Below are 57,671 nucleotides of genomic sequence, written 5' to 3' on the forward strand. Positions count from 1 at the left end.
AGGTAAAGACTTTTTGACAATTACTTGTCGTATTTTAATTTGAGCGAGAGACCGGGTTCGAACCGGCGACATTCAGCTTGGAAGGCTGACGCTCTACCAACTGAGCTACTCTCGCATTAGGTAAAGACTTTTAACAATTTCTTGTTGTTCTTTAACTTTTAATAACAATTAAATTACTTGTTGTTAAAAGCGGTTGCAAATATAGTATAGTTTCTATTATTTACAATGAAAAAAAAGAAAAAATTAATAGAATTTTTGATCTTCTCTCATAACTTTCAGAAAATGAAAGCCATAGATTTCAAAACCTTCATTGTAGTAAAATTTATGAGACTTTCTGTTACCAGTGTAGGTATTTAGTTCTATTACTTCACAGCCTTTAGATTTTGTATATTCATAAATCCAGTTAAAGAATTGTTTACCAATGTTTTTTCCTCGGTAGGTTTCATCAATAATTACATGATCAGGTTCAACACTTTTACCAGAGTAATGTCTTAAACTATACCAAAGTCCAGAAATTCCAATTAATTTATCTTCGTCAAAAGCACCAACACATTCATAAGTTTCATATTTAATCATTTCTGAAACACGTTTTTCTAAAATATCATGTGGAGTAGTTGTGTTTACTTTTTTTAGAAGCGGAAGAATCGATAAGATGTCTTTTTTATCTATAGCTTTAAAGCTTAAATTCATAAGTAGTTAATTTTTGTAAAGATAAAAAAAGGCTTGTATAAAAGGTGTTAAAAAAAGAAAAGAGGTTATCAGCTCCAGACACTTCTTTTCTATAATAACATTAAATTCTTGATAAAGTAATTTGTTGTTACATTATTAATTTCATTGTATTCAACAGGTAAGTTTTTATAACTCCTAAAAAAAAGAGTTATTTCATTTAAATAACTCTTTTAATTGCTTTAGTATTTGATATTTAATGTTGTGTCCAAATTTGCTAATTATTCAAAAATATCTTTAAAAGATAGGTTTAGGCATAAAATAAATAAGGAAATATCGTAAATAATGAGTAGCTAATAATTGTGTTTATTCCCTACAGCCTTCTCGAGCCATACAATGATCGAAAGCGACAAATTCTTTAGGATGTTTTAAGTTACAACGTGTAAATGCGCCATGGCAATCATAAAAATGATTAGGATCGGTGTTACCACCAAATACCTTTTTTTGATCAAATTTTGTAATTAATGAAATTCCTTTTAGATCTAGAATTGAATTAGTCATAATACAGTTTTTAAATTAGTTTGAAGGTTTACTGTATTGTAAAAGTAATGACAAAAAATTATGAATGAAAAGAAAATAGACCAGTTCTTTCATAAAGATGTTATATTAAGAAAAATTTTTCTTGTGTTTGGTTTATGTTTCTTTGGTGTAGATAAAAAACAACTAAAAAAGAATAATGAGAAAGCTAACGTTTACTATTTATTTAATAGAAAGTTTAAGATAATTAGGGTAAATCCAAAAGTAAACTTAAGTAAGTACAAGAATAATTTAATGATAAAAACCATAGCGTTAAATATTTGCATCAAAGTTAACAATAAAGTTATTGAGATAAAAATTTATAGATACTATTATGATATAATTATGAATTAAATGATTTTAAAATCTTTAGAGTTCTTAATAAGGTTATCGTAATACTCTTTATTTACTGTGATTGGAACTTCTAAGTGAGAAAGTTTTATCTTAAAAAAGTATCCATCGGTTTTTAGTAATTGTACGGTTATTGGAGTTGTTTTTTTCATAATATTTATTGTTTGTGTTTTCAAAAATACTTGTGAAAAAGAGGAGTTAAGAAAAATTTTAGATTAGGTGATAAAAGGCTAAGATGAATTGCGAAAAATAAACGATAAAGTAAAATTTTAATCGATGAACTGCTTTGTTGAATAAAAAAGTATCGATTTATATGTATGTAAGTTATTATTTTAAAAAATAAAATAGTAACTTACTGGTAGCAATTATAAAGGGAATATAATAATAAGTATATGGGGAAAATAAAATGGAAACTACGAAATGTAGTATTGTCTAGTTTGTTGTTTTTTTTGTGTTTTAATCTTTTAGGACAAAAGAAAGAGGTTAAAATAATAGCTAAAAAAATAACGGACAATATTTATATGCTACAAGGACAAGGGGGGAACATTGGTTTATTTATAGGTGATAAGAGTGTTTTTATGATTGATGATCAATTTGCACCATTAACCAATAAAATTTTAGCCAAGGTTAAAGAAATATCCGACAAACCAATTAAATATTTAGTGAATACACATTGGCATGGAGATCATACTGGTGGAAATGAAAATATGAGAAAACATGATGTTTTGATTTTTTCACAAGAAAATGTTCGAAAAAGAATGAGTACTGATCAAAAAGTAAGAGGAAGGCTAAAAAAAGCCTCGCCCAAGGAAGCTCTACCAGTAATAACTTTTACTAATGAGATGAATTTTCATATAGATGGTGAAGATATACTGGTTTCGCATGTACATAATGCACATACCGATGGAGACTCTCATATTTATTTTTTGAATAGTAATGTTATTCATATGGGAGATACCTATTTTCAGGGAAAATTTCCTTTTATTGATTTAGATAGTGGAGGAAGTATAAATGGATATATCGCTTCTATAGATAAAGTATTATTAATGTCTAATGATAAAACGGTTATTATACCGGGGCATAGAGGTTTATCAACCAAAGAAGAGCTTAAAGTGTATAGAAAAATGCTGATAACTTTAAGGGACAGAGTTCTAAAAAATATAGAAAAAGGGAAAACATTAACAGAGGTTTCTAATGATGAAGATATAACGAAGGAGTATAAGGAAGAATATGGAGGGTGGTTTATATCAGCAAAAGAAATGAGAGAAACTATTTATAAGAGTTTAAAACAATGATTGAAGTTAAAAAAATAATAGCAGGAGAAACTTCTAAAATAAGGTTAGAGGTTTTACGTAAAGGAATAGATTTACCATATAAGTTTAAGGAAGATTTAGAAGATGATACATTCCATTTAGGAGTTTTTTATAAAGAGAAGTTGGTAACTATAGCAACATTTATAAAAAATAATTTAAAAGAATTAGAGGGAGAGCATTATCAATTAAGGGGAATGGCAACTTTACCTGAGGTTAGGGGAAAGGGCTTTGGAAAAATAATAATTGAAGAGGCTGTAAAAGTTTTAAAAACGCAGAATATAAAATATTTGTGGTGCAATGCTCGTAAGGAAGTAACAATGTTTTATGAAAAATTAAAGTTCATAAAGGTAGGAGAGGAGTTTATGGTAGAAAAAGTAGGGCCACATTTTAAGATGTATACTAAAGTATAAAACAAAAAAAACTCAAACTTATTAAGTTTGAGTTTTTGTAGCGAAGAGCAGATTTGAACTGCCGACCTCAGGGTTATGAATCCTGCGCTCTAACCAACTGAGCTACCTCGCCGTTTGCGGGTGCAAATATAGCACTTATTTTTAATTGAACAATGAAAAAATGTGATTTTTTTTTAAAAAAATAAATATCTATCTTGCCTACTTTAAGAAAATACAAATGAGTAAAGTAAAATTCGAATTAGAGTTTCCTGTACATGCTTCTCCGAGTATGTTATATCAATGCTTAGCAACTCCTTCAGGATTAGAAGAGTGGTTTGCTGATAGAGTGAATTCTCGAGGTAAAATAATGACTTTTATTTGGGACGGTTCTGAAGAAGAAGCTAAAATTGTTACCAAAAAAAATAATGAGTTAATAAAATTTAAGTGGACAGAAAGCGAAGGTGATGAAAGTTACTTTGAATTTAGAATACAAGTTGATCCTTTAACTAAAGATGTAGCGATTATTATTACCGATTTCGCAGACGATGAAGATGATGCTGAAGAAGCAAAATTGTTATGGGAAAATCAAATAGAAAATTTAAAGCATAACATAGGTGCTTAATATTTATATAGAACAATAAAAAAACTCGACAAAATGTCGAGTTTTTTTATGTGTAATAATTACCTAAGTCGTAATTTTGCAGTCAAATTTTTGAAGAATGATAAATTTTAACGGAGAAATAATTTCTGAAAACGAATTACAACTTTCAAGTGAGAATAGAGCATTTAAATATGGTGATGCTATTTTTGAAACGATAAAAGTATCAAAAGGAAAAGTAGTTTTCTTTGAAGATCATTATTTTAGGTTAATGGCTTCTATGAGGATGTTAAGAATGAAAATTCCAATGAAATTTACCTTAGAGTTTTTACAAGATGAAATCTTAAAAACTATTGAAAACCTTGAAAGAACCAAAACTTATAGAGTTCGACTAACAGTATATAGGAAAGACGGAGGTTTATATGCGCCTAAGTCTAATGAAGTAGATTATTTAATAGAAATAAAAGAGTTTGAGTACACTGAAAAAGCAGTTTATAAAATAGACTTATTTAAGGACTTTTATAATTATTCAGGATTATTATCTACAGTGAAAACTACCAATAGAATGTTGAATACATTATCAGCTGTTTTTGCAGAGGAAAATGATTTAGATAATTGTATTTTATTGAATGAAAGAAAAGGGGTAGTAGAGGCAACTAATGGAAATATTTTTGTCATAAAAAATAAGGTTATTAAGACCCCAGCTTTAACAGAAGGATGTATAAAAGGTGTTCTTAGAAAGAAGATTATTGAAATTGTAGAAAAACATCCAGACTATACTATTGAAGAAACTTCAATTTCTCCATTCGAAATTCAGAAGGCAGACGAAGTTTTTATAACCAACGCAATCATAGGAATACAGCCAGTTACTAATTACAGAAAGAAACAATTTGTTTCTGAGATAACAAACAAACTAAAAAGTAATCTTAATGTATTAATGCTTACAGCGAGTTAATTCATTTGAACATCACTAGGAGCATTAGCCCAAATTTTATATTTACCACCTTTTTGAAGTAATTGATCTTTCCAAAAGGTTTCGTTGTTGGTTGAAAGAATGTTTCTGTAATCATTTTCTGATACAAACCAAGAGTTGGAATAAAGCTCATCTTCTAATTGATTTACTCCCCAACCAGAATATCCTAAGAAGAAACGAATGTCTGTTGGTTCTAAAAGATTATTATTAAGTAGCTCTTTTAAAAGCTCAAAATTCCCTCCCCAAAAGATACCATTAGCTACTTCAATGCTGTTAGGTATTAAATGAGGTACTTTGTGTATAAAGTACAAATTGTCTTGTTCTACAGGGCCTCCTTGATATACAGTGAAATCACAGTCTATTTCAGGTACTAAATCGTTTAGAGTGTAGTTTAAAGGTCTATTTAATATAAATCCAACCGAACTACTTTCAGTATGTTCTGTAAGCAAAATAATAGCTCTTTTAAAAGAACTATCATTTAAAATAGCAGGTTCTGCAATCAATAATCTGCCCCTTTCAGGTTTTAGTGCAACCATATTTCATTCTAGTTTGTTCTACTAAAATAAAGAAAATTTTAATAAAAATTTAACAAAAAGATTAAAATACGTGCAATTTAAGGGAAAATCCTTTTGAAGATTATTGTTTTTTGCTTCTTTTTATTGAAGATCAAATCCTTTCTAAAACAGCAATAACTTCGTTCTTTTTTCTAACAGAAACGGGAACTGTAGTTTTATTTTTTAAAACTAAATAGCCTCCATCTGACTTTATGAATTCCTTAATGTATTGTAAATTAACTAAATGACTTTGGTGAACACGTAGGAATCCTAAATCTTTGAGCATATCAGCGTAGTATTTTAATGTTTTTCCTACTAGTATTTTCTGACCATCATTCATAAAAAATTCCGTGTAATTATTGTCGGCTTTACATCTAACAATATCCATTAAATTAACAACAACAATTTTGTCAGAAGTGTTTAAAGAAATCTTTTTTGGGTGTAAATTAGGTTGTTTTATAGATTGTTGTAGTACTGTTAATTGCTCTTTATCGGGTGTAATTTGATTTTTAGCTTTACTTATAGCATTAGATAAATCTTCATTCGAATAAGGCTTTAAAACATAATCTATAGCAGCAAATTTAAAAGCCTTAATAGCATATTCGTCACTAGCGGTAACGAAGATTATTTTTGAAGATAAATCTGGATGAATTTCTAAAACATCAAAGCCAGTTCCATCTCCTAACATTATATCTAAAAAAAGAATATCTGGTTGTTGTTTACGCAATAATTTAGAAGCTTCTACTACACTTTTTGCTGTTCCGATTATTTCTATTTCTGCATGTTGATTATTAATGTCATTTTGTAATAGTTCTAATGCAGAAGGCATATCGTCAACAATTATTGCAGTCAATTTTTCCATATTAAAAGTCAGTTTTTAAAGGTATTTTAAAAAATACTTTAGTTCCTCTAACTAAATTATTTTCAACAATTTCTTCAATGCTAAATTTACTTTTTTTCGATAAAGCTTTTATACGTTCTTCTGTTACTTTTATAGCAATTGAATTATGATTGGTATTTTTTTTGTTTTTCTTAGATTGATTAATTCCTATTCCGTTGTCAATAATAGCACAAAGTAAGAAATCTTTTTGAGTAGAAAAGTTAATGGTAATAAGACCACTTGCTATGCTTTTAATTCCATGTTTAATGCTGTTTTCTATAAATGGTTGAATAAGCATTGGCGGAATCAATATTTCTTCTGAATCAAATTCAAAATTTGTATTTATAACATATTCAAAAGGATTTGTACTCATTTGTTGTTCTAACTCTATGTAGTTTTTAAGTATCGCAATTTCTTCCTTTATATTAACTTCTTCCTGTCTTGAATTGTGTAATACACCACGCAAAAGAGTTGCAAATTTGCTAATAGTTACATTGAGTTCAGTAGATTTTCCAGAATTTCCTAAAGCTTTTATTCCGTTTAAAACATTGAAAATAAAATGAGGATTCATTTGTAGCTGTAATGCTTTCTGTTCTAATGATAATAAGTGATTTTTTAACTCTAGCTCTTCAACTTTAGCTTTGTTTTTCCTTTTTATTTTTCTGATATAATTAACAATAATGCTCGTTAGCACTAATATAATTATAGCACCGCTTAGTTGTTGGAACCAGCTTTTTTGATATAGAGGTTTATCAATATAAAAATGAAATTTTACTGGGTCACTTTCTAACCCATTAACTTTTGATTGTATTGAAAAATTATAATCTCCAGAATTTAAATTAGCTAAGTTTATAGAAGAATTAAATGTCCATGGACTAAACTGATCATTTAATTTATAGCGGTATTTTACTTTTTTAGGAGCATTAATATTTGCTGTTTTATAACTAAAAGATATGTGATTTTGATTAGGTTTTAATTGTAGTGTGTTAGTATAGTTGTTAATATCAATAGAGTCAATAGGTTGGTAAACAACTTCGATGTTTTGGAAAGCTATTTTAGGTTTTATAGGAGAGTTATTATTTCTAGTAAATTTATAGATACCATGATTATTGGTAGCAATCCATATATTTTTTTGAATATCTTGAAAAACAGTGTTTATTTGATTTGTTTTTAGAGTGTTATATTTGTTTATACGTTTGATGAAAGAATAACTTTGGTCAAGTATTTCTATTCCTTCGTCTTTTGAAACAATCCATAACTCATTATCTATTTTTACAATATCATTTATTTTTTTAGGAGAGTTACTAAGAGATTCTGCTTTGTCGTTTTTTACAATTTTAAGACCATTTTTATAGGTGGAAGTGATTACATTTTTATTGTCAATTAATATAGAAGTGTAATTTCCTAAATCTATTCTTTTCAAAATAGTAGGATTAATTAATCTATCAAGTTTCCATAAACCTTTGTTCGTTGCAATCCAAAAGAAAGTACCATCGAATTCTAAATCGTTAATACTATTTAAATCGATTTGAAAATTGGTTCGAATAGGGGATAAGAAATCTTCACGTACTCTTAAAATTCCTTTGTTAGTTCCTAAAAAAGTGTGTTCAGGTGTTTTTAATATACAATTGATTTTCTTGCTCTCAAAGTTTATAAACTTATTATAGGTTTTAATGCTTAAACCTTTATTGGTTCCAATTAAAAGAGTATTGTTTTTTTTAGAAATAATTTGCGTTTTGTTAGAAATTAAATTGTTTTTGGTAGTATAATTAGTAAAATCATTTCCGTCAAAACGAATAATTCCTTTGTCGGTAGCAAACCATAAATGGCCAGTATTGTCTTGTGTTATATCGTTAATTTTTAAACTAGGTAATCCATCGTTTAAAGTATAATTTTTTAAAGAGTTTAGTTGAGCAACTGTCTTAGTTACTATTAGAAAAAAAAGGATGAAAAGTATTAATTTATAAAACTTCATAGAAACAAACTTACAGTAAAAAAGTAACTGCTCAAATTAAACAGTTACTTTTTAAGAATTATTAAACATTATTCAATTATTTCATAGCATATAGACGTTTATTATTTGTATCTGGCTTTATGTGTTCTAAATCTCCATAAGGCTTAGTTAAAGGTTTTAACACACATAAAACTGAGGCTTTTCCTTTTATAATCAACTTATTGTTTTTAACAGTATAAGTCCATCTAAATTTTTCAACAGGGATGTTTAATTTTTTTACATCTGTTATTAAGTCTACATCACCAGCAATAAAATCCATTAGTTCTTCTTGCATTACAAATGTTGGAACATCATCGTCAGAATTTTCATAGTCTAATTCCCACATTATTGGAATGTTGAACTGTTTTGTATAAGGTTCGCCTATATAACGTTCTCTTTCATTTGTTAAAGCACTAAACCAATCAATTTCTTTTTCATTAGGATATTTTCTTGCAATTTCTTTAGATAAATCTACTTTTCCTGGTGAGTGAGCCGTAGGATAAAATACATAGTAAGGTTTAGCTAAAAAATGATTGGTAAATTCACCTCCAAAAACATTAAAATACGGAGAAGCTAATATTTGTGGCATCTCATCAGATTTAAACGATAACTTTAAAGTGTTTAAAAGTTCTTCGTTATTACCAACTCCATTAGAATGAAACACGATTTTACTATTTGCATTTATTCCTTTATTAATTTTTGGTAATTTACTTTGATTAATAGCTCTTTGTAAAGACTCGATTGTAACTTTTTCTCCGTTAATAGTAGTTTCTAAGCTCAGTCCTTTTAATGGATTGTTATAGTTTACAATATGAATTTCTCCATAAGGCTTTTCAGTAACATTAGAATTCATCCAACCTATAATTTCTTCTAAAGAATACATGTCGTTTACAATTTGATATTTCTTTTCCTTAAAATATGTACGAGCATTGTTATAAAATTTATTTTGTCCTTTGTCATAACCTGTAATAAATACAATGGGGTTTCTAGGTTTTTTATAAATTTTCTTAATTACTTCTTCTTTTTTAGCAATGTTTCCCGACTCTAGTTTTGTATTCGTTTTCTTTTCTTCACAACTAGTGAAAAATCCTGTAAGTAGTAATAATCCTATTACTGTTCCTACTTTAAAAATGTTTTGTTTCATAGGTTCTTGTTTTTTAGGTTAATATGTTATTGCTGTAATATGATGGTTACATTTCTTTCTAAATTAAAATCGTTAGATAGTTTGTTTAAAATGTTAGGTAAGTTTCGATCGTTAATCCATCTACCGTTTTCTTGCTTTTCTATTGAAGCAATAAGTCCATCGTTATTTACCTGTAATTTTAAACTATTGTATTTGTTTAAATACATTTTTAAGATTGATGAATAGCTATTGTTTGACCACATAATTTTTGTTTTATATGGTCAAATTTAGAAGAGAAAGAAGGAGTAATTTTGAGTTAATTAGAATTCGTTTGGAATAAATTAGAATTCGTAATTGATTTTTTTTGAAGGCTTATAAAGTAACGTTGATTTTAGGTTTGTGGTGTTTAATAAGTGATTTTTAAAATATTTTTTCCTATTGGGAGGTAGGGTATTTTTTGTGTAAATCTTTATATGAATATTAATTATAAATAATTTGATATGAAATATGTTTTAAAGATGTTATCGTTTTTCACTTTTATTTTTGTTCTTCAATCTTGTGATAAAGATTCAGAAATCGTTCCAGGAAATAGTTTTGAATCCATATCTAAAGAATGGAAGAAATTAGATATTGGAACAACTGAAAACTTAAATAAAATTCATTTTATAAATAACTCTGAAGGTTTCATTATTGGAAATAAAGGGAAGTTGTTTAAAACAGAAAATGGGGGAATTGATTGGACGGAAATTCCATCAGGAGTTACTCACGATTTGGTTTCTATTAGTTTTGATGGAAAAAATAAGGGGATAATTAATGGTTTATTTACTATCGATGGAGGAAAAAATTGGAAGGTAGTCAATACTACTTCAAGTTACTATTGTTATTATGCTAGTGAAGATGTAATGATTGGAGGAAGTAATTCTTCTTTTGCAGGAACTGTTTATCGTTCAACTGATGATGGAGCAACATGGACAGAGGTTTATAAGAATCCTCATACTGGTTTTTATACATCAGCAGGTTTTATAGGTGATGTAGGTTATTTATCTTCTTGGTATTCAGGTAGAATTTTAAAAACAACCGATAAAGGTAAAACTTGGACAGTGGCTGTAGAAGGTACTGCGAAACCTACTGGAGGAAAGAATACATTTGACGACTTTTTTGATCTTACTGTAGTAGATGCGAAAACTTTATATGCAGTTTCTAATAGTTATTTATCTAAAAGTGATGATGGAGGAGCTACTTTTAAAATAGTTTATCAAAAACCATCTCTAACATCTGGGTCGTTAAGAGGATTGTATGTGAATAATGAACAAGTTGTGTTAACGGATCTTACAGGAAATGTATTTGTGAGTAAAAATGGCGGAAAAGATTGGGATATAAAACAGCCAAAAAAAACTACAACGTTTAACGATGTTTATATAGCTAATGGAATTGTTTATGCAGTAGGAACTAATGGTGAGTTGTGGAGAAAAAATATTAAATAGCATAGTTAAATAAAAAAAGAAGTGTCCGCCATCGAAAAGACACTTCTTTATAACTAACTAACCAAATAACTTATAATGAAATTCTAAATTATATGGTAAAGATAGTATGGAAAAGCCTTGTGAAATTTTAAATTAGACAATAGGAAGTAAAGTAAAGATGAATTGCTTTTTTAGTGAAATGAATTGATTTTGAGAGGGAAAGGAAAGTTGTGAGTTAAAAAAAGCAATGAGGAAGATAACTATTTATCTTACTTAAGGCGAATTCCTTTTCTTATTTCCCTTAAACAATAAGAAGTTTATCTACCTATAAATATTTCTATGAAGTTCAATTAAATCAATTCTTTGATTTCGATGGCAAAAATTAGATATAATAAGAACTTCAATACGTTATTTCAATCAGGGGACCGAATATTAATAATTACGACCTCATTGCTTCATAAAAATAAAGAAAAAAAAATAACTTTACAAAGTTTTTTTTATTCTAGAAGGAAATATTTTTGTTTTTAAGTGTTTGTTATGTAGAGTGTTAGTGAGTTTTGTTGAGTGAGCTAAGTTTAAATGAAAGTTATAATAATTAGTAAATAATAGTAGAAATGAAGTTTATTATAAAGAAGGGATCTGGAAAAATGATGATACTAATGCTAACAGGGGTTTTTCTTGTTATAGCCTTTAGTTATCAGTTATTAATCTTTTTACAAGTCCATGATTTTGTTTATCAGTTTCCTGGTGATTGGGATAAACCAATGGGAGTTTTAGTTGGGCTCTTTTTAATACTTCGTTCTTTAAAATTTACGAAAGAATCTAAAGATTTATTTATAAAAATAGATGAAGAATATTTAGTGTATAGAACTAATGAATTAGAGGTTAAACATAAAGTACCATTGACGAATATTGAAAGGGTTTATAAAGAAAAAGGGAAAATTCGTCTTGTTACTAAAGATTTAATTACTATGAATGTGGTTGATTTAGATGAGGTTAGATTGGTAAATGAAACAAAAAGTTTGATAAAGAAATCTTTAATGGATTTGAATACAAAATAAAGAATAGAAAAAAAGCGAACCTAAGTTCGCTTTTATTTTTTTAATGACCTCCGCCCCAATCGCAAAGACAAGAATAAGGTAAATACTTTGGACAGTAATTTGGACAATGAATTTCACCGTTTGGGCCACCACTTCCTTTTACTGATTTTTGTTCTGATTTGTTAAGTACACTTCCTAAGTTAGAAATTGTTTTAAGCATGTTGATTAGTTTTAAGTTTCTCAAACATACTTAAAAAGATATTTACAAAGATTTATAAAACCGTAATAAAAGTAAGGTTTTACCGTAAATATAATTATTAATAACAATCGGTTTTTATTTGATGATTCTTTTGAAATTTTTCAATAGGAGTGTTCAATTCAGTTAAAGTTAGGTTTTCCAATACTTTTAATACAGCATTCATCATAGCAATAGAGCCACAGATCATAATAGTGCCTTTATTTTTTAAAACAGAAATAATTAGTTTATTTTCTTTAGAAATTAAATCTTGTACATATTGTTTTTTACCTTCTTGAGAATAAGCTGTATACACATTTGTATTTTGTAAATATGGTTTATACATGGTTAAAGACTCAGAAGTTCTTCCTCCCCAAAATAAATGTGTGTTAGTGTTATTGTTAAGCATTCCTAAAAAAGGAGCAATACCAGTTCCATTAGCTATAAGTACGACCTCTTTATTCTTTTTAGGAAAATGAAAAGATTTATTTTGTTGAATAGAAGCCAAAATGGCTTCATTTTTATTTAAGTTTAAAAGTAAATTAGAACATATACCTAAATCATGTTTTTTAATACTTAATAAAACATCATTCTCAATTTTTCCTATTGAATATAATCTTTCAACATTATCTATACTTGGAGTTATAGAAAGCAAATCACCAGAAACAAAATTTAATTTTTTACTAGGTTTTAACCTTATAAGAAAAGAATCGTCTTTATTTAATTCTGTTTTATAAACAGTTGTAAAGTCTAGTTGTTTTTTTAACTTTTTGGCTTCTTGTTTTAAATCGAGATTTATTTTTGTGTTAGCACTCCATTGTAGTCCCCAAGTTTTAAAATCTGCAAAATTCTGGTTGTTTATTTTATATAATGGGGTAACAGCTTTAAAATTAGGGAACTCTTGTAGTGTGTTTTCAATATCAATTGCAAACTGACAATAATTAGGGTAGGCTAAAGAACCAAAACCAACAATAGCATAATCAATTGAATTTTTCTGCTTAACTTTTTTTGCCAATTTTAAAAAAGAACTTGCATTAATAGGCGGAGCACCTTCTCCATAAGTTGAAGTTAAAATGATTAGTTGTTTGGCATTTTTGTAAGAAGTATAGTTATTTAAATAATCTACAAAAACAGTTTTTTGTTTTGCTAGTAAAGCTTTATATATAGAAGTAGCAAAACTATAAGTGTTTCCTGTTTCAGAACCTACAAGTATGATAAATTCAGCATTGTTTTTGTTGAATTTATTTTTAGGTAAAGAGCTTTTTGCTTTTCTTTTTAAGGTAATAGCAAAACCAGAATAAACAAAGAATATTATAGCGATACAAGAGAGTAATAAAATGATAGACCATAAGATAGTGCCACGACCTGTGTGTAAGAATAAACTCCAACTAGATAATATATGAGTTAAAGATGCTTTTTTGGTACTTATAATATCTCCAGTATACTGATGTATGTATAGTTCTTTGTTATGTAGTTTTACTATAAAATAATCTTCTTCATCATCGGAAAAAGGAAACTCTATACTTTCTAATTCGTTTAGCTTGGTTTCTTTAAAAAGAGGAAAGTTTTCAGAACTAATTTTTTGAGCATCTTTTGTTTTAGAAAAATCAATATTATGGGAAGTTTTAGATTTCGGAAGTAAAGAAAACTTTTCTAAGGATAAATATACTCCTGTTAGGGTAATAATTATAATGGGTATTAAAGCATATCTACTTATAATTACATGATAATCTTGTGCGAAATTTTCTCGAATAACTTTAGTGAAAAAGTTTTTAACTCCCCCTTGTCTTTTAATAATAAGAATGCTTCCAGTAATAGTAATTAATAAGAGAAGAAAGGAGAAAAGAGCGACTAAAAAACGACCTGTAGATTTTAGAAAAAGAGATCTATGTAAGTTAGTAGTCCATTTATAAATTGTAGCTCTTTTTACGATATTATTAATTTTATTACCTGTAACTGGATTGATGTAAAAAGTGCTATTATCACCATTTTTAGCAACTACAGATGCAATTATAAAGTTATTATCGTCAATTTTTAAATCAACAATTTCATCATATTCTTTTTTTAAAGAGTTAATGGTTTGTGCAATTGTAATTTCATCGGTGTTTTGTATAGCATAAGGTTTTAACTGATTCGAAATAGGTTCGAAAGCTAAAATTATACCTGTTAATGAAGCTATAACTATAAAAGCAAAAGAAGATATAGCCAAAGTTAGATGGCTATATCTCCAAATTGAAGTAATCATTTTGTAGTACTATTATTGTGGTATCATACGAACGTAACGTATAAAACCGTTACCTTCAATTTTACTTTTAATATTTTCTGAATTTAGATCAAATTCTACATCGTCTTTATAGTATTCTTGATCTTCTACAGCAGATTCAAAACGAATTTTATATCCTTTATTAATCTTATCATTAGGAATTTCAATAATACTAATAGCTCTATTTCCTCCACTTATTGTTGCACCAGTTATAGCATCAATATTTGAGCGTACTTTGCCATGGAAACTCCACCATTCTGTAATATCATGATACCATTCTTGATCATCTCCTTGAACGTATAATGTTTTTTCATATTCTCCTTTAGGATTTAATAATGAAATGACAATATATGCTCCTTCACCGTCATAATTCTTCATTTGAATCATGCATTTATACTTACTACTATCTGGGGGAGTAAATGCCATTATTCCAAATGTTACTATAAAAAGTATTGAAAGTTTTTTTATCATTTTTTAATTCAATTGTTTATTTCAAAAAGCTAATATCGATATTTTTTAATGCTTCGTTTTCTTTTGCTAAGTCATATAAGGTTTCATCAAAATCTGTTTTTACAGATTTATTTGCGCCTAACGATACTAAGTGTTTGATAATCTTATCATTTTTAGCAGTCATAACCGCTTTTTGTAATGCTGTTAAACCTTTGTTATTTTTTGCATTAATATTAATTTTATATTCTTTAATAAAATCTAACATTGGAATGCTTTGCTTATCTACAGCTAAATGATATAAAGTATTTCCGTCTTTCTGAGTTTTTTCAACATCTAATCCTTTAGATTTTAAAGCATTTAGTTTTTTAGAAAACTCCTCTTTATTTTTAGGGTTAAATGTTTTGAATAAATAATAGTTTAAGTTGTTTCCTTTTTTGTCAACTATAGCAACATCAGAGCCTTTTGATATAAAATAATCAACTACTTCAGGTTTGTTTCTTAAAGCATAAGTTAAAGCAGATCTACCATCCTTATTAGTATGATTAATATCTTTCGTTTTGTCAGCTAATAATTTTATAATCTCTATAGAATTTCTACTCGAAGCATTTAATAAAGGAGTATTTCCTTCTTTATTAGCTTGGTTTGCATCTACACCTTTGTCAATAAAATACTCGTAAGTTGCTATATCTTTATTTCTATATGATAAATTGTGTAAAGGAGTAGTACCTTCTTTATTAGTAATGTTTGGATTAATTCCTAAACCTTCTAAATATTTAAAATAGTCTAATGAGTTATAACCTCTTCTAGAACCTCTGGTCGCAAATAGCATTGCATTTCCACCTTTTTTATTCAATGTTTTATATGGTAATCCTTTTTTAATCAGTAATTCTAGCATTTTTTTATTACCAGATTGAGCAGTATAATTAAAAGCACCATTACCATCTTTATCGGTAGAATTAATATCTAACCCTTTTTTAGTGAAATAGTCTACTAATTTAAAGTCTTCTAATTTTGGAGTAATTAATAACAAAGCATTAGCTCCTTTAGGAGTTTTATCTTTTAAAATGTTTGCTCCTTTACTTATTAAAAGGTCATACAGTTTTGTGTTTGTTACACCTGCAACAGCAGCGAAGTTTAGTAGTGAATATCCTTTATCATCAATGACATCAGTTTTAGCACCATTGTTCAATAAATAGTTAACAATTGGCATGTTATTTTTATAGGCTGCCCAAAAAATATAAGTCCTACCATCATGAGTTAATTTGTTAACATCATTTCCTTTTTTGCTAAGTAAGTGTTTAATTACATTTTCGTCTGCATTTTCTAACAAAGCATATACAACAGCATCAAAACCATATCTGTTTAGTTTTGTAGCACTGTTACCTTCTTTAATTTTTTGTTCAACTTGGTCAATAGAAGGTTTAGTTTTCCAAAAATCTCTCTTTAAAAAGATGTTTGTGTTTTGAGCAAAAACTACCGAGCTTATTAAAAATAAACTCAGTAGTAATTTAATATTTAATGATTTCATTTAGATTATTTTTTTACAAATGACTCTATAATGTTATTCATTTCGTCTTCTTTAAGCTTTTCAGAATAAAGGTGTTTGAATAACGCTTTATTGTCAACTTTAGCCTTCAAAGATAGGTCTTTATTTCTTCCGTAAACCTCAGACCATTTATTTCTAACCGATTGCCACTTAGCTTGGTTCTTTTTCCACCAATCTTGAGCAGCTTGACAACGAGAATCTGGAACTCTTACATAAGTATTGTATCCTTTTTCTTTTGCAATAACAAAATCTTTTTCTCCTGCTTTACGTACTACCTTCTTGTTATCTTGATCGTGAACCCAACCGTAATCAGTTATTTCATGACGATTACCTCTTTCGGTAACATTATAATCAGCTCTTTGAGTATATTCTCTTCTTGGTAATGGAGCATCAGTAGTGTTTTCCCAATAGCTTTTTCCATCAACATGAACCCAAGTACCAGATCCTTCATAACGTGGACTATCATCTACTTGATATACCTTTTGTGTCCATTGTTTTTTAACGTCAGATTTTGGTTTGTTTACATATAACCAATTGTTGTCTCCATTAAACATATAGAAATCACGGTTTTGATACATCCAATCTTGTCTCCAGTGCTTAACAATATATGGTTTGTCTGGACTACCTACTTGTAATAAATGTTGGATTGATATTTTGTTTTTTTCATCTTCCACTAATTCAGCCCATTCTAAACCTTTGGCGATTTTGGTTTTTGAAGGCTTATATAATGAATCTTTACTATAGTTAAATGTCTCAGTAAAGTTAAAAGTCACTTCAAAACAACCACACATTTTCTTAATGGCTTTTAAGTCTTTACTTTTTTTGCTTTGTGCATTTACAGTGAATGCTGCAAACGTTATTAGAGTTACTACGAATAAGTTTCTCATTGTTTGTTTTATTATGTTTTTAAAAATTTTTCACAAAAATATAAAATTTATTTAGATTGATTTAAAATAACTATATATATTTGCCGAAAATTATTAAGAATGTTTCTAAATAAAATTTTAACTTTTCTACTTGTGTTTACAGGAATAGTAGTTTTCTCTCAAGAAGAACAAAGTAGAGATAGTATAAAACATAATGACTTAGATGAAGTTGTGGTTACTGCAACTAGAACCAAAAGGCAGTTGTCTTCAGTACCAATGCCAGTAACATTAGTATCAAAAAAACAATTACAACAGTCAGGTTCTGTAAGGTTAAGAGATATATTATTAGAACAAACAGGAATTGTAATGGTTTCTGACTTTGGAAATTCAGAAGGAGTTCAATTGCAAGGTGTAGCTGCTGATTATACTCTAATATTAATTGATGGAGTACCAGTTGTAGGTAGAACAGCAGGAAATATAGATTTACGAAGGCTTACTGTAAATAATATTAAACAGATAGAAATAGTAAAAGGACCATCGTCTTCTTTATATGGTTCAGAAGCTATTGGTGGAGTAATAAATATTATTACTGAGCAACCAAAAGAAGGGCAATTTAAAGGAGATTTACAATTGTTAGCTAGAGGAGGAGCAAGAAATGAGTTAGATATTAATACTAATGTAATTTCTAAAAAAAATAAGTTTGGAATTGTAGCAGGTCTTAATTTGAATTCAAGTAAAGGATTTGATTTAACGCCTGAATCTCCTAACTCTAAAACAACATATCCGCACCAAAATTATACAGGTAATTTACAACTTAGTTATGATTTTTCTGATAAACTAAAAGCTCTAGTAGATGGTAGGTATTATAAACAAGAACAGAATAATCCTTCTTCAGATAACAAACAAACTGATTGGAATTTTAATGCGAATGTTTCTCATAAGCTTTCTGATTCGTGGGATATAGATTACACATTTTATGGAACTCGTTATAAAACGGAGAGTATTTTTAATGGAAGTTTAGATTTATTTAATAGAAGTCTGTTTAGACCTGAAATAAAAACTACTGTTTCATTAGGAGATTATGGTACTGTAGTAGCTGGTGTAGGAGCAAACTTTGATGCCTTAGAAAGAAGTGCTTTCGATGGAAACAAGAAATACGAAGCTCAATATGTTTTTGGTCAGTATGATTTCAATCCAATAGAGAATTTAAACATTGTAGCTGGTGCTAGATTTGATAGTCATAATAAATATAAATCGGCATTTTCACCAAAACTTTCTGCAAGTTATAAAATAAACAATTGGGTTACAGCTAAAGGATCAGTAGGTTATGGATTCAAGGCTCCAGATTTCCGTCAATTGTATTTTAACTTTAGAAATTCATCTGGAGGATATATAGTTCTTGGAACTCAAACTTTACATGATTTATATCCAAATGCCACAGGTATTAATAATATTGAAAGAGACTTAAAGCCTGAAAACTCAATAGGGTATAATTTTGGACTTCAATTAAAACCCTTGTCAAGTTTAAATATTGGAATTAATTTATTTAGAAATGATATTCAAGATTTGATAGATACTTTCGATACCCAATTATCTGCAACAGATTTAGGATTATCTCCTGGCACTCGAACTTTTTCTTATAGAAATATTAGTGAAGTATATACTCAAGGAGTAGAGGTAGATGTAAATTATAGAATTTCCAATAATTTTAGATTAATAGGAGGTTATCAATTCTTAGATACAGGTGATAAAGAACAAGAGCGTTTAATAAAAGATGGGAAAGTATTTTTTAGAAGAACACCTTCATCTCCATCAGAACAGTTAACTCTTTCTCAGTATTTCGGTTTACCAAACCGATCAAAACATACTGCAAACTTAAAGTTGTTTTATGAAAACTTTGAACATGATTTTACGGCGAATATTAGAGCGGTTTATAGAAGCAAATATGCACTAAGAGATACTAATAATAGTAAAGGAGTTATTGATAACTATGATAAGTTTGTAGCTTCTCAAATGCGAATAAATGTAGCTGTAGATAAAACCTTCTTTAACTTAATGACATTGCAATTAGGAGTTGATAATGTTTTTAATGAACAAGGAAAAAGTAATAAGGATACTTTTTTCTCTGTAGTGAATGGTCAGAGAATACCTGATGACAGTACATTATTATTAGGTAGAACAGTATATAGTAGAATAACTTTTAAATTTTAAAATAAACCTTAAACATTAATAAATCAATTAAAAATGAAACAATTAAAAACACTTTTAGTTTTAGCAATTATATCTTTTGTAGCTACTTCTTGTAGTGATAGTGATACTCCAGTAGTTAAGTCGGTTGAAGCTAAAACGATATCAAACTTATATGCACCTCAAAATGGAGGTTTTGGCCAAGGACCAATATCTGGAGAATTTACAAAGTTTAGTTTTAAGGAAGGTAAAAAAGTAACTGGAGATAATTGGGATATTGCTTTTAGAGGTCTTAGGGTAATTGTAAATGGTGGAAGTAAATATGGATTAACAGATGAGCCAGAAAGAACTGGTAATGCATCGTTAGCTGTTGTAAATAGTGAGTTTTCAAAAGTTTTAATGGCACCAGCGGATAGTGAATTTAAACAAGATGCAAAAGGGGTATATGCTTTACCTGTGAGTGGAGCTGGTTGGTATACTTATAGTAATGGTGTTGTTACTGCTAATGCTGGTACAATTATAGTTATTAAAACTATTGATGGAAACTATGCTAAGATGGAGATAAAAAGTTACTATAAAGATTTAACATCTAAAGAAGCAAGATATTATACGTTTGACTATGTATACAACCCAAATGTTGGAGATAAAAGTTTAAAATAATATTATTAAATAAAATCAAATAACCAAGCTTAAATCTATGAAAATGAAACAATTACTTTTAACGATACCTATAGTTTTATTTATTTTAACTATAACAAATTCATTAGGGCAAAACATTATTAAACCTGAAGGATCAATTGATTTACTAGAGCCAATCAAGAAATCCAGTTCTCATAGTGTAACTATTACTAGTTTAGAGTATACTTATGGTGATAAGATTTCTTCAAATGAAACAATAAAAATCCCATCTGATGGGTATGTTCACTTGAAAGCTAATGTTTTGGTTTTTAATCATAGTGGGGTTTTTCAGGGGTTTAGGCAAATGATGTATAGGAAAAATTCAACTGGAAAAACGTATTCAATTGGTAATCCTGTATATAGAGAAAATAGGTTTATGACTAATTGGGTGTCTGAAATTACTTTTATTTTAACCAAAGATATGTTTGAATCGGGAAAAATTGGCTCATTATTTGCTAAGTTTGAGTCTAACTGGGGGAACAGATGGTTAAGTGATGGTTTTAAGGTATCTATTGATCAAGTTGGAATTTTAAATAATAAGATTAGTGGAAATCAAACAATAAAGGCAGGAAAGAGTGCATCTGTTTTAACAGGTACTATGCCCACTGGAGGAAATGGTAGTTATTCATTTCAATGGCAAAAACAATCCTTAGGAGAAAGAGTTTATACAAATATTCCTGGAGCAACATCAAAAGATTTTAATCCTGGAATTCTTAATAAAACTACTTATTTTAGAAGGATAGTAAAATCTTATGGTTTTAATAATACTGTTAGTAATCAAGTATTGATTACTGTAGAAATACCTTTAGCAAATAATGTGATTTGTTGTGATCAAACTTTAAATTATGACGAAATCCCAGCAACTTTAACAGGTACAATTCCAGGAGATGGAAGTGGTGATTTTGTTTATGATTGGGATTCTCGAACTAAATTCCCAGGTAAAAGTGATTATGGTATATGGACAAATACAGTAGGAAATAGTAAAGATTATGTATTTAAAAGAGCGCTTCCAGATTATGCTGCGGAACCATATTATGTCCAATATAGAAGACATGCCTATTCTGTAAAAACAGGAAGAAGTAGCTTTAGTAATATTATTACAATTAAACAGAATCCAGACAATAAAGGTATAAGAAATAACTCTATTTCTACATCTTCAGGTTCAGGAGTTTTTAATGGAACTACACCAACAGGAGGAAGTGGAAGTTATACATATCAATGGTATTTTACAATTGAATGTGCAGCTGACCATATTTATGCTTATAATGAACCTATTCCTGGTGCCACTTCTAAAGATCATACAGTGACCATGCCATGGGTTAGTAGTTCACCATGTAAAGAAACATTATTTTTTCATAGGTTAACTACAGATTCAGAAGGAAGAACTCAGTATTCTAATTCTATAAATATGTCTGGAGGAGATAGTTCAGATTATTTTGGTAAGAGTTCATCAAAATCATCTAAAAAACAAATAGTGTCTCATTCTCAGAATGAAACCGAATTATTAGATATTCCAGAAATTATAGAAGGTAAAAAAGATTTTAATTTATTAGTTGATAATTTAACTGAGCAAATAAAAATAAAATCGAATTTTAAAAAGGACACAAATCTTAATATTTCATTAGTTTCTATAATAGATGGTAAAAAGTCTACAGTGTATGAAGGAAAAGTGAAAAAAGGTAATTGGAATTTTGAATATAATACAACGAAAGGTATAAATAAAGGAATTTATGTTTGTAGAATAATATATGATGGAGAAGTTTTCTCTAAAAAGATTATTATTAGATAAAGAAAAACTTCAGTAATGTAATTATTGAATTTTGTTAGTTTTTGTTACGTTTGAATGGTTTAATCATTATGATTAAACCATTCTTTTTTATAAAAAAAACACAAGCCTAATTATTAGAAGACCTGTGTTAAGATTTTTTATAAACTATATTACTATTTAGTATAATCTATAACTATGTTTATAGTAGTGTTCACTGTAATTCCTCCTTGAGAAATCTTTTGTTCGATGGTTTTTCTTAATTTTAAAGAGTTAGGAGTTAGCTCAGTAATTTTAAAATCAGCGTCACCTAGATTTACCGTATTATTAATTTGATCTGGTAAATTTGCCTTAATTAATTCTCCATTTTTAATAGTTAAAATGTTATTATTTAATTCCCAGTCAGCTTCACTAGTAATATTTTCTACTTTAAATGTTTCTGTATGTGTTTGACCACTCGTTGTTGAAGTTGTTTTAATATCATAAGAACCAGATGCATTCGTTTTATTTGGGTTTTCAGTAAAAGCTGTAGTAGCATTAATATTAATTCCTTCTCCAACAAAACTTGTTTTTGGAATTGTTATTGGACCTCCAGAAATTTCTAAATTTCCATCATATTTATAATTGGTAAGTTTCCATTCACCAATAAGGTCATTCTGATTGTAGTTTATATTTTCATCAGAATCAGTACAGCTAGTAAAAGTAATAATTGAAAATATTAATACTAGTTTCATTAACATAATTTTTTTCATAATGTTTTTTGTTTAAAATATTTAAAAAGTTAGTTTATGAAAGAGTATGGAAAATAACTAATTAACCGGAGGTTAAAAAAAGATTTTTCATAGCAGCTTTCATTTTTTCCGTAAAAATATTCTTTTTAGAGAAATAATAAAATGAAAATAGTAATATTTTAATGTTAGATAATTTTTTCTGCCAAATATTTAGAAGTATATGATTTTTTATTTTTAGCCAATTCTTCTGGAGTACCTGTGAAAATTAATTGACCTCCATTTTTTCCACCTTCTAAACCTAAATCAATAATATAATCGGCACACTTAATAAGTTCTATATTATGTTCAATTACAATGATTGAATGCCCTCTTTCTATTAATGCGTTGAATGAAGCTAATAATTTTTTTATATCATGGAAATGTAAACCTGTTGTCGGTTCGTCAAAAATAAATAAGGCTTTATCTTTAGTGTTTCCTTTTACTAAAAAAGAAGCTAGTTTTATACGTTGTGCTTCACCTCCTGAAAGGGTAGAAGAAGATTGTCCTAGTTGAACATATCCTAATCCAACATCGTGTAGAGGTTTTAATTTCTTTGCAATTTTAGGTTGATTGTGTTTTGTAAAGAAGGCAACAGCATCATCTATGGTAAGATTTAAGATATCGTCAATAGACTTCCCTTCGAAAGTAACTTCTAAAACCTCCTTTTTAAAGCGTTTTCCATTACAAGCTTCACACTCTAAATGAACATCAGCCATAAATTGCATTTCAATAGTAACTTCTCCTTCACCTTTACAAACTTCACAGCGACCGCCTTCTACGTTAAAAGAAAAATGCTTTGGTTGATAGTTACGTATTTTTGATAGCTTTTGAGTTGATAATAATTTACGAATATCATCATAAGCCTTTATGTATGTAACTGGATTAGATCTTGATGAACGACCTATTGGGTTTTGATCTATGAATTCAACATGTTTTAAATTATCATAACTTCCTTTGATTTCTGTGTATTGTCCAATTTTATTTCCATATCCAATCAATTCTTTTTGCATTACTGGATATAGAATTTTCTTAACTAAAGTACTTTTTCCACTACCAGATACTCCTGTAATAACAGTTAGGTTATTTAGGGGGAAAGAAACATTAATGTTTTTTAAATTGTTTTCACGAGCTCCAATAATATCAATAGTATTTTTGGAAGCTCTACGTTGTACAGGAACCTCTATTTTTAGTTTTTCTGATAAGTATTGAGCAGTTAATGATTCTGATTTTAATATTTCTTTAAAAGTACCTTCTGCTACTACATTACCACCATAAGTACCTGCTTCTGGACCTATATCAATAACATAATCGGCTTCTTTCATAATATCTTCGTCATGTTCTACAACAATAACAGTATTACCTAAGTCGCGTAGGTTTTTTAAAACTCCAATTAACCTTTCTGTATCTTTTGGATGTAATCCAATACTAGGTTCATCTAAAATATACATTGAACCTACTAAAGAACTTCCTAACGAAGTAGCTAAGTTTATACGTTGACTTTCTCCTCCTGAAAGTGTGTTTGAAGTTCTATTTAAGGTTAAATAGTTTAATCCAACGTCTTGTAAAAATTGTAAACGGTTATTAATCTCAGTAAGTAATCGTTTTCCTATTTTTTCTTCGTATTTGTTAAGTTGTATACTTTTAAAAAAAGCAGCAAGTTCATCTAATGGTAAGCTAACCAAATCAGAAATTACTTTACCATATACTTGTACATAATTTGCTTCTTTTCGCAAACGTTTACCATTACAATTAGTACAAGTGGTTTTACCTCTATATCGAGATAACATTACTCGATTTTGAATTTTATAGCTTTTTTCTTCTAATTTTTTGAATAGACTATTAATTCCATCAAACTTTTTAGTACCATTCCAAACTAATTGTTTTTGCTCTTCAGTAAGCTCAAACCAAGGTTTATGAATTGGAATATCAAAGTCTGAAGCATTTAAAATTAAGTTATCCTTATATTCTTTATAACTATCTGTTTTGAAAGGGAAAATAGCATCTTCATAAATAGAAAGTCCAGTATTAGGAATTACTAATTCTTCATCAATTCCTATAACACTTCCGTAACCTTCACAAGTTGGACAAGCTCCATAAGGATTGTTAAAACTAAAAAGGTGTGTATTTGGTTCTAAAAAGGAAATTCCATCCAATTCAAATTTATTGCTAAATTCAGTAAGCTTATTATCGGTTAAGTTTTCAATAAAACAAATTCCTTTTCCTTCAAAAAAAGCAGTTTGTACAGCATCTCCTAAACGATTGTAAAAATCTTCTTCATTTTTTACAACAATTCGATCTACAACTAAAAGCAGTTCGTTGCCTTTAAAATCAGCAATAGGAAATTCATCAATTCGATACACTGTCTCGTTATGTTTTATACGAGCATATCCCTGTTGGGTTAATACCTGAATTACTGTTTTGATATCTCTTTTTTCGTTGATTGTAATAGGAGCTAATAACAATAATTTAGTACGTTCTTCAAATTGTTTTACAAAATTTAAAACGTCGGAAACCGTATGTTTCTTTACTTCATTACCAGAAATAGGAGAGAAGGTTTTTCCAATACGAGCATATAATAATTTGATATAATCGTAAATTTCTGTTGAGGTACCCACGGTTGATCTTGGGTTGGTAGAATTTACCTTTTGCTCTATGGCAATTGCTGGAGCAATACCTTTAATATAATCTACTTTTGGTTTGTGTAATTTACCTAAGAATTGACGTGCATAAGACGATAAACTTTCTACATAGCGCCTTTGACCTTCTGCATACAAAGTATCAAAAGCTAAGGATGATTTCCCTGAACCAGAAAGTCCAGTAATAACAACTAATTTATTACGAGGAATAACGACATCTATATTTTTTAAGTTATGGAGACTTGCTCCTTTTATAATGATGTTTTCTTTAGGATTTATAGTAGAAATATCTGTCTTCATTTACACAAAAAAATAAACGATAAAAGTACGGTTTATTTTTTAGGTAAGAAACAGATATTAAAGTGTAGTTTAAATTAAAACCACACTATCAAGTAGAGCGATTTATTTGTTTTTTATTGATTATGAAACTTCATAAGAAACTATTTATGATGTTTCATAAATTCATTATACTACATATGTATAAATAACCTTTATTAAAAATTACAAAGAGTAAATTAGAAAGGGGGCTTATGATTTATGTAGTGCTTTTCGTATTAATGCTTAGTAGGAAAAGAAGCCGAAATCATTAATATATTTGCTGTTTTAGAATATAAAGGGACAGAAATAATTTCTTTAGAGTTATCGCTTTTTATTTTGACTTTAATATCCTTTGAAGGGGTGAATAATATTTTATCAATAGTACTATTTACTGAATATTTTGTATATGTATATGAGTCATTAATTTGCGCAAAAGGTATTTTTAAGATGCCAATTGTAGATGGTTCATGAATAGTAGAAGAAAAAGAAGCGTTTTTTTTATAATAAATAGTTATGGTAGGTGGATTTGCAACTAATAATCCTGTGATTCTTCCAAAATTACTACTATGAGTTAAACTCCCTGAATTGTAAGGAGGAGGACTGATGAAACAAAAACCAGTATTTTTACATTTGGGGTTATTCATAGATTGGTTTATGACGCTTTCAAAATACCATCCCCAACTTTTATTTGCTGAATTAATTTCCTTTGTTTTTTGTTTGTTTTCGATAAAATTTAATGGTGTTACAGGAATAAAAACGTAACCTTTATATTCAATTTTAATGCTTATTAAATTATCTCTTGAATTTATAAAAGAATATGAGTTGTTTGAATTATTGTAGGGAACAAATGTTGGTTTGTTCATGTCGTTGTTAATATTGTTATTATCAGGAGAGTCTTTAGTTTGGTTTATGTTAATTTCAATAATTCTACTTTTATCATTTAATGAATTTTTAATTTCTGCCATTGATATTCCAATTTTAAAAGCTGGAGAGAATTGATAAGTTTTTCCATCAATAGGGTCAAAAGTAATTAACCCCCCATTATTTTTATTAGGGTATCTCAAATTTTTAATAGAATGTAAAATGAGATTTGAATTGTAACTAAGGTTATTTGCTGTAGTTCTAATACTCCTATATTGATCAATATAACTTATTATATAAGGTAGTAACTGAGAGCAAGATGCAGGCATTTTAGGTAGAAAAGAATCTAAATTTTCCTCATTCACTATTTGATGAAATAGAAAAGGTTTTTTTTTATTTTCAGAGTCACTCCATTGGTACCCTATTTTATAAAGAAAAATATAATCTAGTTTATTGTTAATAGATAGTTTGTAAGGCGCTAATATTTTGTTCGCATAGTTTATTTTTATTCGACTAATAGAATCAAATAGGGTTTCGTAAACTAAAACAATTTTCTCAGCATTTTTTTTTTGCATTAAATATTCTTCTTCAAGGAGAAGTTTATCGTGAGTGCTTAATTGATATTTAATAGACGTAATTAATTGTTTATAGGCGTTAATAAAATTATCAGAAGATGAAAGTTTTACTGTTCCTTTTGTGGGGTTAGAAATTACTCTTGAACTAATAAGGTCATACGTTGATTGATTAAAGTTTTGATTAGAATTAAGGTAATTATAAGGGAAACGGTTATGATTAGGATCAATTAGAGGGAGTAGTGTGTCAGAATTGGTGATTATCCCCTTTTTTCGTAATAATTTGCTCCAGCCTGAAAGACGTCTATTGTAGGAAGACTCATTATTGTTGTTTAATATTTTGTTTTGTGAAGTTAAATTAAAAGAATTAAAAAAAGAAAATATTATTAAAAACAAAGATGGAAAATAGGCGAGTATTTTAGACATAAAAATAATTGAAATTTAAAAGGGAGAAATAGAATTCTCCCTTTTTGAAACTATTTAAAGAAAACTAAGTTAATTATTCACTTTTTCCTGATACTCCAGGGTTTGTAATAGCTCCAGCGATTACAAAACCTTGTTTTTGAAATTCAGGAACAGATATTATTTCTTTAGAAGGTTCGAAAGTTAATGTGAATTCAGAATTATTAGCACCCTTTTCATATCTTCCTCCAGAGGCACCAGCACTAAAGCTTCCTAAAGATATAAAACCAAATAATTTTAAATTACCTGAGGTTTTAGTGCTCCAAGCTTCTTTAAAACTATTGAAATCAGCATTTTTATATTTAATAATTATTGTTGGGTAGTTACTAATAATAAAGTTATTCATCCAGCCAAAGTTACCTCCTTCTCTAAAATCTTTAAAGTTGAAAGGAGGAGGAGTGCTAGATGCAAATTTAAACCCACTAACATTTTTTCCTTGATTTTCATATGCTTGTCGAATAATAGAACCATTATACCAGCCAGTGTTAATATCTTGTTGCCATGCTTGTGGACTTATAGGAAGGATTGAATAACCCTTATATTGCACAGTAATTTCGGCGTCTTTACTAGTGCCTTGAAATGTAGACATGTCATAAGAAAATTGTGTTCCTAAAGAAAATTTAAGCCATGAACCAACAGAAAAACCTGTGCTACCATTAATACTAACATTAAGGTTTGAACCTGATGATTCTGATGTTGTCATCTTAAATTCAATAACTCTAGAATCGTTATTAAGGTCATTTTGAATTTCTGCTATTGATTTATTAAGATTCCAACCTGTTCTAAAATTATCATCAATGTTTCCTGTAACTGGATCAAATGTTTTCATACCTCCATTTTTTTTATTTGGAGCTTGAGTGTTTTTAATTGCTTGAGCTACTGTCCAAGAACCGTTTTGCATTTGGGTTTGAAGTGCATTTACTGGAGCAGTCATATTTAAATAAATAGAAACATCATTAATTACTTGGTCAGATGAGCCAGGTCTATTAGGTAGTAAATCTTTAAGGTTCCTTGCTGATGACATTTCATCGTAAGTTAAAGGTGGTTTATTGGCAACTTGAGTACCGCTCCATTGTGATCCTAAAACATAACTGATAATGTAGTCATATTTTGTAGATACTCCCCATGCTCCAACAACTTCTTTAGCTTCTTTTATTTGATTGTCAGTTATTTCTCCATAAGTTGTTTGATAATCTTGAACTATAGTTGCTTGTTGAGCTTGAGCGTTTCCTTGTACTTTATTTAATTTAATAGTATCTTCATTATTTAAAGAATATTCAATACCGCTTAAAACTTGGATATAATTGTTAGGGAATGAACCAGCAGTTGAAAGAGCGGCTGAAGGGTTTACATGTCCTGGCGAAACATTACCAGTTAAAATATCATATGTTCCTCTATTAAAAATATTATTTAAATTTTGCCAATTGTATAAGAAGCCACCTTGGGCAGGAAATTGAATAGGGTACACATAGTCATTTATAATTCCTTTTACAGCATTTTGAGTTTGTTCTTGTAATACTTCATAGTATTTACTTTGGACTTTTTCATTGTCATTGGCTGAGGTTACTTGAGCATCAATAACAGGATTGTCTATTAAGTTATTCATAATTTGATTAGTTAAAAATTCCTACTCATATGGCTTTTCGGGGGACGCCTCGTTTTTTTAAGTAGTTTCTGTCTCTACTTTAGAAAACTAATTTTATAGCGCTATTTCGTCTTCTGATATAAAGTTACTTTTTATAGAAAGAAGGATTTTTAAATAATGTTGTGAATTCTTTTTTTTGTGTTGTGAGTGTGATGTAATGTGTTGTGAAAAAGGTTTTTATGTGTTTTGGTTTAAGTTTTTTATTATGAAATATAACATTTTGAATTGTTTTATTTAACTGTTAGATAACTCTAGTAAAGAAGTAGTTCGCATATAAAAAATAACTTGTTAAAGAAACCGAATTTCTAATTAAAAACTAGAGATTCGGTTTTGATATTTCTATATTTTAAGAAAAAAATAGATGCTTTAAATACTGATGTTGACTTTAGAGTCTTGTAGTGTTTTTGACATTGCTAATCCCCATTGTCCATTTATATCGCTATCTATTTTCCATCCCATTACACCTCCAAATTCTATTTTATTATCGGTGGCTTTGCTTAATATAATTTCAAGTTTTTCAGTAGGAATATATCCAGTATTGTTTACATCGTTTGGAGTAATTGGTTTACCCAAAATTAATTTATGAGCTGGTATTTCCTGATTGGTAATACTTAATATAGAAGTTGGATTTTGTATGGAGCTATACTGAATTTCAAATAAAGAACTATAATCTTCATAAGACTGATATTCCCAATTTCCTTGGTTATAATATTGAATATTATAATAGTCAATTATCCCATTAGTTTTTCTTTCTATTTCACTATAACCTCCATTAAACATAAAGTATGGTGCTTGTGGTGCATGGGAAATTTGTAATGGATAGTTCTTTTCCATGCTAGTTTTGTTTACCGCTATTGTTACATCAACTAACCATTGAATAGTTTGAGAATCCATTAAAATATTTTCTATGTCTAAATCGATTCCATCAAATTGATGTTGGATAGCAAAATTAGCAAGATCTGAACCATATATTTTTGGGTCAAAATTAAGAGGATTCAAATATTCGCCTCCAGCAGAAAGAATACATTTTTTATCTTTACTTTTTAAAAAACTAATAATTTCAGGAGAATTTACAACAGCTTCAGCTGCTCCAATTACTCCTTTTTTAGGGTCTTGCCAGAATGAAAATAATATATCTGTGTACCCTTTATATTTACTTTTTACATCGGTAAGTGTAATCCAATTGCTAAAATAGCCAACTACTTTTTTTGTCATAATGTTTTGTGTTATAGAGTTAAATAATAGTTTTACGTGTTCTAAAATGATTATAAGGGTCTTTAGATTCGTTTTCTTTTATTTCTATTAAGCGTTTGTAACTTTTATCAAAGTATGTTTTGGTAGGAATTGAACTATCTTTGAAACTAATAAAAGCTCCAGAGGTATTTGGAATGTCAAAACCTCTACTTGCTTCAATCCAATCTAAAGCACGATTTGTTCTATCATAGGCAAAATTGTCTTGAAACTCTTCTTTTTCTTCAGTTTCTGTATTCCACCAGCACTGATATTGTATGGTGTATAGCTTGTCTTTGTATGGGAATGCGCTATTTGTTTCTTCAGCTTTTTGTGTATAGAAATCTCCCACTATAGCTCCTAAAGTAACATAGTTAAATAAGCCTAAAGCTCTATTACCATCTAATATTAAACTTGATGTTAAGCTTTTTAAAAGTTGTTGATATCCATTTTTATTATTGTAATCTAATCCATTTTTATCAACTAAACGAGAAGTGATTTTATGTGGAGCAGGTAAATCTTCATCAGGTTGTAAAGGAGTTCCCTGAAGTAAGTTTAGCTTGCTTAAAATTTTAGAATGAGATTCTCTGTCCCAATTGCTCATTAAATTTTTACCATAATTATTTTTATGATGAAAATCGGCGCCAGTAGCTGGTTCAATAGTAAATTGATAATTTGCTAGAACTCCTGTGAAATTTTTATTTATAGCATCAGTTAAACTAGCTTCATCTCCTTCCCAGTACCCATAAAACACACAATTATGAGCTATGGTTTCAGTATCAATTGGTGTATTGTTATCCCATGATCTTCCGTTTATTTTTAAATTAGTACCAGTTAGTCTAGGAGTATTTTCTGAAGTAATTAATTCTTCCCATTTTTTCAATACTTGAATAGTAGGAACATTTTCTTCTATTAAATCAGGGTTTTGATCTGAATAAGGATTCCATTCAATTTCAAAACGATGTAAAATTTTTGGTAATGGAAATGTTTGAATACGTAATTCAGTAACAATGCCATAACTCATACCACCACCTCCTCTAAGTGCCCAAAGTAAGTCAGGTATAGAACCTGTTTCTGGATTTGCGTTTAGGTTTACTAATTTACCATTTCCAAGTAGGATAGTAGCTCCAACTAAATGTTCGCAACACATTCCCATTTTTCGAGTCCATGGTCCCCAACCACCTCCCATGGTAAATCCAGCAATTCCTACAGTTGCGCAAGTTCCATGAGGTATCATAACATTATTATCGGCCAAAATTGAGGTAAGTGACTCAAATCTAATTCCAGGACCTATTTTAGCTATTTTAGTATTGGGATCTATAGATACACGATTCATTTTTGAAACATCAATTAATACAACGTTGGTTCCATTACATTCTCCCTCATGATCGTGTCCACCAGCTCTAACTTTTATAGGAAGTTTGTTTTTGATAGCTGTGTTGTATGTAGCTTCAATATCAGAAGCTGTTTCGCAATAGACTATAACAAATGGGTTAAATTGTAAACGTCTATTAAAAATTTGACTTTTTAAATTATGTTCGTATACATTTTCTAAATCTCCCCAATTGGTAGAAATAGTTACAGTTGAAGGAATAATTTTATTTAGTTCTTTTAAAAAAGAATCGATTTGTTCTTTTAACTGTATTGTAATTGTTGGTTGCATCATAATAATTAATTTTATTTAGAATTTATTCTATAACCCAATACAGTTCTGTATCACTGTGATTATATTCTCGTAGTCCAATTCCTTGATGATTTTTTGAATTACCATATACATAAAGTAATCCTTGGTTTTTAGTGTTGCAACTAATAAAGTATACATTAGAATCTTGACCTTTTACATGTTGAAAATTAAAAACTTGATCAACATCATTAGGATGGTTATTAGATGTTTCTAGTCTATTATTGTTAGGGTAACTTTCAGCTACCTTAGCACCTTGGTTTTTAGTGTTTATAGTTATCTTAGAGTCAATTATAGTCCATTTTTGATCCTGATTTTCTGGATCGTAAGTGTTCATGGCTATTTCTTCATTCTTAGTGCTTGGAAAAGCTTCCCAACAATAATTGGTATCATTAAAAGCTTTAATAATTAAATTTGTTGTTTTCATTTTTCTATAATTTATTGATTAATTTCTTCTAATATCATAGGAAGTAGTTCTTCCAGATTTGCTCCACTTTTTTTAATATCAACTTTATTAATGCTCATTTCATTTGGATTTAAAATTGATTTGAAAAGAAAAGGAGCTGTTGATATTCCAATTCCTACGGCAAGTATTCCTCCTCCTAATAAAGGAAGGTTTATACCTTTCATTTCTTTTCCTCCTAACCACCAATTATTTTGTAAACCGATATTTGACCCTTGTCCAATGACTACATTTGAGATTTGGTATTTTTTACCATCAATACTAAATCTTAAATTACCTTTTATAGCAAAATTTAATTCACTTGGTTTTTTATCTGTAGTAAATGAAGCAATGGTACTACCTTTTCCTATATTGTTATTGAACCATTTTGCAGGTGTTTGGCTTTTATGTCTTCCAGCTTTTACAGTAATTATACCTTTTCCATTTTTTATTGATGAAGTCACTTCTTTATATGGTTGTCCAATTGTAACAATAGCACTGGAAGTATTGAATTCGAAGGTTTCAAATTTTGAATCTGGGATGGTTAAGATGAATTCATTATCTTGACTTCCAGAAAGTTGACTGACACATTTTATTTTAAAAGAGTTGCTGCCTGATGGATCTAGGTAAAGCTGATCTTCTAATTTGGTATTTTCATTTATAATTTCACCTCCTTTGTTATCACTTTTAGCTTCTATGCTTTTTGAGCAAAGGTGCCAGTTGTTAGTAGAAGAGTAATGCCCTTGACCAAGACATACTTCAAATTCATCTTGATTAATATACAAGGTGCCTTCTACAGCAAAATTTAATTTAGAAGGAGAGTTACTTCCTCTAGCAGTATGAATCATATGCTGCGTGTTTTCTCCTACAAAATTTTTATAAAATTTAGCTGGCTTTTCATCACCATGTCTATCAGCCTTAATTGTAATTGTTAGTGTGTTGTTGTTGGTTTTAACGGAAATGTCTCCCCAGTTTTTTTCATCACCTATAGAATGTTTTTTAGCTTTGAAGTCGAGTTTAGTTAATGCAATATCTGCGTTATAAACAAATTTAAAATCGTTAGTACTTTTTCCCATGATTAGTTATTTTAGTTATACTTATTTGTAATTTTAGTGATAAAGTTACTTTTTAAATAGGCTGTATTTTACAGATATGTTGTGAACACTTTTTTTTATGTAGTGGCACAAAAAAAATGACGTATAAAAATTATACATCATTTGAGTTTGGTTAGTTAGGTTTATGTTTAAATGCTTATTTTAAGATGGCAAATGATTTGATGGTTTCTTTGTATTTATCACTAAAGTAAACTACATGTTTCCCTTTTAATAATAAAGAGTTCTCTTTAAACCTTATTTGATCAATTGCATTGATATTTACAATGTATTTTCTATGAACTTGTTTAAATAAAGAATTGTTTAAATAATCATTCATTTTTCCTAATGAAATTTGAATAATAAATTTTTCATGCTCCGTAATGATGTTACAGTATCTATTATCAACCTCAATATAAATGATGTTAGAAAGCATTACTTTTTTTAAGGAATCTCTTTTCTTTATAAATAAATAATCATCACTAATTACTGTATTTTGATTAGTACTTGCGAAAATATTTGTTTGGTCATAAAACTTTTCAATAGCCATTTCGATAGCATATAAAATTTCTAATTCATTAAATGGTTTTAATAAAAAACGAAAAGGCTTGGTTAATTTTGCTCTTTCAAATATATGTCGGTCTTTAGAACCTGTTAAGAAAATAAAAGGTTTTAGTGATTTAGGTACGGTAGAAATGGTTTCGGCAAAAGTAATTCCTTCCGGATTTGTACCTAAAAAAACATCGATGATTACAAGGTCTACAGTAAGTTCATAAAAAAGCGTTAAAGCTTCTTGGTAACTATGTCCAATACCAACTACATTATATCCATTTTTTTCTAAAATAGCTTTAAGTTCCATTGCTATAATGCTATTATCTTCAACAATAAGTATGTTTATATTATCCATGTTTAGTTCGATTTTTGAAAGCTAATAATCATTTTTGTACCCATATCTTTAATGCTTTCAATTTTAAATTGTGCGTTGTTTTTTTCGATTAATGTTTTACAGAGGTGAATACCTAGTCCAGTACCGATTTCCTCTTGATTTCTTTTTTTGTTAAGTAGTGTTGTGTCTTTTAGAAGATCCTTGACCGTTTCTTCACTCATTCCAATTCCAGTGTCTTCTATTACTAGTGATTCTAAGTTGTTTTTAATAGAAAAGTTATAAATAATTATAGTGTCGTTTTCATTAGAAAATTTAATAGCGTTGTCTAATAAATTTCTAATAATTATTTTAAGAGAGTCTATATCAGCATAAATAAAAGTAGCAGGAGTTACTTTGTTTATGAAAGTTATATTTTTAGTATCAAATAAAGGTTGATAATTAAAAGCAACTTGTTGCATTATAGAAAATAAATCAACAGATTCTATATTGAAATAAATTTGTTTTGTTTGCATTGTCGACCAGTTTAACAAGTTTTCTAATAAATTATAAGAGCTATTAGCGATAGCTGCATTTTTATTTACAATGTTCCCCAATGCATCGTAATTTCGATTTTTAATTTCTGTTAAGAGATTAGAATTGCTTTTTTTTAATAGATTAACTGATGATCTTAAATCGTGACTAACAATAGAAAAAAGTTTATCTTTTGTTTTATTTAATTGATTAAGTTCATCTTTTTGAGTTGTAATTATTTTATTGGCTTTACTTTTTTGAGAGTACAAGAAAAATCCACTTGTAAGTAGAAGGATAAGTAAAATAGAAGAAATGAAAAAACCATTTCGTTGCGATACTTTTAATTTATTTTCAGCTTCTAATAAATTTATTTGTTTTTGTTTTTGAGCTACAGCGAGTTTCTTTTCTACTTGAGCTACAGCCCAGATTCTGTTTTGGTTGTTAAGGGAATCTTTCCATTTTTCAAACTCTTTTCTGTAAACTAGAGCTTTAGCTAAATCTTTTCTATTTTCTTCAACTACAGCCATGTTTAAAGCTGCTTTTCTTTTTATCTTAAAATTTGAGGTTTTTTTTGAAAGTTCATAAGCTTTTTTGAAAAAAGGAATAGCTTCATTGTCTTTATATTGTTCATAATAAACATTAGCAATGTCCATATAAGAACCAATTAAAAGTATTGTGTCTTTCTTTTTTTCTTGTAGAGAAGTGCTATTTAATAAATATTTTTCAGCTTCTTTAAATTTAGACAAATGAAAATAGCAAAGTCCTATGTTGTGTAGTATAGCACTTTGCTGAGGTTTGTATTTAATATTGAAATAATTTTTCTCTAAATCGAGAAAAATTTTTAGAGCTTTCTTGTATTTGTTTTGCAACAAATATATTTGACCAATAGCACCTTTGGTATAGGAATAAAAAGGAAAAGCATTAGATATTAATTGGTATTCTTTTAAAGATTGATCTAAAACATTTTTCTTTTTGAAACTACGAGCTCTTAAGAAATGTATATAATTTATTAATTTCTTATCCTTTGTGTCTTTTAATAAAACATAGGAATGAATTAAAGTTGAATCCCATTCCTTTTGTTTGAAAAAAGTATGTATTCTTTTTAAATCTTCTTTTTGTTGATGTTTTTCAATAATCTTTTCAAACTCAACAGATAATTCGTCTTTCTGCTGAGAAAAAAGATGTACAGTAAATAACAGTACTAGTATAGTTCTTAAAATATGCATTTGTTACGGGGGGTAAAAATTATATAAAAAAAACAGGCTCTATTTAGAGCTTTGATACTAGTGGCTAACCTGGTGTGGTATCTTGTACAGTGGTTTCAGTTCCTCTAGAGGTTGTAGGGTCAATGTTCCAAACAAATGTTTGTATTACTTTGATTTTATCTAAGCTAATGCCTTCAGGAAATGTTACTAATTCGTTAGTAGAAAATTTAATCGTATAAGCTTGGTATTCATTTGTAGTTTTATTATCATTTATTTTTAACATATCTTCTACAGTAGTATGAATAAAAAACTGTAGCATATAGTCGCCAAAGCTATTTACAGAAAATAACTGAGAGATCTTTATAGCTGAAGCTGATAATGGAGTTGAAGAACTTACAAAAATAAGTGCTTTTACATTTATAGGACCATAACTTATAGGACCACAACGATGTTGAGTTGCTTCTACTAGAGAAGGTAAGGGGCGTTCAAATGTGTTTTCAAAATAAATACTTCCAGATTTTTGAATTGTTACTTCAGGTGAAATTACTTTCCCAGGAGGAAAGACGATTGAGGATGTGTCAGTACTAGTCATAGTTTTCGGAGGATTAATTAAATATATAAACTAAGTTTATTGTAAATATATGAAAAACATAATCTAGAAACTAGGAAATTAAATGATTAAAATGAAAAAATAATCTGATTTTCAGTTTGATAAAGATGCTAAAGAAATAGGCTATAAACCCTGAGTTTGTTAATGTTTTTATAAAAAAAATAAATTATTTTTGGTTTTTTATATAAAAAAAGCAATATTTGTAACTAGTTATTAATCAATAAATAAACGCCTATAGCTAAATAATTACTTTTAATAAACATACCCCTTAACCAAAGAAACTCTGTGAAAGACTTCTTTAAAAAAAAGTAATTATGATGCATAAAAACGATGTAAGTGATAGTGTATTAGTTAAAAACTACATTAACGGAAAAGAGTTAGCAATAGAATTATTGATTAAACGTCACCAACAACGCTTGTATAGCTTTATCTATAGCAAAATACAAGATAGAGATACTACAGAAGATATTTTTCAAGATACTTTTATTAAAGTAATAAGAACACTAAAAAAAGGAAGCTATAACGAAGAAGGAAAGTTTTTACCTTGGGTTATGAGGATAGCTCATAATTTAATTATAGATTACTTTAGAAAGAGTAATAGAATGCCTACATTTAATAATACGGATGATTTTGATATTTTTTCTGTATTAAGTGATGGAACATTAAATGCAGAGAATCAGATAATTAAAGAGCAGATTTTATCTGATGTTAAAGATTTAGTTGAGGAATTACCTGAAGAACAAAAAGAAGTTTTAAAAATGCGTATTTACAACGATATGAGTTTTAATGAAATATCTGAAAATACAGGTGTTAGCATTAACACAGCCTTAGGTAGAATGAGATATGCATTAATTAATTTAAGGAAGATTGTGGAGAAAAATAAAATTATTTTGGTGAATTAAACAATAAAAGTGAAAAAGCATCGTTAAATAATTGAAAATAAATAAATAAGGGAATTTTTATGATGCAACTTTACTCTGAAAGATCTTCGGATTTTAAAATGAAACCTAAACAAGAAACAATTCAATTTTTGATTAATTTTTCTAAATCGTTAAAAGTAGTTAAAACCAAATCAAACTATCTCATTGAATTGAATTTGAATTAAGAGTGGAAAAAGCTTCAACGAAAGTTGGGGCTTTTTTTATATTCTATTTTTATAATATTCATCAAGAACAGTTTTTCTACCTATTGTTTTGGTAATAATATCATTTTCTAAATTCCATCCACGAGCAGGAGAATACTCTCTACCATACCATATGATTTGTAAATGTAAGTCGTTCCAGTGTTCTCTAGGAAATAATCGTTTGGCATCTTTTTCAGTTTGACCTACACTTTTTCCGTTAGATAGATTCCAGCGATACATTAATCTGTGTATATGAGTATCAACAGGAAAAGCAGGTACGCCAAAAGCTTGACTCATTACAACACTAGCTGTTTTATGACCAACTGCTGGTAGCTCTTCTAAATACTCAAAGCTTTCTGGTACTTCACCATTGTGTTTTTCAATCAATATTTTTGATAAACCATGTATGCCTTTAGATTTCATTGGAGATAATCCACAAGGTCTGATAATTTCTTTAATTTCTTCAACAGACATTTTTACCATATCATAAGGATTATCTGCCTTAGCAAAAAGTAAAGGAGTAATTTGATTTACTCTAACATCAGTACATTGAGCAGATAATAAAACTGCTATAAGTAAGGTGTAAGGGTCTTTATGATCTAAAGGAACAGGAATTTCAGGATACAGCTCTTTTAATGTATTAATAACAAATTGTACTTTGTCTGCTTTGGTCATTTTCAATATCTTTATATTCGCAAAAATACAAATTATGACTACATTAAAAATAGGAGATAAAGCACCAAATTTCAAATCAGTTGATGAAAAAGGAAATGTTGTTAAACTTTCTGATTATAAAGGAAAAAAATTAGTATTGTTTTTCTACCCAAAAGCAAGTACTCCAGGGTGTACAGCTGAGGCATGTGATTTGAGAGATAATTATCAAACTTTTTTATCTAAAGGATATGAAATCTTAGGGGCTAGTGCCGATTCGGCAAAGCGTCAACAGAATTGGATAAATAAGCATGAGCTACCATTTCCTTTATTAGCAGATGAAAGTAAAGAAGTAATCAATGCTTTTGGAGTTTGGGGACCAAAGAAATTTATGGGGCGTGAATATGATGGAATTCACCGTACAACATTTGTAATTGACGAAAATGGAGTAATTGAAGATGTTATTTTAAAAGTAAAAACAAAAGAGCACGCTAATCAAATTTTAGGATAAATAAAAAACCGAGTACAATACTCGGTTTTTTTTATTATTTACTACTTTCGAATAATTCTTTTTGAAGTTGTTTACTTGTTTTCGAACTTCCATCGTGACTCCATCCTGGAGGCATAAAAACATATTTTAATCGAGTACCTAATGGTAAGTGTTTTTTACGACTAAAGAAATCTTTAAAAATTTCTTTCCATTCATGAAAAATGATGTTAACAGGTCCTTTATCTTCTAAAGGTTTAGTCAATCCAAATTTAAGTTTTTCGTAATCTTCTTCATCTTCTTCTGCTTGAAATGTACCAAAAATTCTATCCCAAATAATTAATGCCATTCCCATGTTTTTATCTAAATATTTGGTGTTCGAAGCATGGTGAACCCTGTGATGAGATGGAGTTACAAAAATGTATTCCCATATATTTAAAAAGAAACCAAGAACACCTTTGCGTTTGTTTCTTTTAATAAAATTAGTGTGACATAAGGTTCCATAATTTTGATTCATAGCATAGGCAAACATAATATGCAATGGAGCTATTCCAACAAGAATTAAAGGAATTAAAAACATAAACCTATAAAAAGGTTGGAATACAGGGGAACGGAATCCAGTTGAAATATTATAGTATTCAGAATTATGATGCGTAACATGAACTGCCCAGAAAAAGCGCGAATGATGATCTACATAATGGTGAATATAATATAGAAAGTCTTGTCCTATAAAAGCTATTAACCAATATAAAACACCTGTGCTTTCCCAGTTAATTAATCTATAGCTGTAAAAAAAGTTCATCACTATAAATGAAACTCCATACATAAGACCATCTAAAAAAACATTGGTTATGGCAAAGTAGACATTTGTTGAAACATCTTTGAACTCATAATTTTTAGCTTTTCTTTTGTAGCTAAAATACATTTCAATAAAAATGGCTAATGCACAAATAGGTACGAACCATTTGTATGCATTTTGATGAGTAAAAATATCCATTTATTAAATTTTGTGTAAAGTTAAAAACATTATTTTAATCGTTGTTCAATCCAATTCTTAAAACTGTAAAAGTTTTGAGGAGCTACACCATGACCTACAGGATATTCTGAATAATCACTTTTTAAATTGTAATTTTCTAATAAAGTAGGTGCTTTTCTTGCCCAATTAACTGGTAAAACCTGATCTACTGTACCATGAGAAATATAATAATCAGTTGTTATTTCAGTATTAACTTCAGCTGGTAACAAATCTTCATTAATATATCCACTTAAAGCTACTACGTGTTGTACCATATTGGGATTATTAAGACTTAAAGCATAGCTTAATATTGCTCCTTGACTAAACCCTAAAAGAAACGTCTTATTTGGGTTTGTATTGTATTTCTCTTTAATTTCATTAATGAAAGAAGCAATTTTAGTCATTGATTCTCTTGCTTGGTCTAGATCAGAAAACTTTTCATTATTAGCGTCGAAGTTAATAGCATACCAAGCATATCCATCATATCCCATGCTATATGGAGCTTGGGCACTCACAATTAATAATTCATCAGGTAATTCTTCAGAAAATGAAAATAAATCTCTTTCGTTACTACCATATCCATGTAATAAAATTAATAAAGGAGGATTGGTAGAAGCCTTTTTAGGCTCTCGTATAATATAGTGTAAACTCATGTAATAAATTCCTTAAAGCAGTTTTGATAAAAGAAGTTAATTATCCAACTTAATATACCAATAACTGATTATTGTATTGTTTTTGCCTAGAATTGCTATTGTATTTTTCGATTAAGCGTTTAGAATAAGCTGTCCTTTATTATATATACCATAAACACTACCTCTTAATTCTTTGTCTAAAAAGATACTATTCTTAGAAGTAGAAATAATATGGTCTTTAGAAAAAATAAAATTTCCATCAGGATTAAATATAGACAGACAAGCTTTTTGGTTTTCTTCTATAGAGTTCTGTTCAATACCAAAACGATTTTTAGGATTATGAGATAAACATTTTACAATCGTTTCAATATCCAATACAGTGTTTAAAGCACCAAAAGCACTCTCTAAACCAATAGTTCCATCTTTAGCAGTTGAATATTCTACTTTTTTATGTTCTATATCAATAGGATTATGATCAGATGTAATAATGTCTATAGTACCGTCTTTTAAGCCTTCTACTAAAGCTTCTGTATCAATTGATGTTCTTAAAGGCGGATTGACCTTTTTGTTTCCATCAAATCCATGTAACTCATCATCTGTTAAAACCAAATTATGAATGGCAACACTACAGGTAATATCTAATCCTTTCTTCTTTGCTTCTCTAATTAGTTCTACAGATTTTTTTGTAGAAATAGTTGGGATATGTAGTTTTCCTCCTGTGTATTCTAACAAGAATAAGTCTCGAGAAATTTGAATTTCTTCTGCTAAGGCAGGAATTCCTTTTAAACCAAGTAGTGTACTGTTTTTTCCTTCATTAGCAACTCCTTCACCAGCAATAGAGTTATTTTTTGGGAAGCTTAAAGCTAAACCATCAAAATTTTGAGTATATAATAAAGCTATTTTTAATAAATTATCATCGATAGATTTTTTATAATCACCAAAAGCAATTGCACCTGATTGTTTCATATCAAACAACTCGGCCATTTCAATTCCTTTACTTTGTTGTGTTAACGTACCAATAGGAAATAAATTAGTTGCATCGCCATTAGCTTTGTTTATTAAAAATTCTACAGCAGATTTATTATCAATAACAGGATTTGTATTTGGATTTACAGCAACATCAGTAAATCCACTTTTAGAAGCAACATGTAAACCATTTTTTATAGTTTCTCGTTCTTCGTAACCAGGTTCACCAAAAGAAACACTTGTATCAAACCATCCAGTAGAAACATGTAGGTTTTCAAGTGTTACAATCTCACACCCTTCAGGAGCAGAAATAGCATCATCAATTTTGGTAATAATACCGTCGGTAATTAAAATATCTTTAGTTTGTTTGTGGTAAGAGCTGGTGGCATCAATAATTGTTGCCGATTTTAGCAGCGTTGTCATGTTTTAAAAAATTTTAATATCAAAATTTCTAAAAGCAAAGATACGATGGCTAGCGCTAAAAACCACTTCCAAAGCCATTGAATTTTAGTTTCATTATTTATATCCTGTAAAGTGTTTTTTACTGAAGTAGAGATGTCTTTGTTTGTAGTTGATGAAATATCTAAAAATTGTAATGAACTTTCACTTTTAGGATAATTATAAGCTATTTTTTTTAAAAGACTTTCTTGTTGTTTTATCTGATAAAAACCAGCTTTTAAAGGTTGGTCTTTAGTAGTAATTCTAACCTTATTTTGAAAGGTTTGTTGTAAAGGTATAAATGAATTTTCATTATTTGAAATAGTTAAAATTTCATCTTTTCCTAATTGCTTATTAATATCAATCGTATTGTCTTCTCCGATAGTGTAATACAATTTTGATAATTGTAAACTATGTTTTCCTATGTTATAAAATATAGGAACAATTAGTGGAGAGTTAGTAAAATTACTATTTTCTTTTTCTAAAGGTGCAGCCACCCAATACAAGTTAGCATTAGATAAATTTACTTGTTTAATAAAGCCTTCTTTGTTTTCAAAAGAAACTAAATTACTCTCGTTATTTAGTATAGATATGAATGATTCTTTAACAAAAGGATATTGAAAGTTTTGAACTCTTTTTTCAAAAACATTTTTTAAAAGAGGATGATTATAGTTAATACTAGTAATTTTTAAACTATCATTTTTCTTAGTAACTATTTTACCAGCATTAACACTAGTAAGTAATTCGTTATATGATGAAATAGAAGTATTTTTATTTGGTATTACTATAATATTTCCACCTTTTTTAGTGTAATCTACTAAAGAATTAATAAGAGTTTGAGGAACTCTCTCAAGTTCATTTAAAATAATTAAACTTTGCTTAGGGATTAGATTGTAGTTTATGTTTTTACTACTAAGTGTAGTTAAATTAAATTCATCTTTGGTATAAATTCTATTTATAAAATCAGAAGGCTTTCCTATAGCTAGCACATTAATTTTGGTGCTAGTATCAATTGTGAAGTAAAAGGAATTATCGAAACTGTAAGTGTCACTGAAATTGAGGCTTATTTTTCCTAAGAATTCAGGAGATTTAACAATAGAAAAAATAATTTTCTTTACTTGATTTTCTTCAATAGAAAAGGTTTGTTTATTTATTAATTTATTATCGTCAGAAAGAGAGATAGGAATGTTTTTTTGAGCTTTTCCTTGATTGCTTACAAGAATATTAAGATTAAAGTTAGAAGAACCATTGTCGTCTAAAAAAACACTGTCAATAGCTATGTTATTTTTTAATTCAGGAATAAGATTAACTAATGAGATAGGAGTATTTACATCATCAAAATCATTTTTGGTATAGTTTTGAAAGTCAGAAATAAAAATGTTTTTTGATAAAGAGTTTTGCGCCTTGTTTTCTGTAGAAACTTTCAATAAAACATCTTCGAAACTTCTGTTTTTAGAAGTATTAGAAACTTTAAGTAATATTTTTTTTAAATCACTTGCTGTTTTATTTCTGTAAAAGTTATCATTTGTTAATAATGAATAGGTAACATTATCTGAAAGATTTTCGATAATTTCTTGAGAGGCAATTTGTAATAAATTCCCTTTTTCTCCCTTAGTATTTGTACTTAAAGAATTATCTAAATAAATAAAAAAGTTTTTCTTTTTATCAATTGTATGATTGCTAAAATAAGGTTGCGCAAAAGCAAAAATAATAGCGGTTAAAAGTAATAATCGAGTTGTGAGAATTAACCATTTTTTTATTTGCGAACTTTTACGTGTTTGTAAAACTAGTTTTTGTAAAAAAGCAACATTGGTAAAAGGAACTTTAACAAAACGTTGTAACTGAAATAAATGAACTAATACAGGAATAACTAAAAGTCCTAAGAAGTATAGAATTTCAGGATGTTTAAAATACATAAGTGTTTTTTTATATACTCCAAGTATACTAAATTTATCTAAATAAAAAGTAAAGTAAAAGCTCTTACAAAATGTAAGAGCTTTATTTTTTATTCTTCTAATTTAAAAATAGCATTTGCTTCACTTTCATTTAAGTCAATATTGTAGACTCTAATGTTATCTATAGATCCAAAAACCCTACCTTTTAAAGTGCTTCCTGGAAAAATAGATGAAACTACTAATGGAGTACCTGAGTTATAACTAGAAGTGTATTTTGTAGTGCTCCATACTAACCTAATCTCTCCATTAACATATATTTTAATAGAGTTTTTATTGTAGGCTAGTATAACATTATACCATTTTCCTTTTTCAATAGTGACACCTGTAGATTGTTTTAAAAAGCCATCATTAGTGAAAAATTTAATTTGATTATCATCGTTATCAACAAATAAGTGTACATCGTCTCCATAAGCTATATTTTTTGAAGATAAAAGAAAAGCATCGTCTTTATTTCTAGGGAGTTGGTTTAGAGAGAACCACATAGAAAAAGACCAAGAAGGAGTTTTTAAATCAATAACACTTGGAAATTCAAAATAGTCTCCATTTCCATTTAAAAGGGCAGCACTATTACTATTTCCTTTAGAATCCTTAGTCAATGAACCAACAATATTACCATGATTATTATTTCCACTAAGGTCATTAGCGTTTCCATTAAAAGGGTAGTAAGCAAGTAGATTACTATTAGGAGGTAAGTTTGGATTTTTACCATTACAAATAGTAAACGTATCTGTTATTTCGTTAGGATCTAAGATAGAATTTAAATTTTTATCCATTCCAGCTTCTATTAAATAACCACCCGAAGGGCAATCTGTTAATGTAGCTTGTTTAATATTGTATAAAGAAGTTAAACCATCGGTACCATTACAAATATACTTCGTTTCTTGAATTTCATTAGGTTCAAGTGTTTGATTGTTATTTATATCAAGACCAATTTCTATTTTGATTCCTCCAGTATTACAATTGGCTCCTGAAGGTTCTAAGCTAGTTTTGATTAAAGAATTACTTCCATTTTCACCATTACAAACTATAGCAATAGATGTTACTTCTGAGTCTTCTAGTGTTCCATTGTTGTTGGTATCTATCCCAGATCTTACTTTTATTCCTCCATTAGAACAATTAGAACCTGGAGGTTCATTTATAAAATCAAAAAGACTAGTAGAACCATTAAGACCATTACAAACATAACTAGTGGATGTAATTTCATTAGAGTTTAAAATGCCATCATAATTGAGGTCATTTCCTGAATTTACTCTTATACCACCATTGGCACAATTAGGACCTATAGGTTCTTTAATTGTATTAACAATACTATTATATCCGTTTTTTTCAAATGAAACTGATTCTTTTTCACAGGAAATAAAGAGAATAACTAGACTTATTATTAAGCCATATTTTGATTTTTTTTTCATAGTTTAAATTAAGAGTTCATAACAAGCTGCAAATATACATTCAATGATTTAAAAACATAACTTTTAGTTAAAAAACTGTTAGAAGTATTAATCTATTCTGATGAAAAATCAAATTTTACTATTTTTGGGCTATGACTACAAAAGAGAGTGATTGTAAAGTTCCAGAAGAAAATACTTTAAAAGAACATTGGAACACAGCTTATACTAAAAATACTACACAGAAATTAGGTTGGTATGAAGAAAGCTCAAAAGAAACAATAGATTTAATAAAACTATCTAAAGCTCCTAAAGATGCTAAGATTTTAAATGTAGGAGTTGGATCTTCTATGTTAATAGATGAATTGTTAGCTGATGGATATACAAATTTGATAGCAAACGATTTGTCTGAAAAAGCTATTGAAGATGTTAAAAACAGGTTAGGAGATAAATCATCAGAGATAAATTTTATTGTTGATGATTTAATAAAGCCGTCAAAGCTTAATCAACTTTCAGATATTGACATTTGGAATGATAGAGCTGTATTGCATTTCTTTTTGAAAGAAGAAGAAAAAGAATTGTATTTTAAATTATTAAAACAACTTGTAAAGAGTAATGGTTTTGTAATCATAGCTGTTTTTGCTCTTGATGGAGCAGAAAAATGCTGTGGGCTTGAGTTACAAAGATATAATGCAGAAATGTTGCAAGAAAGACTTGGAGAAGATTTTGAATTGATTAAGAAGTTCAATTACACTTTTACCAATCCTTATGGAGGAGAACGACCATATATTTATACATTATTCCAAAGAAAAAATAAGTAATGAGTGTGATTCAAATACCTTTCAAAAAAACTGGTTTCTTCTCTAAAACTATGATAGATTATTTAGAAGAGTCAGAGAAAATAAAGCCTTTTTATAATAATTTTTCGAATATTGAAGGTTTAAAAAAACAAGTAGAAGCTAAAGGTGTATCTTTTAAACCGGAAAAAAGAACCGTTTTAGTTAATGCATTAAAAAAGCAATATAGTAAGCTAAATGCTACAGAGGAAACAATACAAAACATAGATAGTTTACTTTTAGAAAATACATATACTATAACTACAGGTCATCAATTAAACCTGTTTACTGGCCCTTTATATTTTTTGTATAAAATATTTTCAACAATTAATTTATGTGAAGAATTAAATAGTAAAATTGAAAATCAAAATTTTGTTCCGGTATATTGGATGGCAACAGAAGATCATGATTTTGACGAAATAAACTATTTTAATTTTAAAGGAAAAAAAGTTCAGTGGAATTCAGAACAAACTGGTGGAGTTGGACGCTTTTCTACAGATGGATTACAAGAAGTTTTAGAAGCTTTTTCATTGCATATAGGAAACTCTAAAAATGCACAGTATTTAGTGAAACTATTTGAAGAAGGTTACTTAAAACATAACAATTTAGCAGATGCTACTAGGTATATTGCTAATGAGTTATTTGGAGCCTATGGATTGGTAATTATTGATGCAGATGATACTGATTTAAAAAGAGAGTTTATTCCTTATGTAACAAGAGAATTAACAGAAGAAATCTCTTATAAAAAAGTAACAGAAACAATAAAAGTTTTAGGAGAAGAATATAAAGTACAAGTAAATCCAAGAGAAATAAATTTATTTTATTTAACTGACGAAATTCGTGAACGTATTATTTTCGAAGAAGGTACATATAAAGTAAACAATACAAATGTTTCTTGGACTAAAGAAGAGATATTAAGTCATCTAGAAAGTAATCCCGAAAGATTTTCTCCAAACGTAATAATGCGACCATTATATCAGGAAGTAATTTTACCAAACTTATGTTACATAGGAGGAGGAGGAGAATTAGCATATTGGTTACAGTTGAAAAGTTATTTTGAAGCTGTAGAAGTTCCATTTCCTGTTTTGTTGTTGAGAAATTCAGTACAAATTCTATCAGAAAAACAAGAAAGAAAATTAGAGAAGTTAACAATATCTAAAGAAGAATTATTCAGTAAGCAAAATACATTACTAAAGAATAAAGTTTTAAATTCATCAGAAGTAAAAGTTGATTTTACAAATCAGAAAAGCTTTTTACAACAGCAATTCAATGAATTAAGAAAAGTAGCTCAAAAAACTGATGTTTCTTTTATTGGAGCTGTAAATGCCCAAGAGAAAAAACAATTAAAAGGATTAGAAAACCTAGAGAAAAGGTGGTTAAGAGCGGAGAAAAGAAAACAAAAAGAATTGGTAGACAGAATTACATTGCTTCAAAATGAAATATTACCAAATCAAAGTTTAGAAGAACGTCAACGTAATTTCTCAGAATATTATCTAGAGTATGGAGTTAGTTTTTTGGATAAGTTAAAAAAGAGTTTAAATCCTTTAGATTTGGAGTTTACAATAATTACACTTTAATGGAGAAAAAAGCACTACATAAAAATAATATCCATAATAAAGGATACGATTTTAAAGTACTTCAAGAAAAGTATCCTAAGATAAAAGAGTTTGTAATAGAGAAGTACGGTAAAGAAACTATTGATTTCTCAAATCCAAAAGCAGTAAAAGAATTTAATAAAGCTTTATTATCGGTTTATTACAATATTAATACATGGGAGTTTTCAGACGATAATTTATGTCCGCCAATTCCAGGAAGAGTTGATTATATTCATTATTTAGCAGATTTAATAAGGAAAGAAAAAGAGGTAACTGTATTAGATATTGGTACTGGAGCAACTTGTATATATCCGTTATTAGGAAATGCAGTGTATAATTGGAGTTTTGTAGCATCTGATATTGATTTAGACTCGTTAGATTCTGCTCAAGATATTATAGATGATAATAATTTAGATACTAAAATAAAATTAAGACAGCAGTTTAAAGAAGAGCATGTTTTAAAAGGAATTCTTGAGAAGGAAGATTCTTTTACAGTAACTATGTGCAATCCTCCTTTTTATAAATCGGCGGAAGAGGCTAGAGGAGCTAATAGGAGAAAATCGAGAAACTTAGGAAATAATGCTGTTCGTAATTTTTCAGGAAATAGTAACGAACTTTGGTATATAGGAGGTGAAAAAGCTTTTTTGCATACATATTTATATGAGAGTTCACAATATCCAACAGTTAGTAAGTGGTTTACAAGCTTAGTTTCTAAAAAAGAAAATGTAGAAAGTTTACAGAAGTCGGGCAAAAAGCTAGGAGTAAAAGAATTTAAAGTAATTCCAATGACACAAGGAAATAAAGTAACTAGAATTGTTTGTTGGAGATTTTAAATTGAAGATATAAAAAGTAAAAACTCACAATATAAATTGTGAGTTTTTTTATTCGCTTATTTTTTTAGAATTGTAGTTATATCAGTTTCTCCATTATCATATTTAACTTTTAAAAGATAAACTCCAGCTTCAGCTTTAAAATATAGATTCTTAATATATTTTTTATTAGGAATTTCACCAGTTTTAATTACTTGTCCTACAGTGTTAATTATTTTAAAAGAACCTTTAGAGTTTTTATTATTGATAAAAGTGAAGTTTCCGCGACTAGGATTAGGATAAACAATATGTTGATTGAGCATATTTTTTTCTGTTTCTTGTTTAACAGTTCTACTAACATAACCATTTACATAAAACGTTTTACTAGTTCCGCTGTATGGACTTATTTTTCCTGTCCAACCATTTTTCCATTTACCAGTATGTACAATTCTGTAATAGCCACTTTCTACTTCTGAGGTGATTTTAAAATGTATAGTAATTTTTGAATTTGCTACACCGTCTCTTTTCCAAATCATAAGAGTGTTGGTATCTCTATCTTGAAATTTAGTAACCCAAGAGTTTCCAACTTTTTTCTGAACAGTAAAATAAGTACTATTTGTTTTAGTATCATGATTAGGATGAGCACCCCAAAAAGTAACTTTAGCAGTATTACCGGTATTATATGAGCTATTTGTATCAGAATACACACTTCCAAAGCTTTTAAATAAAGGTTTATCATCAAAAAGAATATGTACCGTTTTATCAAGTCCAATGTATGTTTTTTGAGGAGGAGTTGATGCTAGAGTAGGCCAAGGGTTTGAGTTAGGAGAAACTAATAAGGTAGCTAACCTTTCAAATTCTTGTCGATAAGCAGCTAGGGTCCATGGACCAAATTGTGTACTGGCTCCTTCGTATTGTTGAGAGGCATATTCTTCTCTAGTAGTTACATAACCACAGTAAGCATCAGAATAACCAGCTAAAACACTATGTTGTATTCCAGTAGCACTATTTTCTGCAACTGTAGCTTTTACACGCCTTCCAGCCATGATAGTAAATTCAGCAGGAGCAGCAAAAATTCCAAATTGACCGATTTTTAAAATACTAGTTGGGAGTATTTTAGGAGTTCTTGGGTTATTACTGTTTCGTCCTACAAAAAATAAAGGATCAATAGGTTTTTCCATATGACATTGATCAACAGCAGGACCTGAATTAGGATTGGACCTTGTCTCACCTTCTCTTCCAATACCACTTCTACCATCTTCTGCACCAGCTCTAAAAGAAATGCCAAGAGCAGCTTTACAAGTATGGCGTATAACACCATCGGTAAATTTTGAAGCAACTTCGATATTAGAAAAATCACTATATCTCGATACGGCTTTTACTGAGCCGATAAGTTGTTCACTAGCATTATTATATAATTCTAATGCTTTTTGATATTGTCTATCTCCTATAATTTCAGAACTTTCTACTTCATTACTGCCAGGTCCAGTAGCATCTGTATATAAATCATTAGGAGCTGGTTGATTTAAGTTAGGAGACATATCTCCAGGATTTGTATTAGGAAAAGCAGCAACAAAAGTAAAATTACCATTTCCGTATGAAGACTGTTTCATGCGTTCAAACTTTAATGAAGCATAACCTTTACTGTCACCACTAGCATATTTATAGTTCTTAGATAAACTTGTTGGATGAACTCCAAACCAAGAAATCATTCCAACCTCAGTATTACCTTGTACAAATTTTAAAACCGTCATTTGATCATCAATATTCATATAGTCATTAGAATCACTATTTAAATTGTAAGCTACTAAAGATCTATTAATGCTGGCATTTGTTAAACTTCCTGAGTTATAATAAATTCTACCTGGGGCTAAGCTGTCGTGAGCTTGTTTGATAGCATTAAAAATTCCATCAACTAAAATATTGAAGTTTTTTTTATAAAAACCACCGGTAGAAGTATTGTAAAGTTCATAATGGGAATATCCACCAGGTGAAACGTGGGTGTGGGTAGCACTAATAACTACGTTAGTATCAGTATAAGTGCTGCCATAATAATTTTTGAGTTTTTCTAGAACAGCTAAATTAACTGATTGAAACATGGCACCTTTGTCTATACAAACAAATACAGCGGGTGTGCCACTGGGCTCTTTAACAATATAAGCTCTTGCATATTGTCTGTCTTTAATACCACTATTTTTAAAGAAAGGGTTTCCATAACCAAAAAAGGCGCTTTCAGCAATTTCTCCAGTAATGTCTGAAATACCTACACCGATGTCGTAGTTATTGTTTTGAGATTGTATTAATTGTATCGTAAGTAGAGAAAGTACAATTAATAGGGGGACTTTAATTTTACACATAAATTAGTTTGATTAAGTTAATTACTTACTAATCTATGTTTTAAATATGGTTAATTTAATTTTTTATGATAAATTTTATTTATATACAAATAAATTAACTAAATGAATTGTTTTTAAACAAAAAAAACTCGTAACTAATATATAGCTACGAGTTTTAATTAAATATGTGAGTTTATTACATTTTAGCTAAAAACTCTTTGTTCATTTTAACGTAATCAGCGTTACCTGCTTTTTCAGCTCCAGCTAATGAAGCTTTAGCAGCAGCAATAGCTCCTTTTTTATCTCCAGCTTTAGCTAAGATTAATGATTGTTGACGTAAATACCAAAAACGTGGACGGTCTTTAGTCATATCTACAGCTTTGTTGATCCATTCTTTAGCTTTTTGGATGTCTTTACCTTCATCTAAATAATATTTAGCAGAAGAAAAATAATCACCAGCAGAAGGTCCGCTCATTATTTTTGCAATACTAGCTTCAACACCTTTATCAGTAGGTGTGTTAAACTTTACTCCAACATAAGCGTTTTCCCATAACATACCTAAAACAGCAGAACTGTTTTTGATATCATCAATAGTTAAAGTAAAAGTTTCAATTTTCATAGGCATTTTTTCAACTTTAGCAGTTGTAGATAATGCTACTTTACTGTCATCCCATTTTCTTGGAGTTCCCCAGTTGTTCGCATCAGAATAAAAAATAACTTCCCATGAATCTTTATTCGGTTTTGTGTACAAGGCATAGGTACCTTTCTTTAATTCTTTTCCATCAATTGTAACATCGTCGCTAAATGTAACTTTAGTGTTTTGATTAGCTCCGGTTCTCCATACTTTTCCATAAGGCACTAAATCTCCAAAAATAGTTCTACCTCTCATTCCTGGTCTAGAGTATTCTACAGTAACGTCAGTTAAACCTACTTGTTGCTCTAATTTAGAAGCAGGGCTTGGTGCTGGAGTTTTTACTTGTGCATTAACATTTGCTGATATAGCAACAACAAATAAGCTTAAAAGTAATTTTTTCATGATGATTAATTTGTTTATAGTTTGTTCTGATAAAATTACGAGGAATTATATGGATTAATGTTAACGAAAACTTAAAATAAATATTAACTATTTATTTGATATTTGCCACCATGAAAAAATATATTTCTGAATTAATAGGAACTTTTGCGTTAATTTTTTGTGGTACAGGGGCTATGACAATTAATGAAGTAACTGGAGGGGTAGATTTAACTCACATAGGAGTGGCTATTACCTGGGGATTAATAGTAATGGCAATGATATATTCTTTTGGAGAAATTTCGGGGGCACACTTTAATCCAGCAGTTACCATTGCTTTTGCTTATGCCAAAAAATTTTCATGGAAAGAGGTTCCAAAATATATAATAGCCCAATTATTAGGTGCACTATTAGCAAGCAGTGTACTATGGGTTTTATTTCCTGAAAGTGAATTTTACGGAGCTACGATACCTAGTATTGAACCTTGGCGAGCTTTTATATTAGAATTATTACTGACTTTCTTTTTAATGGTTACAATTATTAATGTTTCAACAGGGAGTAAAGAAGTTGGGGTAATGGCAGGTATTGCTATCGGAGGAGTCGTTTTGTTAGAAGCAATGTTTGCTGGACCAATGACAAAAGCTTCGATGAACCCAGTACGTTCAATAGCGCCGGCATTAGTATCAGGACACTTAGAACATTTATGGTTGTATTTATTAGCGCCAATTTTAGGAGCGTTATTAGCGGTAGTTTCGTGTAAACTGGTAAAAGATGACAATTGTTGCGATGAAGGATGTTAGTATTTTAGGATGTGGTTGGTTAGGACTTCCATTAGCAGAATACTTACTGAAGAAAGAGTATAATGTGAAAGGGTCTACTACTTCAAAAAATAAATTAAGTATTTTTAAGGAAAAAGGAATTGCTCCTTTTTTAATAGATATTGATGCAAGTTTCAATAAAGAAATACAATTGTTTTTAAGTTCAGATATATTAATTGTAGCAATTACATCTAAGAATATTGTAAGCTACAAAAACTTAATAAATGAAATAGAGAAATCAGCAGTAAAAAAAGTAATTTTTATAAGTTCTACTTCAGTTTATCCTAGTTTAAACAAAGTAATAACAGAGGAAGAAACATTGATATCTTCACCTTTAGCAGAAATAGAAAATCTTTTTAAAGAAAATAAATACTTTAAAACTACTGTAATTCGTTTTGCAGGATTGTTAGGTAGGGATAGGAATCCAGGAAATTGGTTTGAGAATAGAAAAATACCACATCCTAAAGGTTTTGTAAATATGATACATCAGGATGATTGTATTCAAATTATTTATCAAATAATTAAACTAAACGTATGGGGAGAAGTATTTAACGCTTGTTCAAATCACCACCCAACAAGAAAAGAATTTTATATCAATGCAAAGGTTAAAATGAAAAAAGAACCACCAGTTTTTGATGATTCTTTAGATTTGAAGTATAAAATAATTAGTTCAGATAAATTACAGAAACAATTGAATTATACTTTTATTTATGATGATTTATTATTTTAGTTAGTGTTTGATAGATTTTATATTTAAAATAATAGTGTATAGTACAGTTATAGTTATTGAGGAAACCCATAACCAGTAACCTGATAATGTATTGACTATATCACCTTGAGATCCTCCGAAATAAGCATAACTTACTTCTGCTTTTGTAAATAATAAGGATAAAATTAAAGCGAATAGACTTAAAAGAAGAGGTAGCTTTTTCTTTTGACTAGTAACTAAATAGTAATTACTAATAATGTGTAAAGGGTTGGCTAACCAAATAAATGTTTTTAAACCAATATTTAACCATCCTAAAAAGAAAAGTAAAGCTCCAGAATGATTATATAGTTTATTGTTTAGCTTTACAGTATAACATTCTTGTGTTAATGAACAAATAAAAAGTGTAAAGCTAATAGAGATAAAAAAATATTTAAATTTATTATTCACTTACAAATATTTAAGAATATTTTTTTCTTCTTAAGTAATTAAAACCAAAACCAAACAAGGCAAGTAAAATTAAAGGAACACCAATATTTATAAATTGCCAAAAACGTTTTTCAGTATAAGCTTTTTGTTTGTTTAGAAGGTTTATCTTAACTGTTTTATTACGTAATTGAATTAAACCAGAATCGTCTAATAAATAATCAATAGCATTCATTAAGAAATCTTTGTTACCAAATATTTCTCCAGTCCATTTGTCTAAAGATAAATCATGAGGTTTTCCTTTTAAAATTTGATTTTTTCCAACATCACCATCGGCAATAACAATCATTTTATTAGAGCTACTTTCAGGTTTGAAAAGTGGAGTGCTAAATGGTTTGATTCTACTTTTATAAGCAGATTTAAAATCACCTTCTAATAAAACAGATAATAACTGTGGGCCATTTGAGTAATCTTTTTGTTGAGGTTCTTTAGAAATACTTTGCAATTCAACAATTTTAGGAGTTCCTATTTTTTTAGTTAAAACAGAAGTAACTAATAAAGGTGTTTTTTTAATATTTCCTTTCAATGTATCTATCTGCGTTGTAAAACGAAAACGAACTGGCGATACGTTTTTAGTAATAGGATGGTTAGGATTTCCATTCACTAAAGGATGGTAAAACCAATTTAAATGTTGAAACTGTGCTTGGTTTCCTAAATTTCCTGTAGCTAAAGGAATCTTAGCAGAATATAAATCTTGAATAAGTTTATTATTTACACGTACTTGATAACTAAAAAGTAAATCGGTTAAATTTAAATCGCGAGGAAAAGCTAACATTCTTCCTTCATTATATAAGCTATCCGTATCTGAATAATTATTATCAATCATCCAAAGAGTTTTACCTCCATTTGTAATAAACTGATCAACGGTAAATTTCTCTTTTTCGGTAAACCTTTTAGTAGGTTTAGCAATAATTGCTAAATCATACTTAGTTAAATCATTTAATGTTTTTTGGGGACTGTTTTCAACACTGTCTAAAGTAAATTTAGCTAAGCGATATTTTTTTCCTACTTCACTTAATAAACTATAAACATATATATCGTCTAATTCCCCATTACCCGATAAAACTGCTATTTTTTTTCTTTTGGTTTTGGTTATGTTATGAATTGCATTAGCAAAAGAGTATTCAAGTTTTTCAATTGCGTTTTGCAATTGATCTTCTTGAGTTTTAGCAATAGAATTTGGTAAAAGAGAAACAAGTTCTGTTTTTTTACCGTAATTAATTTCAGCCCAAGGAAAAATAATGGCTTCAGATAATTTTCCATCTTCCTCCACAGTTAATTGACTAGGAAGCATTCCTTTTTTTATAAGGCGTTCACGAATATTATCAGGATTAACAAAACGAAACCTAACATTAGAATTTTCAGCTTTTAGTTCTTCTAAAAACTGACGAGTTTCTATTTGTAAGCGTTTGAACTCAGCTGGAAAATCACCTTCCAAGTATACATTAATTAAAATATTCTTGTCTATTTTATTCAGTAGTTTCGTGCTAATATTAGAAATTGTATAGCGTTTGTCTTGAGTTAAGTCAAAACGTTTAAATACAAAATTAGAAAGATAATTGACTAATAAGATTCCTACGAAAGCATAAGCTATATGTTGTATTTTCTTATTCATTTTTTAATTGTTGTTTAGTAATGAATAAAAAGAAAAAAGTAACGCTAATAAAGTAAACTACATCTCTAGTGTCAATAACACCTCGACTAATACTTTTAAAGTGTTCATTAATTCCAAACTGTTGAAATAAGTATCCCGAATTTCCTAATGAGTTACCAATTGTATCAAAGCCATAGAATAAAATAAAAGTGATAAAAACACTAATAATAAAAGCTACAATTTGATTTTTAGACAGAGTAGAGGTAAACAAACCAATACTAGTGTATATGGCAGCTAAAAAAAACAGACCAAAATAAGAACCAGTAATACTTCCTAAATCTAAATTTCCAATTGGATTACCTAGTGCATATACAGTATATGCATAAGTTAATGTAGGAATTAAAGCAATAAAAACTAAAAGAAGTGAAGCTGTAAACTTGCCTAAAATAATTTGCCAATCGGTTAATGGCTTAGTTTTTAAAATTTCAATAGTTCCACTGTTAAATTCATCGGCAAAACTTCTCATGGTAATCGCTGGTATTAAAAACAAGAATAACCAAGGAGCTAAATAAAAGAAGCTACTTAAATCTGCAAAACCAGCATTTAGAATATTAAAATTATCTTTAAACACCCATAAGTATAATCCGTTTATTAGTAAAAAAACACCAATAACTAAATACGCTATGGGGGATGAAAAAAATGAGTTAAATTCTTTTTTTAAAATAGGAAACATATAATTGTTAACGTAAATTATTAATTATTTTCAATTCGAAAAATACGATTATTTTCAAAACCCTTATCTCTTCTTTTAGGCTGATAAATAAAATTATTTTTATTCAATAACGCGATAGAGCTTTCATTATTTTTATGAGTAAAGGCTTCTATGGCTTTTAAGTTAAGTTTAGAAAAACCAAAATGAATAACTTTTTGTAATGATTCACTCATAAAACCTTTTTTATGGAAATCAGGATGTAATTCATAACCTATCTCAGCATAAGAAAAATCATGGTTAAAATGACGGAGTCCAATAGAACCAATTAGAGTATTGTTATGTTCAATTACCCAATAAATACCTTTGTTAGTATTGATTAATTGGTCAATCATTTTAATGAAAGTTTCTATATCGGAAATATTTGCAGGAACATGTCTGTCTATAAATTTATTGACTTCTTTGTTAGATCGTATTTCAAAAATAGCTTTCTTATCACTATCTATAAGTTTTCTTAAAACTAATCGCTCAGTTTCTAATTTAGGAAAAGGTTTGAATAGTAATTCCATTAAACTAAAGAGACTAATTTATCTACACTCCAAGCTAATGGCTTATCATTAAATAAAACTTTAGTTTGAGCCCAAACACCTTTAAATAATTCAGAATTTCTATAATTTTCTAAATCTTGTTCAGTATCCCAATAACTGTAAGTAAAAAAGATATTCGGATTCGTTTTATCTCTATATAATTCTAATAAGTTACAACCAGGAGATTTTCTAATAAATTCTTTTTTTGAGTCAAAGTTTTTTAAAAACTCTTCAATTTTCTCAGGTTGAAAACTCATTTTTACAATTCGAACAAACATATAATTAATTTATAGTGGTAAAATCTGGTGAAATAATAGTTTCAAACTCAATAGAAATACTGTCTCTATAACCTAAACCTAGTAAGGTAGAAGCACCACCAACAGTATCTAAATTACTACGGTAAATGGCAATTTCTAAAAAACCAGCAGAATTAAAAATAGCTAATTTTTCTCCATCGTATTGTCTTTTTTCAACAGGAATAGAATAATCTACAATTTCATTATAACGATTATAAATTTTATCAAAATTATAGCGTCTGGCGGTTATAGTAAAATTACGTCCTTTACCAATAGAGTTGAAAAGTTTCTTACTAATATTTGTAATTACATTTCCGTAGTTATCAATATAAATAACACCACCTATAATATGGTCTTGCTTTTGATTTATCTTAGGCTGAATTTCAGTAATGTTCTTATAAGACTCA

Annotated in this window: 55 protein-coding genes and 2 tRNA genes (1 of these 57 cut by a window edge); 17 read left to right on the plus strand and 40 right to left on the minus strand. The window is 28.7% G+C overall.

The genetic code is table 11. The features are described from left to right. Positions 1–42: 42 nt before the first annotated feature. The 3 genes from F7018_RS09260 to F7018_RS09270 form a co-directional block, all read right to left on the minus strand. Positions 43–115 (minus strand) — tRNA-Gly (locus F7018_RS09260). 128 nt (positions 116–243) lie between these two features. Then, a complete protein-coding gene (locus F7018_RS09265) occupies positions 244–690 on the minus strand; it encodes a GNAT family N-acetyltransferase (protein WP_150899783.1) in 447 nt (148 codons plus the stop codon). A gap of 342 nt (positions 691–1,032) precedes the next feature. Continuing rightward, positions 1,033–1,227 (minus strand): hypothetical protein, encoded by a 195-nt coding sequence (locus F7018_RS09270; protein WP_150899784.1) that lies wholly within the window; start codon positions 1,225–1,227, stop codon positions 1,033–1,035. A 60-nt stretch (positions 1,228–1,287) separates the two neighbouring features. Here F7018_RS09270 and F7018_RS09275 point away from each other — a divergent pair, with 60 nt between their 5' ends. Further along, complete coding sequence (locus F7018_RS09275) at positions 1,288–1,596, plus strand: hypothetical protein (RefSeq protein WP_150899785.1); 309 nt, start codon at positions 1,288–1,290, stop codon at positions 1,594–1,596. Here F7018_RS09275 and F7018_RS18445 read toward each other — a convergent pair. After that, positions 1,593–1,745 (minus strand): hypothetical protein, encoded by a 153-nt coding sequence (locus F7018_RS18445; RefSeq protein ID WP_175578698.1) that lies wholly within the window; start codon positions 1,743–1,745, stop codon positions 1,593–1,595. The genes F7018_RS09275 and F7018_RS18445 overlap by 4 nt on opposite strands. Positions 1,746–1,985: 240 nt before the next feature. Here F7018_RS18445 and F7018_RS09280 point away from each other — a divergent pair, with 240 nt between their 5' ends. Further along, on the plus strand, positions 1,986–2,888 hold the full coding sequence (locus F7018_RS09280; RefSeq protein WP_150899786.1) for an MBL fold metallo-hydrolase: 903 nt from the start codon (positions 1,986–1,988) through the stop codon (positions 2,886–2,888). Beyond that, complete coding sequence (locus tag F7018_RS09285; protein ID WP_150899787.1) at positions 2,885–3,316, plus strand: GNAT family N-acetyltransferase; 432 nt, start codon at positions 2,885–2,887, stop codon at positions 3,314–3,316. Before F7018_RS09280 ends, F7018_RS09285 begins: the two co-directional genes overlap by 4 nt. 38 nt (positions 3,317–3,354) lie before the next feature. Here F7018_RS09285 and F7018_RS09290 read toward each other — a convergent pair. Then, positions 3,355–3,428, minus strand: a tRNA-Met gene (locus tag F7018_RS09290). 105 nt (positions 3,429–3,533) lie between these two features. Between F7018_RS09290 and F7018_RS09295 the strand changes: the two genes are divergently transcribed. Together F7018_RS09295 and F7018_RS09300 are read left to right on the plus strand one after the other, a co-directional pair. Next, on the plus strand, positions 3,534–3,917 hold the full coding sequence (locus F7018_RS09295) for an START-like domain-containing protein (RefSeq protein ID WP_150899788.1): 384 nt from the start codon (positions 3,534–3,536) through the stop codon (positions 3,915–3,917). Positions 3,918–4,014: 97 nt separating this feature from the next. Next, positions 4,015–4,848, plus strand: coding sequence for an aminotransferase class IV (locus F7018_RS09300; protein WP_150899789.1), 834 nt, complete (start codon positions 4,015–4,017; stop codon positions 4,846–4,848). On the opposite strand, the gene F7018_RS09305 is transcribed toward F7018_RS09300, so the two are convergent. The 5 genes from F7018_RS09305 to F7018_RS09325 all read right to left on the minus strand — a co-directional run bounded on the left by F7018_RS09305 (position 4,845) and on the right by F7018_RS09325 (position 9,679). Next, positions 4,845–5,402: a YqgE/AlgH family protein gene (locus F7018_RS09305; protein ID WP_150899790.1), complete on the minus strand. Its 558-nt coding sequence runs from the start codon at positions 5,400–5,402 to the stop codon at positions 4,845–4,847. The genes F7018_RS09300 and F7018_RS09305 overlap by 4 nt on opposite strands. Positions 5,403–5,532: 130 nt before the next feature. Beyond that, entirely contained in the window at positions 5,533–6,282 is a 750-nt protein-coding gene (locus F7018_RS09310) for a LytR/AlgR family response regulator transcription factor (RefSeq protein ID WP_150899791.1), read from the minus strand. Position 6,283: 1 nt separating this feature from the next. Further along, positions 6,284–8,275 carry a sensor histidine kinase gene (locus tag F7018_RS09315; protein ID WP_150899792.1) on the minus strand — a complete coding sequence of 664 codons (1,992 nt, stop codon included), beginning with the start codon at positions 8,273–8,275 and terminating at the stop codon, positions 6,284–6,286. A gap of 76 nt (positions 8,276–8,351) precedes the next feature. After that, the gene (locus tag F7018_RS09320; protein WP_150899793.1) at positions 8,352–9,437 is read right to left on the minus strand and encodes a hypothetical protein; all 1,086 of its coding nucleotides are present in this window, start codon (positions 9,435–9,437) and stop codon (positions 8,352–8,354) included. Between the two features lie 26 nt (positions 9,438–9,463). Further along, on the minus strand, positions 9,464–9,679 hold the full coding sequence (locus F7018_RS09325; protein ID WP_150899794.1) for a hypothetical protein: 216 nt from the start codon (positions 9,677–9,679) through the stop codon (positions 9,464–9,466). Positions 9,680–9,916: 237 nt separating this feature from the next. On the opposite strand from F7018_RS09325, the gene F7018_RS09330 reads away from it, so the two are divergent. Together F7018_RS09330 and F7018_RS09335 are read left to right on the plus strand one after the other, a co-directional pair. Beyond that, positions 9,917–10,900, plus strand: coding sequence for a WD40/YVTN/BNR-like repeat-containing protein (locus F7018_RS09330; protein WP_150899795.1), 984 nt, complete (start codon positions 9,917–9,919; stop codon positions 10,898–10,900). Positions 10,901–11,493: 593 nt separating this feature from the next. After that, a complete protein-coding gene (locus tag F7018_RS09335; RefSeq protein ID WP_150899796.1) occupies positions 11,494–11,940 on the plus strand; it encodes a hypothetical protein in 447 nt (148 codons plus the stop codon). Between the two features lie 40 nt (positions 11,941–11,980). Here the strand turns inward: F7018_RS09335 and F7018_RS18450 are convergent, their stop codons facing one another. The 5 genes from F7018_RS18450 to F7018_RS09355 form a co-directional block, all read right to left on the minus strand. After that, positions 11,981–12,139 (minus strand): hypothetical protein, encoded by a 159-nt coding sequence (locus F7018_RS18450; RefSeq protein WP_175578699.1) that lies wholly within the window; start codon positions 12,137–12,139, stop codon positions 11,981–11,983. 97 nt (positions 12,140–12,236) lie between these two features. Continuing rightward, positions 12,237–14,399: a PepSY domain-containing protein gene (locus F7018_RS09340; protein ID WP_175578700.1), complete on the minus strand. Its 2,163-nt coding sequence runs from the start codon at positions 14,397–14,399 to the stop codon at positions 12,237–12,239. A 12-nt stretch (positions 14,400–14,411) separates the two neighbouring features. After that, the gene (locus F7018_RS09345) at positions 14,412–14,843 is read right to left on the minus strand and encodes a DUF2271 domain-containing protein (protein ID WP_394350029.1); all 432 of its coding nucleotides are present in this window, start codon (positions 14,841–14,843) and stop codon (positions 14,412–14,414) included. Positions 14,844–14,904: 61 nt separating this feature from the next. Further along, on the minus strand, positions 14,905–16,395 hold the full coding sequence (locus tag F7018_RS09350) for an ankyrin repeat domain-containing protein (RefSeq protein ID WP_150899797.1): 1,491 nt from the start codon (positions 16,393–16,395) through the stop codon (positions 14,905–14,907). A gap of 5 nt (positions 16,396–16,400) precedes the next feature. Continuing rightward, positions 16,401–17,300, minus strand: coding sequence for a DUF6607 family protein (locus F7018_RS09355; protein WP_150899798.1), 900 nt, complete (start codon positions 17,298–17,300; stop codon positions 16,401–16,403). Positions 17,301–17,399: 99 nt separating this feature from the next. Between F7018_RS09355 and F7018_RS09360 the strand changes: the two genes are divergently transcribed. From F7018_RS09360 to F7018_RS09370, 3 genes are read left to right on the plus strand one after another with little or no spacing between them, the layout of a single operon-like run. Next, positions 17,400–19,490, plus strand: a complete 2,091-nt coding sequence (locus F7018_RS09360; RefSeq protein ID WP_150899799.1) for a TonB-dependent receptor plug domain-containing protein — start codon at positions 17,400–17,402, stop codon at positions 19,488–19,490. 33 nt (positions 19,491–19,523) lie between these two features. Continuing rightward, entirely contained in the window at positions 19,524–20,126 is a 603-nt protein-coding gene (locus F7018_RS09365; protein WP_150899800.1) for an HmuY family protein, read from the plus strand. 43 nt (positions 20,127–20,169) lie between these two features. Beyond that, complete coding sequence (locus F7018_RS09370; protein ID WP_150899801.1) at positions 20,170–21,933, plus strand: hypothetical protein; 1,764 nt, start codon at positions 20,170–20,172, stop codon at positions 21,931–21,933. Positions 21,934–22,085: 152 nt separating this feature from the next. On the opposite strand, the gene F7018_RS09375 is transcribed toward F7018_RS09370, so the two are convergent. The 11 genes from F7018_RS09375 to F7018_RS09425 all read right to left on the minus strand — a co-directional run bounded on the left by F7018_RS09375 (position 22,086) and on the right by F7018_RS09425 (position 36,810). Next, the gene (locus F7018_RS09375) at positions 22,086–22,661 is read right to left on the minus strand and encodes a lipocalin family protein (RefSeq protein WP_150899802.1); all 576 of its coding nucleotides are present in this window, start codon (positions 22,659–22,661) and stop codon (positions 22,086–22,088) included. A gap of 164 nt (positions 22,662–22,825) precedes the next feature. Then, positions 22,826–25,615, minus strand: coding sequence for an excinuclease ABC subunit UvrA (gene uvrA, locus F7018_RS09380; protein WP_150899803.1), 2,790 nt, complete (start codon positions 25,613–25,615; stop codon positions 22,826–22,828). 254 nt (positions 25,616–25,869) lie between these two features. Further along, a complete protein-coding gene (locus F7018_RS09385) occupies positions 25,870–27,492 on the minus strand; it encodes a hypothetical protein (protein WP_150899804.1) in 1,623 nt (540 codons plus the stop codon). Positions 27,493–27,565: 73 nt separating this feature from the next. Continuing rightward, positions 27,566–29,134, minus strand: a complete 1,569-nt coding sequence (locus F7018_RS09390) for a hypothetical protein (RefSeq protein WP_150899805.1) — start codon at positions 29,132–29,134, stop codon at positions 27,566–27,568. A 405-nt stretch (positions 29,135–29,539) separates the two neighbouring features. Next, the gene (locus F7018_RS09395) at positions 29,540–30,388 is read right to left on the minus strand and encodes a glycosyl hydrolase family 18 protein (RefSeq protein WP_150899806.1); all 849 of its coding nucleotides are present in this window, start codon (positions 30,386–30,388) and stop codon (positions 29,540–29,542) included. A gap of 19 nt (positions 30,389–30,407) precedes the next feature. After that, a complete protein-coding gene (locus F7018_RS09400) occupies positions 30,408–32,069 on the minus strand; it encodes an FAD-binding oxidoreductase (protein WP_150899807.1) in 1,662 nt (553 codons plus the stop codon). Positions 32,070–32,091: 22 nt separating this feature from the next. Next, positions 32,092–32,511, minus strand: coding sequence for a hypothetical protein (locus tag F7018_RS09405; RefSeq protein WP_150899808.1), 420 nt, complete (start codon positions 32,509–32,511; stop codon positions 32,092–32,094). An 11-nt stretch (positions 32,512–32,522) separates the two neighbouring features. Then, positions 32,523–33,602 (minus strand): hypothetical protein, encoded by a 1,080-nt coding sequence (locus F7018_RS09410; RefSeq protein ID WP_150899809.1) that lies wholly within the window; start codon positions 33,600–33,602, stop codon positions 32,523–32,525. A 175-nt stretch (positions 33,603–33,777) separates the two neighbouring features. Then, the gene (locus tag F7018_RS09415) at positions 33,778–34,524 is read right to left on the minus strand and encodes a LytR/AlgR family response regulator transcription factor (protein ID WP_150899810.1); all 747 of its coding nucleotides are present in this window, start codon (positions 34,522–34,524) and stop codon (positions 33,778–33,780) included. Positions 34,525–34,526: 2 nt separating this feature from the next. Continuing rightward, on the minus strand, positions 34,527–36,239 hold the full coding sequence (locus F7018_RS09420; protein WP_150899811.1) for a tetratricopeptide repeat-containing sensor histidine kinase: 1,713 nt from the start codon (positions 36,237–36,239) through the stop codon (positions 34,527–34,529). A gap of 64 nt (positions 36,240–36,303) precedes the next feature. Then, on the minus strand, positions 36,304–36,810 hold the full coding sequence (locus tag F7018_RS09425) for a hypothetical protein (protein ID WP_150899812.1): 507 nt from the start codon (positions 36,808–36,810) through the stop codon (positions 36,304–36,306). Positions 36,811–37,145: 335 nt separating this feature from the next. On the opposite strand from F7018_RS09425, the gene F7018_RS09430 reads away from it, so the two are divergent. After that, the gene (locus F7018_RS09430) at positions 37,146–37,730 is read left to right on the plus strand and encodes an RNA polymerase sigma factor (RefSeq protein ID WP_175578701.1); all 585 of its coding nucleotides are present in this window, start codon (positions 37,146–37,148) and stop codon (positions 37,728–37,730) included. Between the two features lie 239 nt (positions 37,731–37,969). On the opposite strand, the gene F7018_RS09435 is transcribed toward F7018_RS09430, so the two are convergent. Continuing rightward, entirely contained in the window at positions 37,970–38,626 is a 657-nt protein-coding gene (locus F7018_RS09435) for an endonuclease III domain-containing protein (protein ID WP_150899814.1), read from the minus strand. A 34-nt stretch (positions 38,627–38,660) separates the two neighbouring features. Here F7018_RS09435 and bcp point away from each other — a divergent pair, with 34 nt between their 5' ends. After that, positions 38,661–39,113, plus strand: a complete 453-nt coding sequence (gene bcp, locus F7018_RS09440) for a thioredoxin-dependent thiol peroxidase (RefSeq protein ID WP_150899815.1) — start codon at positions 38,661–38,663, stop codon at positions 39,111–39,113. Between the two features lie 34 nt (positions 39,114–39,147). On the opposite strand, the gene F7018_RS09445 is transcribed toward bcp, so the two are convergent. The 5 genes from F7018_RS09445 to F7018_RS09465 all read right to left on the minus strand — a co-directional run bounded on the left by F7018_RS09445 (position 39,148) and on the right by F7018_RS09465 (position 45,504). Beyond that, positions 39,148–40,086 (minus strand): sterol desaturase family protein, encoded by a 939-nt coding sequence (locus tag F7018_RS09445; RefSeq protein WP_150899816.1) that lies wholly within the window; start codon positions 40,084–40,086, stop codon positions 39,148–39,150. A 29-nt stretch (positions 40,087–40,115) separates the two neighbouring features. Further along, a complete protein-coding gene (locus tag F7018_RS09450) occupies positions 40,116–40,757 on the minus strand; it encodes an alpha/beta hydrolase (protein ID WP_150899817.1) in 642 nt (213 codons plus the stop codon). Positions 40,758–40,868: 111 nt separating this feature from the next. Further along, complete coding sequence (locus F7018_RS09455; protein ID WP_150899818.1) at positions 40,869–42,125, minus strand: dihydroorotase; 1,257 nt, start codon at positions 42,123–42,125, stop codon at positions 40,869–40,871. Further along, positions 42,122–44,056: a BatA domain-containing protein gene (locus F7018_RS09460; RefSeq protein ID WP_150899819.1), complete on the minus strand. Its 1,935-nt coding sequence runs from the start codon at positions 44,054–44,056 to the stop codon at positions 42,122–42,124. The genes F7018_RS09455 and F7018_RS09460 overlap by 4 nt, the downstream gene beginning before the upstream one ends. 89 nt (positions 44,057–44,145) lie before the next feature. After that, a complete protein-coding gene (locus F7018_RS09465; protein WP_150899820.1) occupies positions 44,146–45,504 on the minus strand; it encodes a LamG domain-containing protein in 1,359 nt (452 codons plus the stop codon). A gap of 131 nt (positions 45,505–45,635) precedes the next feature. Here F7018_RS09465 and F7018_RS09470 point away from each other — a divergent pair, with 131 nt between their 5' ends. The 3 genes from F7018_RS09470 to rlmF are packed head-to-tail and all read left to right on the plus strand — an operon-like array spanning position 45,636 to position 48,744. Beyond that, positions 45,636–46,301, plus strand: coding sequence for a class I SAM-dependent methyltransferase (locus F7018_RS09470; protein ID WP_150899821.1), 666 nt, complete (start codon positions 45,636–45,638; stop codon positions 46,299–46,301). After that, a complete protein-coding gene (gene bshC / locus F7018_RS09475; protein WP_150899822.1) occupies positions 46,301–47,893 on the plus strand; it encodes a bacillithiol biosynthesis cysteine-adding enzyme BshC in 1,593 nt (530 codons plus the stop codon). The genes F7018_RS09470 and bshC overlap by 1 nt, the downstream gene beginning before the upstream one ends. Continuing rightward, entirely contained in the window at positions 47,893–48,744 is an 852-nt protein-coding gene (gene rlmF / locus F7018_RS09480; protein ID WP_150899823.1) for a 23S rRNA (adenine(1618)-N(6))-methyltransferase RlmF, read from the plus strand. Before bshC ends, rlmF begins: the two co-directional genes overlap by 1 nt. 56 nt (positions 48,745–48,800) lie before the next feature. On the opposite strand, the gene F7018_RS09485 is transcribed toward rlmF, so the two are convergent. Then, a complete protein-coding gene (locus tag F7018_RS09485) occupies positions 48,801–51,077 on the minus strand; it encodes a neutral/alkaline non-lysosomal ceramidase N-terminal domain-containing protein (RefSeq protein WP_150899824.1) in 2,277 nt (758 codons plus the stop codon). Positions 51,078–51,252: 175 nt separating this feature from the next. After that, entirely contained in the window at positions 51,253–52,092 is an 840-nt protein-coding gene (locus tag F7018_RS09490) for a DUF2911 domain-containing protein (protein WP_150899825.1), read from the minus strand. A 110-nt stretch (positions 52,093–52,202) separates the two neighbouring features. Here F7018_RS09490 and F7018_RS09495 point away from each other — a divergent pair, with 110 nt between their 5' ends. After that, positions 52,203–52,868 carry an MIP/aquaporin family protein gene (locus tag F7018_RS09495; protein ID WP_150899826.1) on the plus strand — a complete coding sequence of 222 codons (666 nt, stop codon included), beginning with the start codon at positions 52,203–52,205 and terminating at the stop codon, positions 52,866–52,868. Next, positions 52,840–53,616 carry an NAD-dependent epimerase/dehydratase family protein gene (locus F7018_RS09500; protein WP_246175132.1) on the plus strand — a complete coding sequence of 259 codons (777 nt, stop codon included), beginning with the start codon at positions 52,840–52,842 and terminating at the stop codon, positions 53,614–53,616. Before F7018_RS09495 ends, F7018_RS09500 begins: the two co-directional genes overlap by 29 nt. Here F7018_RS09500 and F7018_RS09505 read toward each other — a convergent pair whose 3' ends face one another. The 6 genes in view from F7018_RS09505 to F7018_RS09530 are tightly spaced (at most 20 nt apart) and all read right to left on the minus strand, a layout consistent with a single transcriptional unit that may run on beyond the window. Further along, on the minus strand, positions 53,617–54,042 hold the full coding sequence (locus tag F7018_RS09505; RefSeq protein ID WP_150899827.1) for a hypothetical protein: 426 nt from the start codon (positions 54,040–54,042) through the stop codon (positions 53,617–53,619). A 10-nt stretch (positions 54,043–54,052) separates the two neighbouring features. After that, positions 54,053–55,693, minus strand: a complete 1,641-nt coding sequence (gene gldG, locus F7018_RS09510) for a gliding motility-associated ABC transporter substrate-binding protein GldG (RefSeq protein WP_150899828.1) — start codon at positions 55,691–55,693, stop codon at positions 54,053–54,055. Next, positions 55,686–56,405 (minus strand): gliding motility-associated ABC transporter permease subunit GldF, encoded by a 720-nt coding sequence (gldF, locus tag F7018_RS09515; RefSeq protein WP_150899829.1) that lies wholly within the window; start codon positions 56,403–56,405, stop codon positions 55,686–55,688. Before gldF ends, gldG begins: the two co-directional genes overlap by 8 nt. A 20-nt stretch (positions 56,406–56,425) precedes the next feature. Continuing rightward, positions 56,426–56,950, minus strand: coding sequence for a GNAT family N-acetyltransferase (locus F7018_RS09520; RefSeq protein ID WP_150899830.1), 525 nt, complete (start codon positions 56,948–56,950; stop codon positions 56,426–56,428). Continuing rightward, positions 56,950–57,246, minus strand: coding sequence for a putative quinol monooxygenase (locus F7018_RS09525; RefSeq protein ID WP_150899831.1), 297 nt, complete (start codon positions 57,244–57,246; stop codon positions 56,950–56,952). Before F7018_RS09525 ends, F7018_RS09520 begins: the two co-directional genes overlap by 1 nt. A 4-nt stretch (positions 57,247–57,250) precedes the next feature. Beyond that, positions 57,251–57,671, minus strand: partial view of an SAM hydrolase/SAM-dependent halogenase family protein gene (locus tag F7018_RS09530; RefSeq protein WP_150899832.1) — the end only. Its footprint extends 443 nt past the window's final position; 421 of the gene's 864 nt are visible here — the last part of the coding sequence; its start codon lies beyond the right edge, outside the window; its stop codon occupies positions 57,251–57,253.

It is taken from the genome of Tenacibaculum aiptasiae (assembly GCF_008806755.1).
Classification (GTDB): Bacteria; Bacteroidota; Bacteroidia; order Flavobacteriales; family Flavobacteriaceae; genus Polaribacter; species Polaribacter aiptasiae.

Excerpts from the sequence above, each read along its gene's own strand:
- F7018_RS09265 (WP_150899783.1), bottom strand. The coding sequence starts at position 690 with ATGAATTTAAGCTTTAAAGCTATAGATAAAAAAGACATCTTATCGATT.
- F7018_RS09270 (WP_150899784.1), bottom strand. The coding sequence starts at position 1,227 with ATGACTAATTCAATTCTAGATCTAAAAGGAATTTCATTAATTACAAAA.
- F7018_RS09275 (WP_150899785.1), top strand. The coding sequence starts at position 1,288 with ATGAATGAAAAGAAAATAGACCAGTTCTTTCATAAAGATGTTATATTA.
- F7018_RS18445 (WP_175578698.1), bottom strand. The coding sequence starts at position 1,745 with ATGAAAAAAACAACTCCAATAACCGTACAATTACTAAAAACCGATGGA.
- F7018_RS09280 (WP_150899786.1), top strand. The coding sequence starts at position 1,986 with ATGGGGAAAATAAAATGGAAACTACGAAATGTAGTATTGTCTAGTTTG.
- F7018_RS09285 (WP_150899787.1), top strand. The coding sequence starts at position 2,885 with ATGATTGAAGTTAAAAAAATAATAGCAGGAGAAACTTCTAAAATAAGG.
- F7018_RS09295 (WP_150899788.1), top strand. The coding sequence starts at position 3,534 with ATGAGTAAAGTAAAATTCGAATTAGAGTTTCCTGTACATGCTTCTCCG.
- F7018_RS09300 (WP_150899789.1), top strand. The coding sequence starts at position 4,015 with ATGATAAATTTTAACGGAGAAATAATTTCTGAAAACGAATTACAACTT.
- F7018_RS09305 (WP_150899790.1), bottom strand. The coding sequence starts at position 5,402 with ATGGTTGCACTAAAACCTGAAAGGGGCAGATTATTGATTGCAGAACCT.
- F7018_RS09310 (WP_150899791.1), bottom strand. The coding sequence starts at position 6,282 with ATGGAAAAATTGACTGCAATAATTGTTGACGATATGCCTTCTGCATTA.
- F7018_RS09315 (WP_150899792.1), bottom strand. The coding sequence starts at position 8,275 with ATGAAGTTTTATAAATTAATACTTTTCATCCTTTTTTTTCTAATAGTA.
- F7018_RS09320 (WP_150899793.1), bottom strand. The coding sequence starts at position 9,437 with ATGAAACAAAACATTTTTAAAGTAGGAACAGTAATAGGATTATTACTA.
- F7018_RS09325 (WP_150899794.1), bottom strand. The coding sequence starts at position 9,679 with ATGTGGTCAAACAATAGCTATTCATCAATCTTAAAAATGTATTTAAAC.
- F7018_RS09330 (WP_150899795.1), top strand. The coding sequence starts at position 9,917 with ATGAAATATGTTTTAAAGATGTTATCGTTTTTCACTTTTATTTTTGTT.
- F7018_RS09335 (WP_150899796.1), top strand. The coding sequence starts at position 11,494 with ATGAAGTTTATTATAAAGAAGGGATCTGGAAAAATGATGATACTAATG.
- F7018_RS18450 (WP_175578699.1), bottom strand. The coding sequence starts at position 12,139 with ATGCTTAAAACAATTTCTAACTTAGGAAGTGTACTTAACAAATCAGAA.
- F7018_RS09340 (WP_175578700.1), bottom strand. The coding sequence starts at position 14,399 with ATGATTACTTCAATTTGGAGATATAGCCATCTAACTTTGGCTATATCT.
- F7018_RS09345 (WP_394350029.1), bottom strand. The coding sequence starts at position 14,843 with ATGGCATTTACTCCCCCAGATAGTAGTAAGTATAAATGCATGATTCAA.
- F7018_RS09350 (WP_150899797.1), bottom strand. The coding sequence starts at position 16,395 with ATGAAATCATTAAATATTAAATTACTACTGAGTTTATTTTTAATAAGC.
- F7018_RS09355 (WP_150899798.1), bottom strand. The coding sequence starts at position 17,300 with ATGAGAAACTTATTCGTAGTAACTCTAATAACGTTTGCAGCATTCACT.
- F7018_RS09360 (WP_150899799.1), top strand. The coding sequence starts at position 17,400 with ATGTTTCTAAATAAAATTTTAACTTTTCTACTTGTGTTTACAGGAATA.
- F7018_RS09365 (WP_150899800.1), top strand. The coding sequence starts at position 19,524 with ATGAAACAATTAAAAACACTTTTAGTTTTAGCAATTATATCTTTTGTA.
- F7018_RS09370 (WP_150899801.1), top strand. The coding sequence starts at position 20,170 with ATGAAACAATTACTTTTAACGATACCTATAGTTTTATTTATTTTAACT.
- F7018_RS09375 (WP_150899802.1), bottom strand. The coding sequence starts at position 22,661 with ATGAAAAAAATTATGTTAATGAAACTAGTATTAATATTTTCAATTATT.
- uvrA (WP_150899803.1), bottom strand. The coding sequence starts at position 25,615 with ATGAAGACAGATATTTCTACTATAAATCCTAAAGAAAACATCATTATA.
- F7018_RS09385 (WP_150899804.1), bottom strand. The coding sequence starts at position 27,492 with ATGTCTAAAATACTCGCCTATTTTCCATCTTTGTTTTTAATAATATTT.
- F7018_RS09390 (WP_150899805.1), bottom strand. The coding sequence starts at position 29,134 with ATGAATAACTTAATAGACAATCCTGTTATTGATGCTCAAGTAACCTCA.
- F7018_RS09395 (WP_150899806.1), bottom strand. The coding sequence starts at position 30,388 with ATGACAAAAAAAGTAGTTGGCTATTTTAGCAATTGGATTACACTTACC.
- F7018_RS09400 (WP_150899807.1), bottom strand. The coding sequence starts at position 32,069 with ATGATGCAACCAACAATTACAATACAGTTAAAAGAACAAATCGATTCT.
- F7018_RS09405 (WP_150899808.1), bottom strand. The coding sequence starts at position 32,511 with ATGAAAACAACAAATTTAATTATTAAAGCTTTTAATGATACCAATTAT.
- F7018_RS09410 (WP_150899809.1), bottom strand. The coding sequence starts at position 33,602 with ATGGGAAAAAGTACTAACGATTTTAAATTTGTTTATAACGCAGATATT.
- F7018_RS09415 (WP_150899810.1), bottom strand. The coding sequence starts at position 34,524 with ATGGATAATATAAACATACTTATTGTTGAAGATAATAGCATTATAGCA.
- F7018_RS09420 (WP_150899811.1), bottom strand. The coding sequence starts at position 36,239 with ATGCATATTTTAAGAACTATACTAGTACTGTTATTTACTGTACATCTT.
- F7018_RS09425 (WP_150899812.1), bottom strand. The coding sequence starts at position 36,810 with ATGACTAGTACTGACACATCCTCAATCGTCTTTCCTCCTGGGAAAGTA.
- F7018_RS09430 (WP_175578701.1), top strand. The coding sequence starts at position 37,146 with ATGCATAAAAACGATGTAAGTGATAGTGTATTAGTTAAAAACTACATT.
- F7018_RS09435 (WP_150899814.1), bottom strand. The coding sequence starts at position 38,626 with ATGACCAAAGCAGACAAAGTACAATTTGTTATTAATACATTAAAAGAG.
- bcp (WP_150899815.1), top strand. The coding sequence starts at position 38,661 with ATGACTACATTAAAAATAGGAGATAAAGCACCAAATTTCAAATCAGTT.
- F7018_RS09445 (WP_150899816.1), bottom strand. The coding sequence starts at position 40,086 with ATGGATATTTTTACTCATCAAAATGCATACAAATGGTTCGTACCTATT.
- F7018_RS09450 (WP_150899817.1), bottom strand. The coding sequence starts at position 40,757 with ATGAGTTTACACTATATTATACGAGAGCCTAAAAAGGCTTCTACCAAT.
- F7018_RS09455 (WP_150899818.1), bottom strand. The coding sequence starts at position 42,125 with ATGACAACGCTGCTAAAATCGGCAACAATTATTGATGCCACCAGCTCT.
- F7018_RS09460 (WP_150899819.1), bottom strand. The coding sequence starts at position 44,056 with ATGTATTTTAAACATCCTGAAATTCTATACTTCTTAGGACTTTTAGTT.
- F7018_RS09465 (WP_150899820.1), bottom strand. The coding sequence starts at position 45,504 with ATGAAAAAAAAATCAAAATATGGCTTAATAATAAGTCTAGTTATTCTC.
- F7018_RS09470 (WP_150899821.1), top strand. The coding sequence starts at position 45,636 with ATGACTACAAAAGAGAGTGATTGTAAAGTTCCAGAAGAAAATACTTTA.
- bshC (WP_150899822.1), top strand. The coding sequence starts at position 46,301 with ATGAGTGTGATTCAAATACCTTTCAAAAAAACTGGTTTCTTCTCTAAA.
- rlmF (WP_150899823.1), top strand. The coding sequence starts at position 47,893 with ATGGAGAAAAAAGCACTACATAAAAATAATATCCATAATAAAGGATAC.
- F7018_RS09485 (WP_150899824.1), bottom strand. The coding sequence starts at position 51,077 with ATGTGTAAAATTAAAGTCCCCCTATTAATTGTACTTTCTCTACTTACG.
- F7018_RS09490 (WP_150899825.1), bottom strand. The coding sequence starts at position 52,092 with ATGAAAAAATTACTTTTAAGCTTATTTGTTGTTGCTATATCAGCAAAT.
- F7018_RS09495 (WP_150899826.1), top strand. The coding sequence starts at position 52,203 with ATGAAAAAATATATTTCTGAATTAATAGGAACTTTTGCGTTAATTTTT.
- F7018_RS09500 (WP_246175132.1), top strand. The coding sequence starts at position 52,840 with ATGACAATTGTTGCGATGAAGGATGTTAGTATTTTAGGATGTGGTTGG.
- gldG (WP_150899828.1), bottom strand. The coding sequence starts at position 55,693 with ATGAATAAGAAAATACAACATATAGCTTATGCTTTCGTAGGAATCTTA.
- gldF (WP_150899829.1), bottom strand. The coding sequence starts at position 56,405 with ATGTTTCCTATTTTAAAAAAAGAATTTAACTCATTTTTTTCATCCCCC.
- F7018_RS09520 (WP_150899830.1), bottom strand. The coding sequence starts at position 56,950 with ATGGAATTACTATTCAAACCTTTTCCTAAATTAGAAACTGAGCGATTA.
- F7018_RS09525 (WP_150899831.1), bottom strand. The coding sequence starts at position 57,246 with ATGTTTGTTCGAATTGTAAAAATGAGTTTTCAACCTGAGAAAATTGAA.